We start from the raw sequence: 55248 nt of genomic DNA, 5'->3' as shown, positions 1-55248 counted from the left end.
GGTCGTCATCTTCACCGGCAATGCCCGGGCGGTGCTGGAGGGCGGCAAGTGATCCGCCGCGCGATGCTCACGGCCGTGCTGGCCCTCGCCACCGCGCCGGCGCTGGCGCAGAACCTCGACCTCACCCAGGGCGGGCCGGTGGAGATCACCGCCACCAATGGGATCGAATGGCGCCAGCAGGAACAGGTCGTCGTCGCGCGCGGCAATGCCCGGGCGGTGCGGGACGGCGTGACGGTGGATGCGGACCGGCTGATCGCCCGCTACCGCCCCCGCGCCGGCACCACCGCACAGCCCGGCGAAAGCCCGCTCTCCGGCGGCGAGATCTACCGCTTCGAGGCCGAGGGCAATGTCCGCGTGACCTCGGCCACCGAACGGGCAGAGGGCGACCGCGCGGTCTATGACATCGACCAGGCCGTGATGGTGATGTCGGGCCGCAACCTGTCCCTCACCACGCCGGAACAGCGCATCACGGCGCGGGACAGCCTGGAATACTGGCCGCAGCGCCGGATGGCGGTGGGTCGTGGCGGCGCGGTGGTCACCACCAGCGACAACCGCCGCATCGCCGCCGACACGCTGGTCGCCTATTTCCTCGAGTCTCCCGCCCCGGGCGCGGCTGCGGCAGCAACGCCGGCGCCCACGCCCGCCCCGACCCCGGCACCCACCACCACCGCCAATCGCCCGGCCGCCATCCCCGGCCTGCCCGGCAATACGGAGAATAGTCGCATCGATCGCGTGGAAGCCTATGGCAGCGTCGAGATCCGGTCGCCGGAGGAAGTCGTGCGCGGCGAGCGTGGCGTCTACAGCCCGCCCACCGGGCTGGCCCGGCTGGTGGGCGGCGTCCGCATCACGCGGGGCGACAACCAGCTGAACGGCCAGGAAGCCATCGTGAACCTGCGCACCGGCGTCTCGCGCCTTGTCTCCGCGCCGGGGACCCGCGTGCAGGGCCTGGTCGTGCAGCAGCAGCAGCCGGAACAGGCCACCGTCCCCGCCCCGAACCGCCCGGCCGCGCGCCCAGCCCCGGTGCCGAACCCGCCGCCGCCCGCCCCTCGCCCACCGCAGGGGGCGCCGCGATGACGCCGCCGGATGGTCCAGGGAATGGCGGGCCGCGCGATGCCCGCACGCCGCCCGTGCGCCTTGCCGCCGACAATTCCGGCCTGGTCGCGAAGGGCCTCGGCAAGCGCTACAAGAAGCGCCCCGTCGTGCGGAACGTCTCCATCAGCCTGAAGCGGGGTGAGGCCGTCGGCCTGCTCGGCCCCAACGGCGCCGGCAAGACCACCACCTTCTACATGATCACCGGCCTCGTGCAGCCCGATGAGGGCATGGTCACGCTGGACGGCCACGACGTGACCTTCCTGCCGATGTATCGCCGCGCCCGCCTCGGCCTCGGCTACCTGCCGCAGGAAGCCTCCATCTTCCGCGGCCTGTCGGTGGAGGACAACATCCGCGCCGCGCTTGAGGTGGTGGAGCCCGTGCGCGACCGGCGGGAGCAGATGCTGGACAGCCTGCTGGCGGAATTCGGCATCGGCCATCTCCGCCGCGCGCCCGCCCTGGCGCTGTCGGGCGGCGAGCGCCGGCGCTGCGAGATCGCCCGCGCCCTCGCCACCCAGCCCAGCTACATCCTGCTGGACGAACCGCTGGCCGGCATCGACCCCATCGCGGTGGGGGAGATCCGCGACCTGGTGAAGCACCTGAAGGACCGTGGCATCGGCGTGCTGATCACCGACCACAATGTGCGAGAGACGCTGGAGATCATCGACCGCGCCTACATCCTGCACGACGGCCAGGTGCTGATGGAGGGCAGCCCCCGCGACATCGTCGCGCATGAGGGGGTGCGGCGGGTCTATCTCGGCGAACGCTTCTCCCTGTAGGCGCCGGCTTTGACGCAAGCGCCGCATCACCGGGCGGGGGGCTGAGGGCGATGGCCATCGGCCCGCGGCTCGACATGCGGCACACGCAGTCGCTGGTGATGACGCCGCAGCTGCGGCAGGCCATCAAGCTGCTGCAATCCTCCAACATGGAAGTCACCGCCTTCGTGGAGGAGGAGCTGGAGCGCAACCCGCTGCTGGAGCGGGATGAGCGCCCGGAGCCCCGCACGACGGCCGACGAACGCGCGCCCGAAGCGGTGGCGGCGGAGCCGCGGGATTCGCTGGAAGCCGCGACCGCGACCTCCATGGCGGACAGCCCGCTCGATGCCGATTACGGCAATGTCTATGACGGCGATGGCAGCGGTGGTGGCGCCAGCTTCGGCGATTCCGGCGGCCGCGGCGGCCGCGCCGATTTCGACGACGACCTCTCCGGCATCGAGGATCTGGCCGATGCCCGGAAGACGCTGCGCGAGCACCTCGGCGAACAGGTCCGCCTGACCTTCGCCGACCACCGGGACCGGCTGATCGCGGCGCAGATGCTGGCCATGGTCGATCCCGCCGGGCGCCTGCCCGTGCCCGATGCCGCGATCGCCGCCGCCATGGGGTGCGAGGAGGCGATCGTCGCCGCCGTGCGTGCCCGGATGCAGCGCTTCGACCCCGTCGGCATGTTCTGCCGCGACCTCCGCGAATGCCTGGCCGTCCAGCTCGCCGATCGCAACCGCCTCGACCCCTGCATGGAGGCGCTGCTCGACAACCTCGAGATGCTGGCACGGCGCGACCTGCGCGGCCTGATGCGCGTCTGCGGCGTGGATTCCGAGGACCTGGCCGAGATGGTCGCGGAGCTGAAGCGCCTCGACCCCAAGCCAGGGGCGAGCTTCGACGCCGCGCCCGCCATGGCCGTGGTGCCCGACGTGCTGATGCGCCGCACCCATGATGGCGGCTGGGCGGTGGAGCTGAACCCGGAGACGCTGCCCCGCATCCTGGTTAATCGCGGCTTCCACGCCCGCGCCGTCGTCGGCGCCCGCAACCGGGACGACAAGGCCTTCATCGCGGACAAGCTGCAGAGCGCGACCTGGCTGGTGAAGTCGCTGGAACAGCGCGCCAACACCATCCTGAAGGTGGCGGCCGAGATCGTGCGGCGGCAGGACGCCTTCTTCCGCCTCGGAGTCGGACATTTACGGCCGCTGATCCTGCGGGACGTGGCCGAGCATGTCTCCATGCATGAGAGCACGGTCAGCCGCGTGACGGCGAACAAGTATATCGCGACGCCGCGCGGCACCTTCGAGCTTAAGTATTTCTTCACCACTGCCATCGCCGGCACCAGTGGTGGCGAAAGCCATAGTGCGGAGGCGGTTCGTTTTCGCATCCGCGAGATGATCCTGGCCGAAAGCGTTGACGACGTCTTGTCCGATGACGCGATTGTCGAGCGCCTGCGCAAGGAGGGTGTGGACATCGCCCGCCGAACGGTGGCCAAATACCGGGAGGCGCTGCGCATCCCATCTTCCGTGCAGCGCAAGCGGGAGAAGGCCGTCCCGGCCTGACCTTGGCGCTGTTCCGCCGGCCTACCGGGCGGCCTTTTCCAAACCGGAGAAGGAGCAAATCCCTCATGCACATTACAGTCGCGGGCAAGCAGGTCGAAACCGGTGATGCGCTGAAGACGCATGTGCGGGACGGCCTCGGCACCATCGCGCGGAAGTATTTCGACCACGCCCTGGAAGCGAACGTCACCTTCCGCCGCGACGCGAAGGGCCACGCCTTCGTCTGCGACATCAACCTCAAGGCCGGCCGCAACCTGTTCATGCGAGGGGAGGGCGAGGGAAGCGACGCCCACAAGGCCTTCGAGGAAGCGGCCGAGCACGTCGCCAAGCGCATGCGACGATACCGGCGCCGGATGAACGACCATGCCCGTCACCTGGCCGGGGAGCGGGAGCCCGAGATGGGTGAGCCCGCCCGCCAGGTGGTGCTGCGGCCGGAGCCCGAGGAGGAGGTGGAGGCCGAGCCCGTGATCGCGAACGGCGCGGATCATCCGGCCGTGGTCGCGGAGACGCAGGCCACCATCGACCGCCTGACGGTCGGCGAGGCGGTGATGCGCATGGACCTGGCCCATGTCCCGGTCCTGATGTTCCGCAACCGCGCCACCAACGCGCTGAACGTCGTCTACCGGCGGGAAGACGGCCACATCGGCTGGATCGACCCCCGCACCAACTGACCCGAGTCCCTGCCGAAAAGCCCTCTCCCCCCGCTGGGGGGAGAGGGCTGCGTGAGGGGGCAGGCGCGGTTGAGTGAAGCCTGGCGCCTCCCCTCCCCCCGATTTATGGCCAGAAGCTGACTTCCCCCCCGCCCCGCCCCACCGTCCGCGGTTGACGGAAGGCCACCCCCCTCCCTATACGTCCGGGCCTTCGTCGGGGCGCGCCCTGGGTCATTCGCGGCCGCCATGACGATCCCTTAGAGATACCTGCCGGATCGTCGGCGCCATCGGGGCTTCCCGCGGCGGTGGACAGGTCCGGTCACCGCGGGAGTGTGTCGTGAAGCGTACCTATCAGCCCTCGAAGCTCGTCCGGAAGCGCCGCCATGGTTTCCGCGCCCGTACGGAGACCGTGGGCGGCCGCAAGGTGCTGGCGAATCGCCGCGCCAAGGGCCGCAAGAAGCTCTCCGCCTGATCGCGGGGCGGGCGAGGCCCGTGCCATGCCGGCGCGCCCGCCGCGACTGAAACAGCGCCGCGAATTCCAGCGAGTCTCCGCCCGCGGCACCCGCGTCGCGCGGCCGGGTCTCGTGCTGCAGGTCCTGGCCGGGACCGAGGCGCCGCTTCGCGTCGGCTTCACGACCACGAAGAAGATCGGCAACGCCGTCACCCGCAACCGCGCCCGGCGCCGGCTGCGGGAAGCGGCGCGACTTCTGTTGGGCGATGGTGCGCCAGCAGGCTACGACCTCGTGCTGATCGGGCGGGACGCGACCGCCACGCGCGATTTCCGTACCCTGGTCGGCGACCTCCGCGGGGCGTTGAAGCAGGCCGGGCTGCGGCTGGACCAGCCGAAGCCCACAAGCCAGCACCAGCCGGCGGAGCCGGTGTCGTGACTCCCCAGCAGCACCTGCTGCGCGGCGCCATCCGCACCTACCAGTACACGCTGCGCCCGATCATCGGCTGCAACTGCCGCTTCCTGCCGCATTGCAGCGACTACGGGCTTGAATCCGTCGCCACGCACGGGGCGTTGAAGGGGTCCTGGTTGACCACCCGCCGCATCCTGCGCTGCAACCCCTGGCATCCGGGTGGCTACGACCCGGTGCCGCCATCCTCCTCCCCGAACGCCCCCTCCCCGAACGCCCACGGCGCGGATCCCGCTGCCGCCGGCGTGACGAAAGGCTGAACCAGGCCGTCATGGACCAGAAGCGTCTCCTCGCCGCCATCGCCCTGTCGGTCGGCATCCTGCTGATCTTCGACCTCTGGAACCGCCCGGCGCGGGAGGCGGAGCGCGCCCGCCAGGCCGAGATCGCCGCCACGCAGCAGGCCGCTGCCCCGGCAACGCCTGGCGCCGCCGTGCCCGTTCCCGTCCCCCCCACGGCCGTGGCCAACCAGGCACCCGGCGGCGCCACCACGGCGCCCGCCCCCAGCCGCGCGCCCGAACAGCGCGTGGCGCTGGAGAACGCCTCGCTCCAGGGCAGCATCGGCCTGCGCGGTGCGCGGCTCGATGACCTCGTGCTGCGCCGGTACCGGGAGACGGTGCGCCCCGACAGCCCGCTGGTGCGCCTCTTCGCGCCGCGGACGGAAGCCAACCCCTACTTCGCCCAATGGGGCTGGACGGCCGCCGATGGCCGTACCGTGGTCCCCGGCCCGGACACCGACTGGACCGTGGAAGGCGGGCCGCTCGGCCCCAACGCGCCCGTCACGCTGCGCTGGGACAACGGCCAGGGCCAGGAATTCCGCATCCGCCTGGAACTCGACGACGAATACATGGTGACGGCGCGGCAAAGCGTGCGGAACACCGCCGCCGAGCCCATCCAGGTGCTGCCCTGGGCCCGCGTGCGGCGTGAGACGACGCCGCAGGTCGCCGGCTTCTTCATCCTGCATGAGGGCTTCGTCGGCGTCCTGAACGGCCGCCTGGTCGAGTGGACCTACAAGGATGCGCGCGCCGAGGCCGAGAAGCGCCGCGGCCCGGCGGTGGAGCAGGAGAGCCCCGGCGGCTGGGCCGGCTTCACCGACAAGTACTGGCTGGCCGCGCTGACGCCGGTGGAGCAGTCCACCCAGGTCCGCACCGCCTATCGTCATTCCGGGGAAGGCGGGCAGGATCGCTGGCAGGTGGACATGGCCACCCCCGCGCCGCAGACCGTCGCCGCGGGCGCGGAAGCCACGCTCGCCACCCGGCTCTTCGCCGGGGCGAAGGAAGTCCACACGCTCGACCGCTATGAAGGCCAGCTCGGCATCGAGGGCTTCGACAAGGCGATCGACTTCGGCTGGTTCTACTGGCTGACCAAGCCCTTCTTCTACGCGCTCGACTGGCTGTTCCGCATCTTCGGGAACTTCGGCGTCGCGATCCTGGTCTTCACCTTCGGCCTGAAGCTTGCCTTCTTCCCGCTGGCCAACAAGGCCTACATCTCCATGGCGCGGATGAAGACGCTGGCGCCGAAGATGACGGAGGTGCGGGAGCGCTACAAGGACGACCCCGCCAAGGCGCAGGCGGAGATGATGGCGCTTTACCGGTCGGAGAAGGTGAACCCCGCCTCCGGCTGCCTGCCCATCCTGCTGCAGATTCCCGTCTTCTTCGCGCTCTACAAGGTGCTGTTCGTGACCATCGAGATGCGGCACGCGCCCTTCTTCGGCTGGATCCACGACCTCTCTGCGCCGGACCCCACCAACCTCTTCAACCTGTTCGGCCTGCTGCCCTTCGACCCCATGCAGCTGTCCAGCCTGTTCCACATGCCGGCCTGGGCCATCGCGATGGGCATCACGATGTACCTGCAGTTCAAGCTGAACCCGACGCCGCCGGACCCCATCCAGGCCAAGATCTTCGCCTGGATGCCGCTGATCTTCACCTTCATGCTGGCCTCCTTCCCGGCGGGCCTGGTGATCTACTGGACCTGGAACAACCTGCTGTCGATCGCGCAGCAGTACTGGATCCAGCAGATGGACAAGAAGCGGCAGACCCGCGCGGCCGCGGCGCCCCCGCCGCCCAAGCCAGTTGCCGCACCGTCCAAGGGCAAGAAGGGATGACCATCCCCCCGGCCGCCCCGCTTCCCGCGGGCGGCCTCGCCGAGGCGAAGCTGGAGGAGGACCGCGCCGCGCTGATCGAGGCCGGACGCCTCCTCTTCGCGCGCCCCTGCACCTTCTTCTACGCCTCCCAGAGCATCGACCAGCTGCCGCCGATGCGCGGGCCGGAGATCGCCTTCTGCGGCAGGTCGAATGTCGGCAAGTCCTCCCTGCTCAATGCGCTGACGGGGCAGAAGGCGCTGGCGCGCGTCTCCGTGACACCGGGACGCACCCGGCAGCTCAACTTCTTCGACCTCGGTGAGGGTCGGCTGACCCTCGTGGACATGCCGGGCTACGGCTATGCCAAGGCGTCTAAGACGCTGAAGGAGGATTGGCAGGGCCTGATGTTCGACTTCCTGCGCGGCCGCCCGACGCTGCGGCGCGTGCTGCTGCTGATGGATGCCCGGGTCGAAACCAAGCCCGCCGACCGCGCCGCGATGGACCTGCTGGCGGACGCCGCCGTCGCCTACCAGATCGTCGTCACCAAGGTGGATGACGTGAAGCCGCCGCAGCTGAAGAAGCGGCTGGCGGAGATCGAGGCGCTGGTGAAGAAGCGCACCGCCGCCCATCCGCTGGTGATGGTGACGTCGAGCGAGAAGGGCACCGGGATCCCGGAGCTGCGGGCGGAACTCGCGGGGCTGGCTGCCTGAGCGGGCAGCACCTCGTGGCGTCGTGGGAAATCTGCGCTTCATCCTTCTGGCGTAGGGTCATCGCCGGCGGCACGCCTTCCGCGGTCGCCGTCCTTCGCAAGGATGCCCCGATGATCCGTCGCTTCCTCCTCGGCGCCACGCTGCTGGCCACCATGGCCGGCGCCGCGCCGGCCTACGCCCAGTGCGACACGCGCTTCACCTTCCGCAACAATTCGGGCTCGCAGGTGAACGAGTTCTATTTCGGCCCCTCCTCCAACTCCAATTGGGGCCGCGATCGCCTCGGCGAGAACGTGCTGCCGAACGGCCGCTCCGTCTCCTACACGCCCGGCGGCCGCGGCGGCGCCTATGACTTCAAGGTCGTCTGGGCCAGCGGCGAGACGGCGGAGCTGATGCGCGTGAACATCTGCGAGGCCTCCGAGATCATCGCCACGCGCCGCGGCATCGAGGCGCGCTGAGCTTCCCCCGGCGCGGCCCCGGCCGCGCCGTCACGCCCCGGACCCTTGACCCTTCCGCGGTTCCGTCCCAAACCGCGCCGCCCGTGGCGAAAGGCCCGGGGCGCACGGGGACGCCTTGACCATGACCGATGACGCGCTCGACCAGATGGCGATCCTCGCCGGCGCGCTGCCCTTCCTGAAGCGCTACGACGACCAGATCGTGGTGGTGAAGTATGGCGGCCACGCGATGGGGGAGGAGGAGACGGCGCTGCGCTTCGGGCGCGACATCGCCCTCCTCGAACAGGTCGGCGTGAACCCCGTCGTCGTGCACGGTGGCGGCCCGCAGATCAACGCCATGCTGAAGCGCCTCAACGTGCAGTCCACCTTCGTGCAGGGCCTGCGCGTGACGGATGAGGCGATGCTCGACGTGGTCGAGATGGTCCTGGCCGGCCCCGTCAACAAGCAGGTCGCCTCCGCCATCACCCGCGCGGGCGCGCTCGCCGTCGGCATCTCCGGCAAGGATGGCGGCCTGGTCCGCGCCCGCAAGCTGGCGCGCACCTATCGCGACCCCGGCTCGAACATCGAGAAGGTGCTCGACCTCGGCTTCGTGGGCGAACCCGAAAGCGTCGATGCCCGCGTGCTGCGCCTGCTGATCGGTGCCGACATCGTCCCCGTCGTCGCCCCCGTCGGCGTCGGCGCCGATGGCCAGACCTACAACATCAACGCCGATACCGTGGCCGGCGCCATCGCCGGTGCGCTGGATGCCGAACGCCTGCTGATGCTGACCGATGTCCGCGGCGTGCTCGGCCCCGACGGCAACCTGATCCCCGAGATGACGGTGGCCGAGGTCCGTGCGGGCATCGAGGCCGGCTGGATCTCCGGCGGCATGATCCCGAAGGTGGAGACCTGCATCTACGCGGTCGAGCGTGGCGTGAAGGGTGCCGTCATCCTCGATGGCCGCGTGCCGCATGCCGTGCTGCTGGAACTCTTCACCGACAAGGGTGCTGGCACGCTCATCCGGGCGTGACGGCGGAAGGGCGTCAGCCCTCCCAGGCCAGCACGCGCTTCAGGTGCTGCGCGGCCTGCGCGATGCGGCCGCCGCGCATGGAGCGATAGAGCGCCGCCATCGCGGCCACCGCCATCAACTCGCGCGTGCCGACGCCGAGGGGCAGCGGCCGCGCCCAGGTGATGCGGGACGGCAGCATGGGCGGCGCATCCTCCTCCAGCAGCGGCCAGCCCGCGCCGATCGGCGCCAGCCACCACCGGTCCCAGTCGATCAGCCTCGGCACCCCCGCCGCATCCACCAGGATGTTGCCGGCATGCAGATCGTCATGCAGCACGAAGACCGGCATGGCGGCGACCAGCCGCTCCAGCGCTGGCAGGCGATCGGCCAGAAGCGCGGCCGCATCCATCCCGCCGAGCGCCGCATGAAGCGTCGCGGCCTCCCTCCCGCCCGCGATGGCGCGCAGCGTCTCCAGCATCGGTCGCGCTAGGGTCAGGCCGCGCGCCAGGCTGGTCGGCGGCGCCTCGCACCAGAAATGGTAGAGCAGTTCCCGCACCACATGGTCCCAGCGCTCCAGCGGCAGCGGGTCTCCCTCCGCCATGTCGAGCAGCACGGAGGTGAAGCGCCCCTCCCGATGCAGGCCGTGGTAGCGCGGCGCGCGGAGCCGCGCGGCGGGCATGGCGCCGAACAGCAGGTCCTTCTGCGCCACCTTGGCCGCGTCGGTCCGCCGGTCGCCGAACACCTTCTCCACCAGCACCGCCGGCGCGGCCTCCCCCTCCAGCGTCACCGCATGGCGGTAGACGGCCATGGCGACCAGGCCGGGGCGCAGCCGCGTCGTGGCGATGGCCGTCACCGGGCGACGGAGGCGCGTGCCCAGCACCTCGGCCAACCGGCCGAAGGATGACGGGGCCTCGAACTGCGCGTGGAAGTCGTGCTGAAGCGCGGCCCGCCTGGCCATCCAGTCCTGCTGCTTCGCGAAGCGGGCGTGACCGGCCGCGACCAGCACCTCATAGGCCAGAAGGCCCCCGATCCAGTCGAGCCGGGCGTTACTCTCCTGCGCCATGCCGAGCAGCGGGGCGGGATCGGCGGCAATGTCGCCGCCTGTATGCGGCGGCAGCAGCGGCGCCAGCGCGGCCCAGGCCTCCGCGCGCCGATCCCCGCGCAGCGCATCCAGCGCCCCGCGCAGCGCCGCATGCGCCAGGCCGGCATCGCCCACGCTGGAACCCGCCTGCGTCACCCGCCCTGCTTCATGCGCGGCATCATCGCGGCATCCATCCATGCGCCCACGGTCGCGGCGCCGGATTCCAGCCTGCAGGCCGGCCATCGCCTTCCCGCAACAATAACGCCTTGTGAGCGCGCGGTATTCTCTGTTTCGTGAAAACCGCGCCATGCGACCAGGCCGTGGCCGCCGTTCAGGCTGGCAGGCTCTCCAGCAGTTCCGCCTGCCATTCCAGCTCGGCATCGCCCATGGCCCAGCCACCGGTGGCGGTGGGGCGCACGATCTCATGCGGCGGCAGGCCACCCAGCACCAGCTGCACCGCCTCCGCCAGCGCCGGCGACCAGCCCGCACGGTGGCAGAGCCCGGCCAGCGCCCGGCCGCTGCGCAGCGACAACGCCGCCTCCACCTGCCCTTCCGTCATCGCCGAATCGCGGGCGAGCGCTTCCAGCAGCGCGTCGCGGTCGCCGACGCGGGCGGCGGTGAACAGCGTCGCCTCATGGGGCGCCACCTCCCCCTCCGTCTCCGCCATCCGGGCGATGACGCGGCTGCGCAGCGATTCCGCCAGGCCTGGCGGCAGGTCAGGCCTGGCCGCCAGGCGGCTCATCAGGTGGTCCGCCACGATCTCCCCCAGCGCGCGCGCGGCATGGGGCGGCAGCTTCGACCGGCGTATGAGCGCTGCCTGCCAGCTCGGCCGGCTGCCCGCGCCCGCCACCAGCGAATCCAGCGTCGCCTCGCGGATGGCGGCGGATGGATTGGCCAGCAGCACGGCGACCGCGGCGGTATCGGCGGTGGCGGCGATGGCGTCGGTGACCGGCTCCGTCAGCGCCGGGCGGCGTGCCACGGCGCGGCGCGTCCCGGGTGCCGGCGGGTCCGCCACCAGCGCCATCAGGTCGTCATCGGTCAGCAGCGGCGACAGGCGGATCACCGGCTCCGCCACCGGCATCGCCGTGTCCCGCGCCAAGCGCAGGATCAGGTCCCGAGGCGCATCCGGCATGTCGCGCAGCACCGCGGCCAGCGCCGCGCGGACCTCGACGGCGGCATCCTCCACCAGCAGGGCCAGCGTGCCGCCGGTGAGCCGCGCCATGCGGTCCTGCGCCCCGGCATTCAGCTTCGGCGCCAGGCGCGCGACGCGACGCGCCAGTTCCGTGCGCACCACCGCGTCGCAGTCATCGGCCAGCAGCCGGTCCGCCGCCGGCGGTGTCCCGGCATTGGCGGCCACGGCGCGCCGAACCTCCGCCGCCGGGTCGGCGGCGAGGTAGGTCAGCAATTCGGGTGGGGTGTCGGCCTGCCGCGCCACCGCGGCGCGTGCCGCGGCGTCCCCGTGCCGCGCCGCCTGCACCGCTTCCGGGCTGGCCCCATGGGCCGCCGCCGTCGCCAGGGCCGCCATCAGCCCCGCCCCCCGCCACGGGCGCGCTTCACCTGGTACATCGCGGCATCGGCGCGCATCATCAGGGCGGCCAGATCCTCCTCCGGCCCGGGCAGCGCGATGCCGATGCTGGCGCGCAACGCCCCCTCCCCCGCCTGGGGCCAGCCCGGCAGGGGGCCTGGCTGGCCAATCGCCATCACGCGGTCCCAGGCCGAGGCCTCGCTGCCCACGCCATCCAGCCAGAGGCAGAATTCGTCGCCACCCAGCCGCGCCGCCGCGTCGCAGGGCCAGGCGGCGGCCCGCAGCCGTTCCGCCATGCCGCGCAGCGCCGCATCGCCGGCCTCATGCCCCAGCGTGTCGTTCAGCGGCTTCAACCCATCGAGGTCCACGAAGACCAGCGCCCCGGCCCCCGGCCGCACGCGCCCCGCCAGCGCCATGGTGAAGCCGCGCCGGTTGAGCAGCCCGGTCAGCGCATCGCCATGCGCGGCCTCCGCCAGTTCCCGCTGGCGCTGCGCTTCCGCCTGAAGCCCGGCCACGGGCATGGCCAGCGCCTCCATCAGGTCGCGATCCTCCCGGTCGAAATCCGGCTGCTCCGCATCCCGCCAGGCCACGAGGCAGGCGCCGCCCTCGGCGCCCGCCAGTAGCAGCCGGGCCTCGGGGCCCGGCGCATCCCCGGGTGGCGGCATGCGATCGAGCGGCACGGGCGCGGTGCCCTCCACCGCCGGGCGCCAGCCGCGCCCCGCCGGCAGCAGCAGCGCCGCACCCACCGAAGGCAGCGCCGCCGGCAGGGCGCGGAGCATGGCCTGCAGCGCCGCGGCCGGGTCCCCCTGCCGCTGGCCGAGCCGCAGCAGCCGCCCGAGCGTCGTGGCCCGGCGCAGCGCGCGGGCGGAAACCTCCGCCATCCGCTCCTCCGCCGTCACGTCCCGCGCGGTGCCGCGCAGCCCTTCCTCATGCGGCACCACGGTGAAGTCGAAGCAGCAGACGGTGCCATCCGCCCGGGTCAGCCAGGCGCGCGCGCCACGCATGGCCTGGCGGTCCCGGAACAGCCCGCCCGCGCCGCCCGCCAGCAACTGCGTTGCCGGCCGCCCGAGCAGCGCATCCGCGCGGTAGCCCAGCGCATCGTCCGGCCCGATGAAGGTGAAGCAGCCCGCGCCATCGGTCTCGAACACCAGATCGGCCGCGAGCAGGGCGAAATCGCGCCAGCGCGCGCGGCTGTCGATCAGCGCGGATGCCAGCGATTGCGCGCGATCATCGGGGAAGACATCCATGCGCGGCAGGATGCGGGAGCCGGGTGAATTGCCGGTTAGCGAGACAGGCGTGCCCCTGGGGCGCCCCCTTCCGTTGACATCGCGCTGGCGCGCTATGCATGGTCCCGCGCATCGAACCCTCCCCGCCAGGACACGCGAACCACCATGGACAAGACCGCCCTCCAGGCCCGCATCGAGGCACTCTGGGCCCGCCGGGACACGCTGAATGCGCAGACCCATGGCGCCGACCGCAACGCGGTGGAGGAAGCGCTCGCGCTGCTCGACTCCGGCGGCGCCCGCGTGGCGGAGCCGGACGGCAAGGGCGGCTGGCGCGTGAACCAGTGGCTGAAGCAGGCGGTGCTGATGTCCTTCCGCCTGTCCGACAGCCAGCCGATGGACACGGCCGCCGGCGCCTATGACAAGGTGCCGTTGAAGTTCGAGGGATGGGGCGAGAACCGCTTCAAGGCGGCGGGCTTCCGCGCGGTGCCGGGCGCCGTCGTGCGCCGCAGCGCCTACATCGCGCCCGGCGTCATCCTGATGCCGTCCTTCGTCAATCTCGGCGCCTATGTCGACAGCGGCACCATGGTGGATACCTGGGCCACCGTCGGGTCCTGCGCGCAGATCGGCAAGAACTGCCACATCTCCGGCGGCGCCGGCATCGGCGGCGTGCTGGAACCGCTGCAGGCCAACCCCGTCGTCATCGAGGATGACTGCTTCATCGGCGCCCGGTCGGAGGTCGCGGAAGGCGTGATCGTGGAACGCGGCAGCGTGCTGTCCATGGGCGTCTATCTCGGCATGTCCACCAAGATCATCGACCGCGCGACGGGCGAGATCTTCTACGGCCGCGTCCCCGCCTATTCCGTCGTCGTCTCCGGCTCCCTGCCCGGCAAGCCGCTGCCGGATGGCACGCCGGGCCCCTCCCTCTACTGCGCCGTCATCGTCAAGCGCGTGGATGAGAAGACCCGCGCCAAGACCAGCATCAACGACCTGCTGCGGGATTAAGCGGAGGTCGTGGCCGACCCCCTTCCCCTCGCCCAGGCGCTGATCCGCTGCCGCTCCGTCACCCCCGCGGATGACGGCGCGCTGGCAGTGCTGGAAGCGGCGCTCACGCCGCTCGGCTTCGTCTGCCAGCGCGTCGATTTCGGCACCACGCCGAACCTCTACGCGCGGCGCGGCACCGCAGGCCCGCATCTGATGTTCGCGGGCCACACCGATGTCGTGCCGCCCGGCCAGGCGCCCTGGACCACCGATCCCTTCGGGGCGGAGGTGCGGGACGGCGTGCTCTACGGCCGCGGCGCCACCGACATGAAGGGCGGCGTCGCCGCCTTCGTCGCCGCGGTCGCCGGCGTGCTGGAACGCCGCCCGGACCTGCCGGGCAGCCTCTCGCTGCTCATCACCGGGGACGAGGAAGGCCCGGCGCTGGACGGCACGGTGAAGGTGCTGGGCTGGCTGAAGGATCGCGGCGGGATCCCCGATTGCTGCCTGGTCGGCGAGCCCACCAGCAAGGTCGAGCTTGGCGACACCATCAAGGTCGGCCGCCGCGGCAGCCTGAATGCGGCCATCACCGTCCACGGCACCCAGGGCCACGCCGCCTATCCCCAGCGCGCCGACAACCCCGTGCACCGCCTGGTCCGCGTGCTGCACGCGCTGACGGCCGAGCCGCTCGACGCCGGCACGCGCTTCTTCGAGCCGACGAGCCTGCAGGTCACCAGCGTCGATGTCGGCAACCCCGCCACCAACGTCATCCCGGGGAAGGCCACCGCGCGGCTCAACATCCGCTTCAACGAGCTGCATACCGAAGCCAGCCTGACCGCCCGCATCAAGGCGGCGCTGGAGGCCGAGGCGCCGCGCCACGACCTCGCCATCGAATGCTCGGGCGAGAGTTTTCTGACGCAGCCCGGCCCCTTCGTCGATGCGCTGGTGCGCGCCGTGCGCGCCGAATGCGGGCGGGAGCCGACGCTCGATACCGGTGGCGGCACCTCCGATGCCCGCTTCGTGGCGAAGCACTGCCCGGTGGCGGAACTCGGCGCCGTCGGCGCCACCATGCACCAGGCGGATGAACGCACGCCGGTCGAGGAACTCCGCGCCCTCTCCCGCCTCTACGCCCGGGTGATCGAGGAGGTGCTCGGCTGAGCGGTGCCCCCCCGCCGCCGGACCCGCCCCAGGGGCCCCCATTGCGGCTCGTCATCGCCGCCGGCATGGCCGGGGCCTTCCTGCTTGCGCGCGGACGGCAGGAGGGGATGGTGCTGATGGAAAGCACCCCCCGGGGTGCCTGGCGGTCCTTCATCGCCGCCGCGATCTGCCTGCCCGCCTTCCTGGCGCTGCGCTTCTTCGGCTGGGCGCAGGCGGGCGCGGGGATCGAGGTGCTGGGCCGGCCGCTGGCGGCAGAGCTCATCACCTACGTCATGGGCTGGACCGTCTTCCCGCTCGTCACCTTCGGGATCGCCTCGCTCTGGGGCCGAGCGGCCGCCTGGCCACGCTTCGTCGCCGGGTGGAACTGGATCAACATCATCCAGTACCTGCTCTGGCTGGCGCTCTCCGTGCCGGTCGTCCTCGGCGCTGGCGGGCTGATCGTGCAGGGCCTGACGCTGGCGGCTTTCGGCTACCTCGTCTGGCTGGAATGGTTCACCGTGCGCGTGGGACTCGGCGTCACGGGCAGCAGGGCGACGGCGGTGGTCTTCCTCGACCTCGTCATCGGCCTGTTCCTGGCGGGGCTCGCGCAGCGGCTGTCGCTGGGCTGAACAAGACCACAAGGGGGGAGTGTCGCATGACCGTTCGGCATGAGGTGGCGGGGCTGCGCCAATTCGCCATCAGCGCCTGCACGGCGGCGGGGCTCGACCCCGAGAAGGCGCGGGCGGTGGCGGAGGTGCTGCTGGAAGGCGACCTGATGGGCCATGACACGCATGGCCTGGCGCTACTGACGCCCTACCTCGATGCGCTGGCCACCGGCGACATGCGCGCCTGCGGGGAGCCCGAGTTGGTGGCGGCGACGCCGGTCGCGGAGACCTGGGATGGCCGCAAGCTGCCCGGCCCCTGGCTGGTGCGTCGCGCCATCGACAAGGCGCAGGAACTGGCTGCGGATTTCGGCATGGGCGCCATCAGCATCAGGCGCTGCCACCACATCGGCTGCCTCGCCGCCTATGGCCCGCCGGTCGCCGCCGCCGGGCGCATGCTGATCCTCACCTGCTCCGACCCCGCCACGGGCAGCGTGGCACCCTGGGGCGGGACGCGGCGGGTCTATACGCCGAACCCGCTGGCCGCCGCCTGGCCGACGCCCGCCGGCCCCGTGATCATCGACGTCTCCATGTCCAACACCACCAACGGCATGACGGCGCGCAAGCGCGCGGAGGGGCGGCATTTCGACCATCCCTGGCTGCTGGATGGCGCGGGCAACCCGACGACCGACCCCAACGCCTTCTGGGCCGATGGCACGCTGCTGCCGCTGGGCGGCATCGAGGCCGGGCACAAGGGCTATGCGCTGGGATTGCTGGTGGAGGCACTGACCAGCGCCCTGGCCGGCCATGGCCGTGCCGACAACCCCACGGGCTGGGGCGCCTCCGTCCTGGTCATGGTGCTGGATCCCGCCCGCTTCGGGGGCACGGAGGGTTTCATGCGGGAGACCGGCTGGATGGCGGATGCCGTCCACGCGAACCCACCCCGCCCCGGCCAGGGCGCCCCCCGCCTGCCCGGCGAACGCGCCATGGCGCGACGGGCGGAGGCGATGGAGAAGGGCGTGGCGCTGCACCCCGGCATCCCGCCGGCGCTGGCGAAGCTCGCCCAGCGCTTCGAGCTGGAGGCGCCGGAGCCGCTGTAGCCCTCAGGTCCAGTCGGGCTCCGGCTCGTACCTCGCATAGCGGAACACCAGCCCATCCGGCGGCGCCGTCATGCCCGCCTTGGTGCGGTCCCGCCCTTCCAGCAGCGCGCGCGGCCAGGTCACCGGCCGCCGTCCATCCCCCACCTCGACCAGCGTGCCGACGAGGTTGCGGACCTGGTGGTGCAGGAAGGACCGGGCCTCCGCCACGATCACCACTTCCTCGCCGATGCGCGACACATCCAGCCGATCGAGCGTCCGCAGCGCCGACTTCGCCTGGCAGGAGGCCGCGCGGAAGGCGGAGAAATCATGCCGGCCGAGCAGCATCTGCGCGGCTTCGTGCATCGCGCCCGCATCCAGCCTTCGCTTCACATGCCAGACCTTGCCGGGCTCCATCCCCGGCCGTGAAGGCCGGTTGAGGATGCGGTAGCGGTAGCCCCGCCCGATGCAGTCGAAGCGCGCCGACCAATCGTCGGCCACGCGCGCCGCGGCGGTGACGACGACGGGGTGCGGCAGGGTGCGGAAGTTGATGGCATCCCGGATGCGATAGGCCGGGAGGTCCTGCGCCAGGTCCACATCCGCGACCGCTGCCTCCGCATGCACCCCGGCATCGGTGCGCCCGGCCGCCGTCGCGGTGGGCAGCACGCCATGGTTCAGGAAGGCGCAGGCTTCCTCCAGCACCTTCTGCACGGAGGGCAGGTCGCCCTGCCGCTGCCAGCCGCAGAATTCCGTGCCGTCATATTCCAGGCGCAGCGCGTAGCGCGGCATCAGGCGGAAGGCGCGAGAACGGTGCCGACCGGCATCGGGAAGCCCCGCAGGAACTCCGCCGCCGGCAGCGCCGCCTTGCCGGCGCGCTGCAGGCGCGTGAGCCGGATGGCACCGACCCCGCAGGCGATGGTGGGCGCGCCGTCCAGCACCGTACCGGGCAGGCCGCCGCCTTCCACGGGCTCCGCCGCATGCACCCGGATCACCTCCGCCCCCGCCTGGAAGAAGCAGCCGGGCCAGGGGTTCATGGCGCGGATGCGTCGGTCCAGCGCGGCCGCATCCTGCCACCAGTCGATCCGCCCATCCGCCTTGGCGAGCTTCGGCGCATAGGTCACGCCTTCCTCCGGCTGCGGCACCGGCTCCGGATTCTCCTCCAGCGCCCGCAGCACCATCGGCCCGCCGATCGCGGCCAGCGCGTCATGCAGTTCGGGCGTCGTCATGCGCGGCGTGATCGGCACGGCCTGCCGCAGCAGCATGGGGCCGGTATCCAGCCCCTCCTCCATCCGCATGATGGTGATGCCGGTCTCCGTGTCCCCGGCCAGGATCGCCGCCTGGATCGGCCCGGCGCCCCGCCAGCGCGGCAGCAGGGAGGCATGGATGTTGAGGCAGCCCCGCCGCGGCGCGTCCAGCATCGCCTTCGGCAGGATCAGCCCATAGGCCGCGACCACCGCCACATCCAGGTCGAGCGCCCGGAACGCCGCATGCTCCGCCTCATCCTTGCGGACCCGCGGGGGCGTGCGCACCGGCAGCCCCAGTTCCAGCGCCGCCCGATGCACCGGGCACGGCGTCTCCTTCTGCCCGCGCCCCGCGGGCTTGGGCGGCTGGGTGTAGACCGCGACGATCTGATGCCCCGCCCCGTGCAACGCGCGCAGCGCCGGCACCGAGAAGTCCGGGCTGCCCATGAAGGCCAGGCGGAGCGAGCGGCTCATTCCTTCTCCGCCGCCTTGGCCTTCAGCTCCTTGGCCAGCTTGCGCAGCAGCATGTTCCGCTTCAGCGCCGAGATGTGGTCCACGAAGAGCACGCCATCGAGGTGGTCGATCTCATGCTGCAGGCAGGCCGCCAGCAGCCCCTCGCCCTCGACCTCCTTCTTCGCCCCCGTGAGGTCCTGGTAGGCCACCTTCACCCGCGCCGGCCGCGTCACTTCCGCGAACTGGTTCGGCAGGGACAGGCACCCTTCCTCCCGCGTCGCCAGGTCCTGGCTCGCCGCCACGATGGTCGGGTTCACCAGCACCATCGGCGCGCGGATATCGTTCTCATGCAGGTCGATGACGACCAGGCGCAGCATCTCCCCCACCTGGGGCGCCGCCAGACCGATCCCCGGCGCCTTGTACATGGTGGCCAGCATCCGCTCCGACAGCGCCGCGATCTCCGACCCTGCCGCCGTCACCGGCTTCGCCTTGGCGCGCAGCCTGGGGTCGGGGACATAGAGGATCGGCATCAACGCGGGGTCAGCGGACATGGCAGGCCTTGGTGGCGGAAGGGGCGCGCACAGGTAGCCCCGGCCCGCCCCCCTTGCAACGGCGGCCTGTCCCGCCAAAATCAGGGCTCACGGGGTGCCTTGGGGCCCCGCCGACCAACGCTTCGCTCCTATGCGAGGAGGCATAGACTAGACGATGTCCCGCCCTTCCCTCTTCGGCTCGCCGCTGTTCCTCGGCTTCGATCATCTCGAGCAGATGCTCGACCGGGTGCAGAGATCGGCTGACGGCTACCCCCCCTACAACATCGAGCAGACCGGCGAGACGCGGCTCCGCATCACGCTCGCCGTGGCCGGCTTCTCGATGGACGATCTGCAGATCACGCAGGAGGACAACCAGCTTGTCATCCGCGGCCGGCAGCGCGACGATTCCGAAGGGCGGATCTTCCTGCATCGCGGCATCGCCGCGCGGCAGTTCCAGCGCGCCTTCGTGCTGGCCGAGGGCATCGAGGTGGAGGGCGCCTGGCTCGACAACGGCCTGCTGCATGTGGACCTGCGCCGCCCCGTGCCGGAAGTGCGGGTGAAGACCATCCAGATCGCGACGCGCGGCAATGGCGCGCCGCAACGTCCCGTCGTCAGCCAGGTGGGCGACCTGCCGCCTGCGCCGCTGAACGGGTTCCGCAACAGGGAGGGGTGATCCCGGATACCGCTCCCGCGTTCAACCGCACGGGCCCGATGGACGTGCCGGAAGGAGAACACCATGAACGACTATGACACCGGTGCCGATGAGGGCCGCCTGTTCCTCAGCACCAGTTCCCTGCGCAGCCTGTCCAACCGCGATTTCGCGCGCCTCGGCGCCGACCATGTCGCCTATCTCCGCCCGGTCGTGATGAACGGCGCCGTCGCCTTCAGCATCCACGCCGCGGATGGCACGCCGATCGGCGCCGCACCCAGCGCGAGCCTGGCCGCCGCCGCGATCCGCCAGCACGACATGGAACCGGCCTCGGTTCACTGAGGCTTCCCGCCGCGCCCTGCCACCCCTAGCCTCCCCCCAACGACATCCGTTGGGGGGACATCCATGCGCATCACCCGCAGGGCGGCCTTGGCCCTTGCCATCGCCAGCCCCGCCCTCGCCCAGGCCGCGCCGCTGCGCCTGGTCGTGCCCTTCCCGCCCGGCGGGTCCGTCGACATCGTCGCCCGGATCATGCAGCCCCGTCTGCAGGAGGCTCTGGGCCACCCCGTCGTCATCGAGAACCGCGGCGGCGCCGGCGGCATGATCGGGACGGAAGCCGTGGCCCGCAGCGCGCCGGACGGCACCACGCTGGTCGCCGGCAACATCGCCACCCATTCCATCAACCCCGCCGTCTATGAGCGCATGCCCTACGACCCCGTCGCCGACTTCGCGCCGGTGACGCTGGTGGCGCATGTCGAGTTCATGCTGGCCGTGCATCCGGAGGTGCCGGTCCGCAACGTCGCGGAACTCGTGACCTTCGCCCGCGCCAACCCGGCGCGCCTGACCTATGCCTCCGCCGGGTCCGGCAGCCTGCCGCATCTGCTGACCGAGATGCTGAAGCGCGCCGCCGGCGGCATCGCCATCGAACACGTTCCCTTCCGCGGCGGCGGCCAGCTGCTGCTCGACCTCACGGCCGGCCATGTCCAGATGGCCATCGCGGATGTCGCGGGGCTCGCGCCCCATGTCCGCGCCGGGCGGCTGCGCGGCCTGGCCGTGGCCGGCGCCCGCCGCAGCGCCGTGCTGCCGGACCTGCCCACCATCGCGGAGACGCTGCCAGGCGTGGAGGGCACCGCCTGGCACGGCATCTTCGCCCCCGCCCGCACGCCGCCCGAGACCATCGCCCGCCTCAACCGCGCGCTCGTCACGACGCTGCGCGACTCCCAGGTGCAGGACCGCATGCGCAATGCCGGGACGGAGCCGGTGGGCAGCACGCCGGAGGACCTCGCCAGCTTCCAGCGCGCCGAGATCGCCAAATGGGCGGAGATCGCGCGGGCGGTTGGCGCCCGGGCGGAGTAGGATGAGGCGGGGCTTGCCCCCGCCCGCGCCACGCTGCATTGCCGGGGCCACAGTGTGGAGGACGCGCCCCATGGCCTTCGGCAGCAGCCCCGATTTCGACGTGGTGGTGATCGGCGCCGGCGCCGCCGGCCTCTCCACCGCCGCCTTCTCCGCCGGCCTCGGCCTGAAGGTCGCGCTGATCGAACGCGGGACGATGGGCGGCGACTGCCTGAATTTCGGCTGCGTCCCCTCCAAGGCCATGCTTGCCGCCGCCCATGCCGCGGCCAGCGCCCGCAACGCCCATCGCTTCGGCATCCGCCTGCCCCCGCCCGAGATCGACTGGACGGCGCTCCGCGCCCATATCGGCGGCACCATCGACCACATCGCGCCCACGGATTCCGAGGCCCGCTTCCGCGCCATGGGCGTCGATGTCATCCGCGCCAGCGCCCATTTCGCGGCGCCGGACGTGGTGGAGGCCGGCGGCCGCCGCCTCACCTTCCGCCGCTGCGTCATCGCCGCCGGCAGCCAGGCCATCGTGCCGGACATCCCCGGCCTCGGCCCCGTCCCCTGGCTGACCAACGAGACGATCTTCGACCTGGAGGAACCGCCGGGCCACCTGATCATCCTGGGCGGCGGCCCCATCGGGCTGGAGATGGCGCAGGCCCATGCGCGCCTTGGCTGCCTGGTCACGGTGATCGAGGCCGGGCGCATCGCGGGCCGGGACGACCCTGAACTGGCGGACGGCCTCCGCCGCGCGCTCACCGCCGATGGCGTCACGCTGCTGGAAGGCACGAAGCTCGCTTCCGTGGAGCCCGACCCGGCCGAGGACGGCACGCCGGGCCTGGTCGCGGTGCTGGCGGATGGGCGCCGCATCGGCGGCACCCACCTTCTGCTGGCGGTCGGCCGCGCGCCGCGCCTGGCGGGGCTCGACCTAGAAGCCGGGCAGGTCGCGCATACGAAGGCGGGCATCACCACGGATGCCGGGCTGCGCTCCACCACCAACCGCCGCGTCTTCGCGGTGGGCGACATCGCCGATCCCGTCGGCATCGGCCCCCGCGCCTTCACCCATGTGGCGTCGCAACATGCCGGCGTGCTGGCCCGCGCCATGCTGTTCCGCCTGCCCGCCAAGGTGGACTACGCCGCCCTGCCCCGCGTGACCTACACCGACCCCGAACTCGCCCAGATCGGCATGACGGAGGAGGAGGCGCGCAAGGCCGGGCAGGATGTCCGCATCCTCCGCTTCCCGGTGCCGGAGACCGATCGCGCGGTGGCGGAGCGCGTGCCGATCGGCCTGGTCAAGCTCGTGGCAACGAAGTCGGGCGTATTGCTCGGCGCCGGCATCCTCGCCCCCCATGCGGGCGAGATGGCCGGCACCTTCGCGCTGATGATCGGCCGCAAGATGAAGCTTTCCACGCTGGCAGGCCTGGTCCTGCCCTATCCGACCCTGGCCGAGGCCGCGAAGCGCGCGGCCGGCGATTTCTATGCGCCGAAGTTGATGTCGCCCCTGGTCAAGCGCGTCGTCGGCTTGCTCAAGCGCCTGCCCTGAGCAACCCTCGCCCCCCTATCGCGCTGCAACAAGCCATCACGAGGAAGGATCGAGCGATGACGAGGAAGCTGGAGGGCCGCGTGGCCCTGGTGACGGGTTCGACCTCCGGCATCGGCCTCGCCATCGCGCTGGCCTATGCGGCGGAGGGTGCGAAGGTGATGCTGAACGGCTTCGGCAAGCCGGAGGCGATCGCGGAAGCCCGGGCCAAGGTCGGCGCCGCGATGGGTGTCGCGGAAGCGCCCTATTCCGCCGCGGACATGTCGAAGCCCGCCGAGATCCGCGCCATGGTCGCGGAATGCCAGGCGAGCCTCGGTTCGCTCGACATCCTGGTGAACAATGCCGGCATCCAGCACGTCTCCCCGGTGGAGGAATTCCCGGAGGAGCAGTTCGACCGCATCATCGCCATCAACTTCACCTCCAACTTCCACGCCATCAAGGCGGCGCTGCCGGCGATGAAGGCCAAGGGCTTTGGCCGCATCATCAACGTCGCCAGCGCCCACGGCCTGGTCGCGAGCCCCTTCAAGACGGCCTATGTCTCCGCCAAGCATGCCGTGGTCGGGCTGACGAAGTCGGTGGCGCTGGAAGTCGCGCGCACCCCCGTCACCTGCAACGCCATCTGCCCGGGCTTCGTCCGCACGCCGCTGGCGGAAGCGCAGGTCGCGCCGCTGGCCGCCAAGCACAACGTGTCCGAAGACAAGGCGCTGACCGACTTCCTGCTGGAACGCCAGCCCAACAAGCGCTGGGTGGAGGTGGAGGAGATCGCGGAAGGCGCGCTCTACCTCGCCGGCCCCAACAGCGGCTCCATCAACGGCACCGCGCTGTCCATCGACGGCGGCTGGGTCGCGCAGTGATGACCCGCAAAAGCCCTCTCCCCCCAACGGGGGGAGAGGGTTGGGTGAGGGGGGCCAAGGCCACTCCATGATCGACGAGTTCAAGAAAGAGGCCGCCGACACCCTCGCCGCCGCCGGCGCCACCCAGGCGCCGAAGCCCACGCCGAAGCCCCAGCGCACCACGCGCCGAATCAACCTGGCCCTGCAGGGCGGCGGCACCCACGGCGCCTTCACCTGGGGGGTGCTGGAGCGCCTGCTGGAGGATGAGCGGCTGGAGTTCGAGGCCGTCTCCGGCACCTCCGCCGGCGCGGTCAATGCCGTCGTCTTCGTGCAGGGCCTCTGCGAGGGCGGGCGTGAGGGCGCGATCGCGGCGCTCGACCGCTTCTGGCGCGGCGCCGCGGCGCGCATGGCCGTCAGCCCGCTGCAGAACACGCCGCTGGAGAAGGCGATCTGGGGCCATGACCTCACCTGGTCCTTCGCCTACCAGACCTTCGAGACGCTGACCCGCGTCCTCTCCCCCTACCAGATGAACCCGACGCCCTACGACTTCAACCCGCTCCGCCAGGTGCTGGAGGAAGCGGTGGACCCCACGGTGCTGTGCCAGGGCGCCGGGCCGAAGCTCTTCATCTCCGCCACCTCCGTCCGCACCGGCAAGCCGCGGGTCTTCGCGAAGGAAGAGGTGACGGTGGACACCATCCTCGCCTCCGCCTGCCTGCCGCAATTCTTCAAGGCGGTGGAGATCGATGGCGAGCCCTTCTGGGATGGCGGCTACCTCGGAAACCCCGCGCTCTGGCCGCTGTATGAACAGGGCGGGCCGCCGGACATCGTGCTGGTGCAGCTGAACCCCATCGTGCGCGACGAATTGCCGACGCGCCCGACGGAAATCGTGAACCGCCTGAACGAGATCAGCTTCAACGCCTCCCTGATGGCGGAGATGCGCGCCATCGACTTCGTCCAGCGACTGCTCGATGCCGGCCGCCTGGAACAGCCGCGCTACCGCCGGCTGTTCCTGCATTGCATCGAGGATGAGCCGCGGATGCGGGAGTTCCGGCTGTCCACCAAGCTGAACGGCGATTGGGAGTTTCTCTCGACGCTGAAGCGCTATGGGCGGGACGCGGCGGACCTCTGGCTGCGGGAGCATTTCGACAAGCTCGGGCGGGAGAGCAGCGTGGATATCCGGGAGCGGTTCCTGTAGCGGCGCCCGCGGCGCCTTCGCTACGATGGCGCATCATGAACGCTTGCCGGCCCTGGCCAGCCCTGGCGACCGAAACCCTGCGCGCGTCCGGCGCCCTCCTGTTGCTGGCGCTGGCCCTCGCCGGATGGACGGCCCCTGCGGTCGCCTGTTCCTGCGCGCGGCTGCCTCCGCTGGAGCTGGTGCGAAGCGCGCCCGCGATTTTCGAGGCGCGCATCCTGGAAGCCCGCATCATCGATACAGCGGCGTTGGCGATCGAGGTGATCGCCGAACCGACCGACGTCTGGAAGGGCACCGTGCCGGGCCGCGCCGTTCTTCGCAGCAACGGAGAGGCCCTCGGCTGCGGCGTTTTTGGCCGGCGCCTCCCCCCGGTCGGGCAGACGATCCTGGCGGCCGCCTGGAGCATCGGCGGGGACGGCGTCTTCTCCCTCTCGTCATGCACCTTCCACGGCAGCGGCGCTGCCCTGGAAGCCTTGCTGGGTCCCGAGTCCGAGCGGCGACGCCTCGACGCTGCTGTGGACGCAGCTCCCGGCAGCCTCGCCCCGATCGTCTACCGTGCCCGCTTCAGGGAACGCTGGGATCCCGACGGCGCCGCCACCGCCTATGCCGCCCTGGCGCGCGAGCATCCAGAACTGCCAGCCGCGCATCTCGGCCTCGGCCGCGCGCTTCTCTATGCCACGCGTGCGGCGGAGGCCGTGCCCGCCCTTGAGCGCGCGGTCGCGCTCACCCCGTCCGACCCGGAGCCGGCGGGCCTGCTTGCCCAGGCGCGCTTCCGCCTGGGAGACTCAGCGGCGCTGGACGGCCTTCGCAACTTCCAGGGCATCAGGTTGCGCCGGCTCGACCTCACCGGCCGCGATCTCCGCCATGCCAACTTCACGGACGCCGCCATCGACGAGTTCCGGTCAGGCCACGCCGATCTGCGGGCTGCCAGCTTCCGCCATGCCTATTTCGGCGCTGCCTCCGCCGATCTCCGCGCAGCCGATCTCCGCCGGGCGGATCTGGTCGGCCTCGAAGCCCGGCAGATCAACCTCAATGCCGCCAGGCTTGATCAGTCGAGATTGGATGGAGCAGCGCTCGATCACGCCCAGTTCGTCGGAGCAAGCTTGCGGAACATCCACGCCCAATCCGCCACGCTGGAGCATGGCAACTTCCGCCGTGCGGATCTCAGCGGCGCCAGGCTGCTCGGAACGTCCCTTCGCTACGCCAGCTTCGTCGACGCCAACCTGCGCGGTACTGATCTTCGCGGCGCCGATATGCGTGCCACCGACCTGCGCGGGGCCGACCTGCGCGGGGCCGACCTGCGCGGGGCCAACCTCGCCGGCGTCAACCTCGCCGCCGCCTTCCACGACTGCCGCACGCGACTGCCCCGGGGTGTCGATCCCGTGGCGCAGGACATGATCGTGCCGCCGGAAGCCTGCACGCCGCGCTGAGCCCCATCGCCATCGCCTATCACCGCCATAGACAGCGCCACGCCACTTCGACTTCTTGCTTTCCCTACCTGCAACGAAGGCAACGCCTATCGCCCCCACAGGCCCTTCGGATTGGCCCCGGAACGCCCGCCCGGGCTTCATCACCGCATCGAACAACGATGCGGAGAAGAGCTTCGGCGATGGACAGAACCGCGCCCCAGTCCTGGGCCTGCGAGGCCGAGGAGCCGCCCCCCTTCAGCCGCTGGCGCGTCGGCCCGCTGCACACCCGGCTTCGCGCCGGCAATCCCGTGCGCATCTGGCATCCCGGCGATGGCGACCTCCGCCTGACGGAGGCCGATGGCGTGGAGACGCTGCAGCTCGATGACACCGGCTGGACCCTGGCGCAGATCCTCGATGCCATCGTGCTGGAACCGCGCAGCGCCAAGCCCCAGCCCAGCATCGGCGCCGTCGATGTGCAGCGCGTGATGGGGCGCCTGACGATCGGGAAGGAGACGATCCGCTTCCGCGGCATCCTGCGGATCGTCGTCGGCGGCTGGTCGCTCTACAAACGATGAGGCACGGAGCGAATAGCCACGTCCTGCGGCCGACAACGTTGGCCGAGGCCGCGAACGCGGCCCGCCGCTCGTGCGGCGAGCCAAGGCCGCGGACGCGGCCGCCCGGCGCTTGAGGGCATGCAAGGCTACGGCGTCAGCACCACCTTGATGCAGCCATCCTTCTTGTCGCGGAAGGTGTCGTAGGCCTTGGGCCCTTCCTCCAGCGACAGCTTGTGCGTGATGACGAAGCTCGGGTCGATCTCGCCCTTGTCGATCCGGTCCAGCAGCGGCTGGAGGAAGCGCTGCGCATGGGTCTGTCCCATGCGCATCGTGAGCCCCTTGCCGAAGGCGGCGCCCATCGGGAACTTGTCGGGAAAGCCGATATAGACGCCGGGGACGGAGACGGTGCCGCCCTTGCGGCAGCAATTGATGGCCTGGCGCAGCGCATGGATGCGGTCCGTGGTCAGCCCGACCGCGGCCTTCGCCTTGTCCATCATCGCATCCATCGATCCCAGGCCATGCGTCTCCGCGCCGACGGCATCGATGCAGACATCGGGGCCGCGCCCCTTCGTCATCACCTGCAGCTGGTCGTAGACATCCTGGCTGGTGAAATCGATCACCTCCGCCTTGCCATGCACCCGCGCCATCTCCAGTCGCTCCGGCACGCGGTCGATGGCGATGACGCGTCCGGCGCCAAGCAGCCAGGCGGAGATGATCGCCATCTGCCCGACCGGCCCGCAGCCCCAGACGGCGACGGTATCGCCCGGCTGGATGTTGCCCTGCTCCGCCGCCTGCCAGCCCGTCGGCAGGATGTCCGACAGGAACAGCACCTTCTCGTCCGGCAGGTCGCTCTGGACGATCACCGGCCCGACATCGGCATGCGGCACGCGAAGGTACTGCGCCTGCCCGCCGGGATAGCCGCCATAGAGGTGTGAATAGCCGAACAGCCCAGCGCCCGCATGGCCCTGCAATTCGGCCAGGGCGGCGGCATCCGGGTTGGTGGTGTCGCAGCAGGAGAACAGCGACTTCTCGCAGAAGAAGCAGGACCCGCAGGCGATGACGAAGGGGACGACGACGCGGTCGCCCTTCTTCAGCCGCGTGACCTCCGGCCCCACCTCCTCGACGATGCCCATGGGCTCATGGCCCATGATGTCGCCTTCCTTCATCATCGGGACGTAGCCGTCATAGAGGTGCAGGTCGCTGCCGCAGATCGCGGTGGCGGTGATGCGGATGATGGCGTCGCCCGGCTGTTCGATGCGCGGGTCCGGCACCGTATCCACCCGCATGTCGCCCTTGCCGTGCCAGCAGATCGCCCGCATTGCCGCCTCCCTGTCCGTCAGGGCGCCAACGGGGGGTGAAGCGCGGGGTTGCGCGCCGTTACGCGGCCAGCAGCCGGGCGGGGCGGCCGGGTGCGACAATGACGATGGCGTGCTGCCGGAAGCGCCGTGCCACCACGCGAAGGCGGGCGGGCGCCCCCGCCACCAGCAGGTGATGCTCCGCCCAGCCGCTTCCCCTGCCCCAACCTTCCCCGATCACGCGGCCGGCAACCGCCTGGCGCAGCCTTCCCTGCATGCGGTCGTTCCAGCCGAAGGGCATGGGGCGGCTATAGGGGTTCCACGCCGTGATGAACGCCGCCGGCCCGCGCAGCAGCGCATCCAGGGCGCGCGACCGGCGCCCGATCCGCGCCACGGCCCCCTCGGCCTCAAAGGTCGTCGCGCGGAAGGCGCGGATCAGGGTCGCGCGAACAGCGCGCAAGGGCGAGGCATTCATGCGAGGTGCAGCAGCAGCCCCTTGAGGTAGGCGCTTTCCGGCAGCGCCGGATGCACGGGATGGTCCGGCCCCGCGCCGACGCTCGCCAGGATCCGCGCCTCCCGCCGCGCCTTGTGGACGCCCCAGGTCACCGCCTCCGCGAAATCGGGCGGCGCCACGTGGTGGGAGCAGGAGGCGATGAACAGGATCCCGTCCTTCTCCACCAGCCCCGCCGCCAGCCGCGCCAGCTTGGCGTACCCGCGCAGCGCGGCGGGCTGGTCCTTCCGCGTCTTGGCGAAGGCCGGTGGGTCCGTCACCACCACCTCGAATCTGCGGCCGCTGGCGGCCATCTTCTCCAGATGCTCCAGCGCCTCCGCCTTCAGCGGCGTCACGCGATCCCCGAAGCCCGCCAGCCGCGCCGCCTGCATGGCCAGGTCGAGCGCATGCTCGCTGCGATCCAGCAGCGTCACCTCCCGCGCCCCCGCCGCCGCGGCCGCCAGCCCGAATCCGCCGGTGTGGCAGAAGGCGTCGAGCATCGTCCGACCGGCGCAGAAGCGCGCCACCATCGCCCGGTTCGCCCGCTGGTCGAAGAACCAGCCGGTCTTCTGGCCGCCCAGCAGGTCCACCGGGAAGCGAAGCCCGTGTTCCTCGACGGTGGCGGTGCCGTCGGTCCCATGGAGCAGCGTCACCGCCTCCTCCAGCCCCTCCAGCTTGCGCACCGCGCTGTCGTTCCGCGCCACCACCACGCGCGGGTCGAAGAGGTCCCGCAGCGCCGCCAGGATATGCGGCGTCGCCGCCTCCATCCCCGCGGTATTGGCCTGCATCGCCACCGCATCGCCGTAGCGGTCGATGATCAGGCCCGGCAGGCCATCGGCCTCGGCATGCACCAGGCGATAGAAGGGCGTGTCGAACAGGCGTTCCCGCAGCGCCAGGCAGGCGCCGATCCGCGCCCTGTACCAGGCGGCATCGCAGGCGGCATTCGGGTCCGCATCCAGCCGCCGCGCCGCGATCAGGCTGTGCGGGTTGAAGTGCCAGGCGCCGTGGCGCCACCCGTCATCCCCCTCCAGCCGCACCACGCTGCCTGGCGGCAGGGCGCGCAGCGCGGGGGTCATCGCGATCTCGTTGGAGAAGGCCCAGGGGTGCCCCGCCTTCACGCGGCGGTCGCCGCCAGGGGCCAGGCGGATCAGGGTGCGGTCTTGCATGGGGCGGGTAATGCCCCGATCAGCCCCGCACCGCCAGCACCACCCCGCTCACCGTCAGCGACAGCGCCGCGACCTCCCGCAGCCCCAGCGGCTCCCCCAGGATCAGCGCCGCGCTCACCACCCCCACCACCGGCGTCAGCAGCGTCCCTGCCGCGGCCGCGGAGGCCGGCAGCCGCTTCAGCGCCCCGAACCAGGCGAGGTAGCAGAGCCCAAGCGGCCCGACCCCGCCATAGAGGATCAGCAGCCAGCCCTGCGTGGTCACCGCCGGGAAGTCCGGCCGCTCCACCAGCAGCGCCCCCAGCAGCAGCGGCAGCGTCCCCACCCCCATCTGCCAGATCACGGAAGACGCCGGCGGCAGCCCCAGCGGCCAGCGCTTCGTCACCACCGTCCCCAGCGAGAAGAGGATGGCGCCCGCCAGCGCGAACCCCACCCCGGGCAGCTTGCCGATGCCCGCCTCCACCCCCTGCGCCAGCACCAGCACGGCGAGGCCCGTCAGCCCGACGCCCAGCGCCAGCAGCCGCCTGGCCGTCAGCCTCTCCCCCAGCACCAGCCAGGCGAAGATCGAGGCCCAGACCGGCATGGTGTAGCAGACGATCGTCGCCTCCCCCGCCGCCAGCCAGACCAGGGAGAAGGAGGCGAGGCCCATCCAGGCCGTGACGTTGAGCAGCGAGGCCACGACCAGCCGCGGCCAGAGCCCGCGCGGCACCGCCAGCGACTCGCCCCACGCCTTCGCGATCGCCGCCAGCAGCGCGATGCCCACCACCGCGCAGACCACGCGCATGGAAAAGGGCGGCACCTCCACCAGCAGCAGCTTCATCGCCGGCCAGTTGAAGCCCCAGCCCGTGACGGTGGCGAGCAGCAGCAGCAGCCCGGCGGGGTCCGGGCGCGCGACGGGGCTGGCAGGCGGCATCCACCACCCTTAGCCCGGATTGGATCGCGCGGTCAGGCCCCCGGCCGCGCCCCATCGCCGACCGAGGTCGGACGCCGCGGCGGCACCGGCCCGGTGACCGGCGCGCGCACCGCGTCGATGCCGACATCGCAATGCAGGTCGAGTTCATCGCCCGAGGATTCGCGGGGCAGGAAGCCGAGATACCCGTAATGGTCCTCGCAGCGCCTGGCATGCCGACGGCGCAGTTCGTGGAACAAATTGTCGGGCGTATCCAGGCCCGGGATCTCCCGCCCCACCAGCCCGGCCAGGTGGAAGGCCAGGGCCGCGTGGCTGGAGCAGTTCCAGCCCGCGATGGTGAAGGTGCCGGGCCGCGCGCGCATCGCCTGCCAGGCCCGCTGGAACAGATCCTGCTCCCGCGCCGTCGCCTGGATCAGCAGCACGCCGGAGACGACGTTCCCCGCCGTGGCATCGGCCAGGTTCACATAGGCCGGCCGGTAGGAGGCGAAGGCGGCATAGCCATAGACCTGGCCCGGCACGTCGAAGCCCAGCGTGCCTCGCCTTTCGGTCGCCACATCGACGAAGAAGCCGACCGGCGCGCCGGAGGGCATGATGACATCCGCATGCCCTTCGCCCGGGGGCGGCACGTTGCGGGACGGCTTGTAGCGCACCACCAGCGCGATGCGGCCCTGGCGCGGGAACGGCAGGGTGATGCTGGCACCGAGGGTCATGGGACCTCCGCCGGCCCCCTTGGCGGGGCCCGGGCGAAGGTCAGCAACTCAGGGTGGTGTCAGTCAAGGAAATCCGGTTCCTCGCGGGACAGGATGCGCTTCACGCTTTCCAGCGCCAGCCGCGCGCTCTCCCGGTCCCCTTCCCGCATCTGCGCTGCCGTCTTGGCCGCGATGTCGGGCCGCACCTGCTTCAGCGGCCGGCCCGTGGAGAGCGCGAGACGCTGCGCCTCCGCCGCGCGCTCGAGGTAGTAGAGGTCGTCCCAGGCCTCCGCGATGGTCGGCCCCACCACCATCACGCCGTGGTTCTTCATGAAGACGATGTCGGCATCACCGATGGAAGCCGCGATGCGGTCCCCCTCGTCGGTGTCCAGCGCCAGGCCGTTATAGTCCTCGTCCACGACGGTGCGGCCGTAGAACTTCAGCGCGGACTGCCCGGCAAAGAGCAGCGGCGGCCCTTCCGTCATGGCCAGCGCGGTCGCGTTCGGCATGTGGGTGTGGAAGGCGGCCTTGGCGCGCGGCACGTTCTTGTGGATGCGCGCATGGATGAAGAAGGCCGTCGCCTCCGGCACGCCGTCGCCGGCGATCACATTGCCCTCGAAGTCGCAGATCAGCAGGCGGGACGCCGTCACCTCGCTGAAGGCCCAGCCATAGGGGTTCACCAGGAACAGGTCGTCGCGACCCGGCACCACGAAGGAGAAGTGGTTGCAGATCCCCTCATGCAGGCCGAGCCGCGCGGCCATCCGGAAGCAGGCGGCCAGATCCACCCGCGCCTGCCGCACCGCATCCGCATCCAGCGCGCTGTTGCGCAACACGGCGGGCGCCGAAGCGCCGCCAAGGGCATGGGCCATGGGTGTTCCTCCACCGGGGTCCGCATGCATCGCAAGCCCCGCCGCTTCCCGCAAGCCGGCCGCGCCATCTGGCCAAGCGCCGCCCCTTGCGCCACATCCCGCCCGCAACCGGCGGGGGTGGGCATGAGCAACCAGCGGATCGACGGCGTCCGGCTCTGGGACAGCCTGATGGCCATGGCGCGGCACGGCGCCACGCAGAAGGGCGGTGTCCGCCGCCTGACGCTGACCACCATCGACAAGGCCGCGCGCGACGATTTCCGCGCCCAATGCGAGAGCCTCGGCCTGGCCGTCCGCGTGGACGCCATCGGCAACATGTTCGCCCGGCGCGAAGGCCGCGACCCCAGCCGCCTGCCAGTCCTCTTCGGCTCCCACCTCGACAGCCAGCCCTCGGGCGGGAAGTTCGACGGCGCACTCGGCGTGGTGGCGGGGCTGGAGGTGATGCGCACGCTGAACGACCTCGGCATCACCACGGAAGCGCCGCTGGAACTGGTGAACTGGACCGATGAGGAAGGCAGCCGCTTCGGCCTCAGCCTGATGGGCAGCGGCACCTGGGCGGGCGTCTACCCGATCGAGCGCAGCTACGCCCTCACGGACATCGAGGGCGTCACGGTCGAATCCGCCCTCAAGGACATCGGCTACCAGGGCGCGGAACCCGCCGCCCCCTTCCCCGCCGACAGCTATTTCGAGCTGCACATCGAACAGGGCCCGATCCTGGAACGGGCCGGCGCCCGCATCGGCATCGTCACCGGCGCGCAGGCGCAGGTCTGGTGGGATGCCCGCATCACCGGCCAGGACGCCCATGCCGGCACCACGCCCCCCGATGCGCGGCGCGACGCGCTGGTCGCCGCCGCGCAGATCATCACCCTGGTGGACCGCCTGATGCGCGAGCACGGCGAGGACGGCCGCGGCACCGTCGGCTTTCTCAAGGTCGAGCCCAACAGCCGCAACGTCATCCCGGGCGAGGTCGCCTTCAGCGTGGAGTTCCGCCACCCCGACAGCGCCGCCATCGCCGCCCTGGCGCGGGACTTCCCCGCCCTCGCGGCGGAGGCCATCGCCGCCACCGGCTGCACCCTCACCCTCACCCCCGTGCTCCACTACGATGCCCAGCCCTTCGATGCCGAATGCGTCGCGCTGGTGGAGGCCGCCGCCCGGCGCCTTGGCCAGCCCGCCCGCCGCATCGTCTCCGGCGCCGGGCATGATGCCGTCTATGTCGCCCGCAGGATGCCCGCCGCCATGATCTTCACCCCCTGCAAGGACGGCCTCTCCCACAACGAGGCCGAGAGCATCGAGCCCGAGGAGGCCGAGGCCGGTTGCCAGGTGCTGTTCGACGCGGTCGTCGCCCGCGCCAATCGGAGCCTCGTCTGATGGCGTCCCGTGGAAGGCGGGGAACCCCGCCGCGTCCCCCGCGCTCCCCGGGGAAGCCCGCCACGCCGGCGCGCCCTGCCGAAACCGTGAAGGGCGCCACCCTTTCCGTGAGTGGCACGATTGCGCCGCCGGTGGCTTCTTCCGCCCCGGCCTCATCAGCCCCGAGCAGCAGTGAGCGACGACCCACCATGAATTCAACGCTGAACCCGATGCAGTGGCCGCGCCCGGCGCAGATCGCCACCGCCCTCCTCCTCCTCCTCGCCTTGGTCGGATGGGTCTCCGCCATCAGCCGTGGCGGCGATATCCGCGAAGCCAATGCCCGCGCCCGCGGCATCGAGGAACGGCGCATCGCGCTGGAAAGCAACCTGGCGGAGGAACGCCGCGCCAATGGCGACCTCGCCGCCATCCGCACCCGCGCCCAGCAGGCCGAGGCTGCCCGCACCCAGGCGGAAGCCGCCCGCGCGGAGGCCGAGCAGCGCACCACCGCGCTGCGCGCGGACCTCGAGGCGCGGACGCGGGAGGCCGAGGCCGCCACGGCGCGGGCCACCGAGCTTGCCGCCGGCATCGGCCAGTCGGAGACGCGCCTGGCCGAGCTGACCCAGGGCGTGCAGTCCGCCGAGCAGGAACTTGCCCGCCGCACGGAAGCCGCCCGCGCCGCCGAGGCCGAGCAGACCCGCCTCGCCGCCAGCCGCGACAGCACGGCAGAGGCGCTGCGTGCCCTCGAAGCCCGCCTCGCCCAGGCCTCCGCCGGCGTGCAGGCGGCCGAGGCGCGCCTCGCCAGCCTGACCGCCGAGACCGGCCGCGCGCAGGAAGCGCTGACGACGCGCGAAGCCGCCGTCGCCAGCACCGAACAGCGCCTGCGCGGCCTGAATGATGAGGTCGCGCTGCGCGAATCCGATCTCGGCACCCGCCGAGCCGCCCTGGCGGAAGCCCAGACGCGCCTCGACCAGGCGACGCAGGGCGCGGAGCAGGCGGCCAGCCGCCTTGCCGCCACCCAGGCCGAGATCGCCCGCGCCACCGCCGCCGCCGGGGAGGCGCAGACGCGCCTCGCCACCCTGCGCGCGGAAACCCAGCAGGCGGAACAGCAGCGGGACGAACGTCGCCAGGCCGCCGAACGCGCCCAGGCGGAGGTTACGCGCCTGACCGCGGCGCGCGACGAAGCCGCCAGCGCCGCCCAGCAGGCGGAAGCCCGCCAGGCGGAACAGGCCACCCGCGCCACCGCCGCCGACCAGCGCCTGCAGACCCTCGCTGCCAGCACGCAGGAACAGGAACAGCGCCTGGCCGCACTGCGCGAGCAGGCGCAGCAGGCCGATGCAGCGCTGGAGGAGCGCCGCCGCCGCGTGACGGAAGCCGAGCAGCAGGCCGCCGCCCTCTCCACACAGGCGCGCCAGGCGGAAGCCACCCTCGCCGAGCGCCGCACCGCCATCGAGCAGGCGACGCAGCGCGCCAGTGCCGTGGCGAATGACGTCACCGCCGCCGAACGCCGCGCCGCCACCCTGGCCGACCAGGCCCGCCAGGCCGAAGCCGCGGTGGCGCGCCAGCGCACGGCGCAGCAGCAGGCCGAACAGCAGCTACGCGCCACGGAAGCGCGGCTGTCCGAACTGCGCCCGGCGGTGAGCCAGGCGGAGGCGACGCTCGCGCGGCTGCAGCAATCCATCGCGGAGGCCGAGCGGCGGCTGCGGGAGACGGCGCCGGCGGCGAACTGAGGCCGCAGGGGGGCCCTGCCCCCCTGCACCCCCCGCCAGGGTCCGGCGGGACCCTGGACCGCGAGGTTCTGGCGCTACGCGACCAGACGACCGACAAACCAGGCGGCGGCAGCGGCAGCCGCACCGACACCCAGCGCGGAAAGCGCGCCGCCGGTAGCCGACAGGCCCTTCGCCTGGGCCCTCACGGCGCCCAACACCAGCAGGGCAAGCGCGGTCACCACCGCGGAAACCACCAGCGGCCGTCCCGACACCAGGAAGGGCAGCAACGGCACCAAGCCGGCGCCGATGCCCGCCACCACCGTCAGGGCCGCCGACCGCGCGGCGCGATGCGGGTCGGGCTCGCTGAGGTCCAACTCGAACCGCATCATGAAGTCGACCCACTTCCGGCGATCGGCCGCGATGGCCTCGACCGACTGGCGCAGCACATCGCCCTTCACGCCATAGCGGTGCAGGATCGCCGCCACCTCCCACCGCTCCCGGTCGGGGTAGAGCTGGCTCTCCTCCTCCTCCCGCCGCCGCTCCAGCGCGTAATGCGCCGCCTCCTCCCGCGCCTCCGCCCATCGGCCGAGCCCGGCCGCGACGGAGGATGCGACGACAGCGGCAAGACCGGCCGTGACGATGACGCCCGGCGCCGCCCCCGCCCCGACCAGCGCCGCCGACAGCGCGAAGGGCAGGGCGATCCCCTGCGACGCCCCCAGCACCAGGTCCCGCCCCGCGCCGGCCTCGGCGAAATGGCGCTCCTCATGCGGCGGACCCGGCGGCATCGGGGGCAGGCCGTCGCGCGACGGCTCCGCGAGAACGGGGGTGGTCAGGACATCCTGCATGGGCCGACACTACAGGCCCGCGCCGCCCCGCGTCACGTCCTTCCGGGACACCGCGCGGTGATGGCATGGTTGAAGAATCCTGAGGAGGGAACTGCAAATGCGTCGCATCGCCATCGCCACGCTGCTATCCGTCACGCTGGCCAGCGCGGCCACCGCGCAGCCCCTCCAGGTGCGGGAGATCGGCAGCCTCCATGTCGGCGGCCGCGTCGCCGAGATCAGCGGCCTGCCGGAGCAGGAGATCACCTTCAGCCCCGGCGCGCCGCCGCTGCGCATCAATCCCAACGGCCAGTTCCAGGTCGAGCAGATGTACGCGCAGTATGTGCGCCTGCAGGACCCCCGCGCGCGCTACCCGATCATCCTCGCCCATGGCGGCGGCCTGACCGGCGTGACGTATGAGACGACGCCGGATGGCCGCCCGGGCTGGCAGATGGCCTTCCTCCGCGCCGGCCACGACGTCTTCGTGACGGATGCGGTGGAACGCGGCCGCTCCGGCTGGGCGCGCTTCCCCCAGGTGTTCCAGGGCGAACCCGTCTTCCGCACCATGGGCGAAGGCTGGGGCCTCTTCCGCATCGGGCCCGCCGATGGCTGGAACATCGACCCTGCCCAGCGCCGCGCCTTCCCCGACAGCCGCTTCCCGACCGGCGCCTGGAACCAGTTCATGATGCAGGCGGTGCCGCGCTGGGTGACGACGGACCGCCAGATCCAGGCGGGCTATGACGCGCTGGTGCAGCAGATCTGCCCCTGCGTGCTGCTGGTGCACAGCCAGGGCGGCAATTTCGGCTTCCGCGCCGCGCTGAACGCGCCCGACAAGGTCCGCGCCGTCATCGCCGTCGAACCCTCCGGCGCGCCGCCCGAAAGCCAGGACGCCGCCGCGCTGAAGGACATCCCGCACCTCGTCGTCTGGGGCGACTACACCGCCGACAACCCCTTCTGGCAGCGGATCCGCGCCAATATCGACCGCTGGCAGGCGCAGATCCGCACGGCAGGCGGCACGGCCGACACGCTCGACATGCCGGCGGAGGGCGTGCGCGGCAACAGCCACATGATCATGATGGACACCAACAGCGACGACGTCGCCGCGCGCATCAACACCTGGCTGGAACGCCGCGGCCTGATGCGCTGAAGGGTTGTCATTCCGGGTACGGTCCTTCACAGGGGCGGCATGGCCTCCTCCCACGCCCCGATCCCCGCCTGGTCCTGGATCTTCCCCCTCGCCGCCGGCGGCCTGCTGGCCGCCTTCTTCGGCGCCGGCGGCTGGGTCGCGCTGCCCATGGCGGCCGTCCTCGGCGGCACCGTCTTCGCCGCCGTCCACCATGCCGAGGTCGTGGCCGCCCGCGTCGGCGAGCCTTTCGGCACCCTCATCCTCGCCATCGCCGTGACGGTGATCGAGGTCGCGCTCATCCTCTCCCTCATGATCTCCGACCCCGAGGGGCAGTCCGCCCTGGCGCGGGACACGCTCTTCGCCGCGGTGATGATCGTGCTCAACCTGCTGGTCGGGCTCTGCCTGCTGCTCGGCGGCGCGCGGCACCACGAACAGGGTTTCCAGGCCCGCAGCGCCTCCGCCTTCCTTTCCGTCATCGTCGTGCTGGCGACGCTGGTGCTGGTGCTGCCCAACACGACGGTCAGCGCGGATGGCCCGCTGCTGACCGCTCCGCAGATGGTCTTCGTGGGCCTCGCCGCCTTCGGCCTCTACACCGTCTTCGTCTTCGTCCAGACGCTGCGCCACCGCGACTACTTCCTGCCGGAGGATGACAGCGAAGGCGCCCATGCCGCGCCGCCCTCGCTGCGCGACACCTGGATCGCGCTGGCGCTGCTCTGCGCCTCCCTCGTCGCCGTGGTGCTGCTGGCGAAGTCGCTCACCCCCGCGGTGACCGCGGGGCTGGATGCGGTCGGTGCGCCGGCGGCGGCCGTCGGCGTGGTCATCGCCTGCCTCATCCTGATGCCCGAATCCGTCGCCGCCATCCGCGCGGCGCGCGCCAACCGGCTGCAGACCGCGCTGAACCTGGCGCTCGGCTCCGTCCTCGCCTGCATCGGGCTGACCGTGCCCTGCGTCGTCGTGCTGGCGCTGGTGCTGGGCAAGCCCCTGGTGCTGGGCCTCGCCCCCTCCGGCATGGTGCTGCTGGCCGCGACCTTCATGGTCTCCATCCTGACGCTCGGCGCCGGCCGCACCACCGTGCTGCAGGGCGCCGTGCATCTGACCCTCGGCCTCGCCTGGCTGTTCCTGGTCTTCGTGCCCTGACGGCCAGCCCCGCTGTCCTGGCCGGTTGCCGCTGGGCGCCCCCCCCTTTATAGGGTCGGCGCCCGCGACCCCCCCTCCGCGCACGAGGTCCTTTTCCCCTTGGCCACCACCGAACCCGATACCCAGCCGCGCGCGGAGCCGACCCCGGCCCAGGCCGCCCAGGCCCTGCTGCTCGCCCGCCCCGCCACCGAGGAACGCCGCATGGCTGATGCCATCCGGGCACTCGCCATCGATGCGGTGGAGCAGGCCAAGTCCGGCCACCCCGGCATGCCCATGGGCATGGCCGATGTCGCGACCGTGCTGTTCACGCGCTTCCTGAAGTATGACGCGGCGGACCCCCGCTGGCCGGACCGCGACCGCTTCGTGCTCTCCGCCGGCCACGGCTCGATGCTGCTCTACGCCCTGCTGCACCTGACCGGCCAGGCCGGCATGGGCATCGAGGATCTGAAGAAGTTCCGCCAGCTCCACTCCCCCGCCGCCGGCCACCCCGAATTCGGCGAGCATCCGGGCATCGAGACCACGACCGGCCCGCTCGGCCAGGGCATCGCGACCGCCGTCGGCATGGCGCTGGCGGAGCGCATGCTGGCCGCCCGCTTCGGCAAGTCCCTGGTCGATCACCGCACCTGGGTCATCGCCTCCGACGGCGACCTGATGGAGGGCATCAGCCACGAGGCCGCCTCCCTCGCCGGCCACCTGCAGCTGGATCGCCTCTGCGTCCTCTATGACGACAACAACATCTCGATCGATGGCGACACCTCGATTTCGCTGTCGGATGACGCGCTGAAGCGGTTCCAGGCCTATGGCTGGGCGACGCGCCGCGTCGATGGGCATGACCATGAACAGGTCGCCGCCGCCATGGCCTGGGCCATGCGCAGCCGCAAGCCGACGCTGATCGCCTGCCGCACCATCATCGGCTTCGCCGCCCCGACCAAGGCCGGCACGGCGGCCAGCCATGGCAGCCCGCTCGGTGCGCAGGAAGCCGCCGCCGCCAAGGCCGCCATGGGCTGGAACCATGGGCCCTTCGAGGTGCCGGAGGGGCTGAAGGAACGCTGGGAAGCCGCCGGCCGCCGCGGCGCCGGCACCCGCCGCTCCTGGCTCAAGCGCCTGGCCAACCACCCGATGCAGGCCGAATTCGACCGCGCCATGGCCGGCCGCCTGCCGGAAGCCTGGCACGAGCCCCTCGCCGCGCTGCGCGCCAGGCAGGCCGAGGACAAGCCCAAGATCGCGACCCGCATCGCCTCCCAGCGCGCGCTGGAAGCGCTGGTCCCGGCGGTGCCGGAGATGGTGGGCGGCTCCGCCGACCTCACCGGCTCCAACAACACCAACGTCAAGGGCATCCCCGCGGTCAGCCCCGGCAACTATGCCGGCCGCTACGTCCATTACGGCGTGCGCGAACACGGCATGGCCGCCGCGATGAACGGGATGGCGCTGCATGGCGGCATCATCCCCTATTCCGGCACCTTCCTGGTGTTCGCCGACTACCTGCGCCCCTCGCTGCGTCTCGCGGCGCTCATGCGCCAGCGCGTCATCCATGTGCTGACGCATGACAGCATCGGCCTCGGCGAGGATGGGCCCACGCACCAGCCGGTGGAGACGCTGGCCTCGCTCCGCGTCATCCCGAACCTCTGCGTCTTCCGCCCGGCCGATGCGCTGGAAACCGCGGAATGCTGGGAACTCGCGGTCAAGCGCGCCGATGGCCCCTCGGTCCTCGCGCTCACGCGCCAGAACCTGCCGGCGCTGCGGACCGATAGCGGGGAGAACCGCTCCTCCCGCGGCGGCTATGTGCTGGCGGAAGCCAGCGGCGAACGCCGCGCGACGCTGATCGCGACGGGTTCCGAGGTCAGCCTCGCCATGGCCGCGCGCGCGACACTGGAGGCGGAAGGCATCCCGACCGCCGTGGTCTCGCTTCCGTGCTGGGAACTCTTCGCCCTCCAGGACGAACTATACCGCAGCCAGGTGCTCGGCAGCGCATTGCGCGTGGGCATCGAGGCAGCGCTCCCCTTCGGCTGGGATCGCTGGCTCGGGCCGGAGGGCATCTTCATCGGCATGCAGGGCTTCGGCGCCAGCGCACCGGCGGAGGAGCTGTTCCGGCATTTCGGCATCACCGCGGAGGCCACGGTGGCCGCCGTGAAGAAGCGACTCGGTTGAGAGAAGGGGAGATCGGATTCATGGCAGTGAAGGTCGCCATCAACGGCTTCGGGCGCATCGGCCGCCTGGTGCTGCGCGCGATGATCGAGAGCAACCGCACCGACGTCGAATGCGTGGCCATCAACGACCTCGGCAGCGTGGAAGCCAACGCCCACCTGTTCCGCTACGACAGCGTGCATGGCCGCTTCCCCGGTGAGGTCGCCGTCGACGGCAACAAGATCATCATCACCGCCAATGGCCGCACCTATGCGCCCATCGTCGTCAGCGCGGAGCGTGACCCGACCAAGGTCCCCTTCCAGGGCGTCGACGTCGCGCTGGAATGCACGGGCATCTTCACCAGCAAGGAGAAGGCCTCCGCGCTGATCACGGCCGGCGCCCGCAAGGTCGTCATCTCCGCCCCCGGCGACAATGCCGACGCCACCATCGTCTATGGCGTGAACCACCAGACGCTGACGAAGGAGATGACGGTCATCTCCAACGCCTCCTGCACCACCAACTGCCTGGCCCCCATCGCCAAGGTGCTGCACGAGAATTTCGGCATCGTGCGCGGCTACATGGTGACGATCCACGCCTATACCGGCGACCAGAACACGGTCGATACGCTGCACAAGGACCTGCACCGCGCCCGCGCGGCCGCCGTCTCCGCCATCCCGACCTCGACGGGTGCCGCGAAGGCCGTGGGCCTGGTGATGCCGGAGCTGAAGGGCAAGCTGGACGGCACCGCCATCCGCATCCCGACGCCGAACGTCTCCCTCGTCAGCCTCGACTTCGTGCCCGCGAAGACGGAAGGCCTGACCAAGGAGGCGATCAACGCCGTGATGAAGGCGGCCTCCGAATCCGGCCCGCTCAAGGGCATCCTCGGCTACAACACCGCGCCGCTGGTCAGCATCGACTTCAACCACGACCCGCACAGCAGCACCTTCGACGCCACCCAGACCCAGGTGGTCGATGGCGGCCTGGTGCGCGTGATGTCCTGGTACGACAATGAATGGGGCTTCTCGAACCGCATGTCGGACACGGCAGCGCTGTTCGGCAGCCTCTGACCGCCTTCCCCCTCCCCCGCTCCGCGGGGGAGGGTCGGGGTGGGGGCCCGCCCCCCCTCAGAACCTGTTCAGCCGCGCGCGGGACAATTCCATCCCCCGCCCCTCCGCATTGCTGCACCGCAGCCCCGCCTGCCCGGATGTGCAGGTCACCCCGGCCCCGCGCCAGCTCGCGCCATAGCCCAGCACCGGCAGGCGCTGGTTGACCACCAGATCACCCGCGCAAAGCACGGCCGCCGGCCCCCGCGCCGCCAGCCCATAGGCATGCCCCCAGTCGCTGTCGCACTCCTCCGGCGCCGGTGGGCGGGCGAAGCTGAAGTTCACGATCTCGCACCGCAGTGCCCGATCCATGACCTCGCAGCGGATATTGCCGGACGGCAACTGGAAGCCTTCCTGGGCCGATGCTAGGACCGGAAGGAATGCGAAAGCAGCGATCCATCGGATCATGCGACACCCCTCAGCGTTTCTCTCCGCAGGATGATCGCCCCCATGAGCTTCAAAACCATTGATGCGCTCGACGCGGCCCCCAATGGAGTTGCCGGCAAGCGCGTGCTGCTGCGTGCCGACCTCAACGTCCCCGTCCGCGATGGCCGCATCACCGACCGCACGCGGATCGAGCGCCTGGCGCCGACCATCAAGGAGCTGTCGGAGAAGGGCGCGCGCGTCATCGTCTGCAGCCATTTCGACCGCCCCAAGGGCAAGCGCGTGCCGGAGATGTCGCTGAAGCCGATGCAGGAAGCGCTCGCCGCCGCCCTCGGCCGCGACGTCGCCTTCGCCGATGACTGCATCGGGCCCGAGGCCGAGGCCGCCGCGGCTGCCCTGAAGGACGGCGACGTCCTGCTGCTGGAGAACACCCGCTACCACGCCGGCGAGGAGAAGAACGACCCGGCCCTGTCGGCCGCGCTGGCCAGGCTTGGCGACGTCTTCGTCAACGATGCCTTCTCCGCCGCCCATCGCGCGCATTCCTCCACGGAAGGCGTCGCCCGCCTGCTGCCCGCCTATGCCGGGAGGCTGATGGAGGCGGAGCTGAAGGCGCTCGACGCGGCACTCGGCAACCCCGCCCGCCCGGTGGTCGCCATCGTCGGCGGCGCCAAGATCAGCACCAAGCTCGACCTGCTGGGCAACCTCTCGGGCAAGGTGAACGTCCTGGTCATCGGCGGCGCCATGGCCAACACCTTCCTGGCAGCCCAGGGCCACGCCATGGGCAAGTCGCTGCAGGAAGCGGAGATGCATGAGACGGCCCGCGCCATCATGGCGGAGGCCGCGGCAAAGGGCTGCGAGATCCTGCTGCCCGTGGACCTCGTCGTCGCCGGCGAGTTCAAGGCCAATGCCCCCTCCCGCACCGTCGCGATCGACCGTGTGCCGCCGGACATGATGGCGCTCGATGTCGGGCTGGACACGGTGGCGATGGTGGAGGACCGGCTGCGCACCGCCTCCACCCTGGTCTGGAACGGCCCCTTCGGCGCCTTCGAGATCCCGCCCTTCGACACGGCGACGGTCGCGGTAGCGCAGACGGTGGCCAGCCTCACCGCCTCCTCCGGCCTCAAGTCCATCGCGGGCGGCGGCGACACCGTCTCCGCGCTGCGCCATGCGGGTGTGATGGAGCGGATGACCTACGTCTCCTCCGCCGGTGGCGCCTTTCTCGAATGGCTCGAAGGCAAGACGCTGCCGGGCGTGGCCGCACTGGAGCAAGGCTGACAGGCCGCCTCGGCCTGCTCCGGGTTTGGGCCGGCCGGCCCGACCCGACACTTCCCGACAATCTTCACTCTTTTTGAAGAATTGTCGGGGTTGCTACCGGCAGTTGCTAGAGTGTTAACGGCGGGGGGCGGCACGCTCCCCCCATGCGCATCGTCCGACCCACCCCCGCGATTTCTTCTGGCCGCTTTACCAAGCGTTCAGACCTCCGCCCCATGGTGGTCCGCATGATCAGCATGAACTCCCTGGCCGCCTTCACGGCCGAGGTCTCGCGGATGCCGGGCCTCGCGCAGGTCCGCGGCGTCACCGGCCAGCAGGGCCAGCCCGGCAATGCCGAAACGCCCCAGCGCAAGCTGGAAAGCCTGCCGGCCATGCCCGCCTCCCCCACCCCGCGCGGATCGCTGCTCGACCTTCGCGTCTGAGGCGCCAGCGCCGATTCGTGATGCCACCGGCCCAATGCGCGGGCCCGGCGGTTAGCGAAGGGCATTTCACGCGAATCGGCGCCCCCGCACCATTCCTGCCCCGCCGAATGCCTTGCCGCCGCCGCGCGGAGGGGCCACCCTTCGGCCATGTCCACCACCGCGACCCGCTTCGTCCGCCGGACCCCCGAAGGGGAGGACCGCGAACGCCTGACCTGCGCGGATTGCGGCTACATCGCCTATGAGAATCCGAAGATCGTCACCGGCTCCGTCGTCGTCGTCGATGGCAAGGTGATGCTCTGCCGCCGCGCCATCGAACCCCGCCGCGGCTTCTGGACCATCCCCGCCGGCTACATGGAACTGAACGAGACGGTGGAGGAAGCCGCGATGCGGGAGGCGCGGGAGGAAGCCTGCGCCGAGCTCGCGCTGGATGGCATCCTCGCGGTCTATTCCATCGCCCGCATCGGCCAGGTGCAGGTGCTGTTCCGTGCCCGCCTCGCCGCCCCCGGCTTCGCGCCGGGGCCGGAAAGCCTGGAGGTGCGGCTCTTCGCCTGGGACGAGATCCCCTGGGACGACCTGGCTTTCCCCTCCGTCCATTGGGTGCTGAAGGCGTGGCGGGAGGTCGGCGACGGGCCGCTCGGCGCGCCGCGCACCAATCCCGGAGAGGATCGCCGCGGCACGGGCGGCCTGGCGGAGGGCGCATGAAGCCTCGCAGCATCCCCACGATCCTGGCCGCCCTGGTGGCGCTGCCCGCGGTGGCGCAGGGCACGCCCGCCGTGACGACGGAAACCGTCACCCTGCCCCGCGCGCCGGTGACCCGGCCGGAGGTCGCCCGCCCGGCGGTCACGCCGCCCGAGGTCGCGCGCCCCGAACGCCCGCGCGTGGCGCGGCCCGCGCCGCCCCTGCCCCTGCCGCCGCCGCCCGCGCCGCCTGTCCTGGTGCCCTATGCCGGCTGGGATGCCGCGCCGGTGCCGAACCGGGAGATCGAGGCCCCGCCCGACCGCTTCGCCCGCCCGGCCCGCACGACGCTGGAGCCCACCATCATCGAGCCCTATGAGCGCCGACGCGGCTTCACCTTCGGCCGCGAACACGCCCCCGACCGCACCGAGCGCCTGTTCAACGAGATCGCCCCGGGCGCCAGGCTGCGCATCCCGCTGGACTGATCACCGCATCGGTATCGGATAGAGCAGCCCGCCCCGGTCGTAGAGCTGGTTCAGCCCGCGCGCGAGGCCGATCGGCGATCCGGCGCCCAGGTTCCGCTCATAGACCTCGGCATAGTTGCCGACCTGCGTCACCACGCGGAACACCCAGTCATCCGCCAGGCCGAGCGGCGCGCCGATGCCCGGCAGCCCGCCCAGCAGGCGCCGCAGGCGGGGCGACCCGCTCTCCCGCAGCCCGGCCGCATTGGCCGCGGTGATGCCGAGCGCCTCGGCCTCGGTCAGGGCGTTCACCGTCCAGAAGGCGATCTGCTCCCACCCCCGGTCGCCATCCCGCACGAAGGGGCCGAGCGGCTCCCGGCTGATGACGTCGGGCAGCACGACATGCTCCGCCGTGCCGAACCGCGTCGCGACCAACCCAGCCAGCGGCACCATGTCGGCGCTCAGCGCCTCGCACCGGCCCTCCCCATAGGCGGTGAGCAGCGCATCCACCGTCGGCAGCGGCAGCGCGGTCACGCTGATGCCCGTCCGCCGCGCGGCATCGGCCAGCGAGAGTTCGTTGGTGGATCCCGCCGTGACGCAGACGGTGCGGCCCGCGAGGCCGGACACATCGGCGATGCCGGAGGCGCGGCGCACGACGAAGCCCTGGCCGTCGAACACCGTCACGCCCGCCGCCGCCAGGCCGAGCGCGGTATCCCGCAGCATGGTCTGCGTCGCCGCGCGGGCCATCATGTCCACCCGCCCCGCGGCGGTGGCGGCCAGGCTGTCCGCCATGCTGCCGGGCACGAAGCGGACCTTGCCCGCATCCCCCAGCACCGCTGCCGCGACGGCGCGGCAGGTATCGGCGTCGATGCCCGCCACGCGCCCATCGGGCCCCGCCATGGCGAAGCCGGGCAGGCCGGTATGGATGGCGCAGGTCACCTCGCCCCGCGCCCGCACGGCATCCAGCGTCGGGGACTGGGCGGCCGCCGCCATCGGCAGGGCCAGGACCAGGGCGGCGATCAGCTTGCGCATGGCGTTCTCTCCGGCGTCAGCGCAACGGCATCGGGTAGTGCAGCCCGCCGCGATTCCAGTTGTCGTTCAACCCGCGATCCAGCCGGAAGGGGCTGCCGGCGCCGAGGTTGCGGTCGAAGACCTCCCCGTAGTTCCCCACCTGCCGGATCACCTGCAGCGCCCACTCCTCCGAAAGCCCGAGCGCCGCGCCGATCCCGGGCTCGACGCCCAGCAGGCGCCACAGCGCGGGCTCATTCCGCTGCACCGCCTGTAGCAGGTTGTCGCTGCCCGCCTCCAGCTCCTCCGCCTCCAGCATCGCCTGCAGCGTCCAGAAGACGATGCTGCGCCAGGCTGCATCGCCCGCCCGGACGAAGGGGCCGAGCGGTTCCCGCGTCACCACGGTCGGCAGCACGCGGAATCCCGCCGGCCGCGCCAGGTCGCTGACCCGCCGGACCATGAGTTGCGACGCATCCGCCGCCGCCGCATCGCATTGCCCGGCCTCCAGCGCCCGCACCATCGCCGCGCCGTCCGGCGCCTCGACGATGGTCGCGGTGCCGATCGTGAAGTCCAGCGCTTCCCGCGTCGCGGCGCCGCCGGCGGCGCTGATGCAGATCCGCCGCCCCGCGAGGTCCGCCGGCAGCGTCACCGCACTGGCTTCCGGCACCATGAAGCCCATGCCGTCGTGATACAGCGTGCCGGCGGAGGCCAGGCCCCGCCCGGCCTCCCGCGCATAAAGCCGCGTGGCGTTGCGGGCGACGATGTCGGCGCTCCCGCCCTCAAGCGTGCCGAGCGCCTCCGCCACCGTTGCGGCGGTGGCGAAGCGCACCTTGCCCGCATCGCCCAGCGTGGCGGCGGCGACCGCGCGGCAGAAATCGGCGTCGATCCCCCGCATCACGCCGCCCGCATCGGGGGCGGAGAAGCCGGGCAGCGACCCGTTGACGACGCAGCGCAGCTCGCCGCGCGCGCGAAGCTCGGTCAGCGTCGGGCTGGCGTTCTGCGCGGCGGCGGGGGCCACCGCGGGCAAGGCCAGCAGCAGCGCGGCGAGGACATGGCGGATCATGGTGGTGCCCTCAGCAGCCGGTGGCGACGACGCGGCAGGTGCCGACACCCGGCAGGCGCCGGCAGGATTCCAGCGCGGAGGCTTCCGCCGCCTGCGCCGTCTCCGCCGTCGCGGTGACGTTGCGGTTCAGCACCATGGTGCTGAGGTCGCTGGTCATGGCGACCGCGTTGGGGTGGCGCGACACGCCCTGCACCAGCGCGCCGCAGCGGTTCACCAATTCCTCGACGAATTTGCAGGGCACGCGCCCGGCCATGGTCTGGCAGGACCGCACCGCCGCGGTGTTCACCGCCAGGCGGTCGGTCGCCCCGTTGCCGAAGCCCCAGGCCGCCATGGGCGCATCGGTCGCGTAGATCGCACCGAAGCGGCTGCCCGGCGGCGGCGCGGCGGAGGGGCCGGAGGCCACGCCCCGCCCATCCCCCGCCGCCACCACGGCCTGCGCCGTGCCGATCGGCTGGAAGCACGGCCCGGATTCGATCCCGCCCGTCGAGGCGCCACAGACCGCAAGCCGCGGCCGCGCATTGCGCTGCGGCGGCAGGGCCATGCGGTACATCGTCCCTTCCCGGCAGCGGCTGTCCCAATAGGCGGTCCGGCCCCCATCGAAGCCGGAAAAGGCGATGGCGAGGATCGCCTGGCATCCCGCACCGCTGCCCGTGATGAAGCGGAAGACCTCCGCCCGCCGCGTCGCGTCTTCCATGCCGGCCAGCTGGTCATGCAACGGATTACCGGTCTGCGCCCGCGCCGCCGGCACCCCGCCCATCACCAGGGCGCCGAGAACGAAGGCGAGACGCGCCACGCGTGACAGCGAGCATCGAGACATGAGACGGCGATCCCCTGGCGACAATCTTCGCGTCGAGCGCGAATGTCTCGCCCTGCTTCGCGCGCTGGAGAATGATCAACAAGTGATGAGACATGTCGCCATCATCACGATCACTTGAGGATCGAAATGATACGCGAGACACGATTTCGGGGACGCCGCGGCGCGCCGCGGCCGAACCGCCGCGTGCAATCACCCCAGCCCCACCAACCCGCGCGCGAAATCCCGCGCGGTGAAGGGCCGCAGATCAGCCGCCTTCTCGCCCACGCCGACCATATGCACCGGCAGCCCGATCTCCTGCGCCAGCGCCACCACCACGCCGCCCTTGGCGCTGCCATCCAGCTTGGTGACCGCCAGGCCCGAGACCTCCACCATCTCCTTGAAGATGCGCACCTGCTGCAGCGCGTTCTGCCCGGTGGTGGCATCCAGCGTCAGCAGCACGGAATGCGGCGCCGTCGGGTCGAGCTTGCGCATGACGCGGATGATCTTCCGCAGCTCCTCCATCAGCGCCGACTTGTTGTGCAGCCGCCCGGCGGTATCCACCAGCAGCACATCCATCCCCTCGGCCTTCGCCCGCGCCAGCGCGTCATGCGCGAGGCCCGCGGCATCCGCCCCCTGCTTCGCCGGCGCCACCACGGCGCAGCCCGTGCGCTCCCCCCAGATCTGCAGCTGCTCGACGGCGGCGGCGCGGAAGGTGTCGCCGGCGGCGAACATCACCTTCAGCCCCTGGTCGCGATATTGCTGGCCGAGCTTGGCGATGGTCGTCGTCTTGCCCGTGCCGTTCACGCCCACCATCAGCACGACATGCGGCGCATGGCCGCGATCGATCGCCAGCGGCTGCGCGACGGGCGCCAGGATCTCCGCGATCGCTTCCGCCAGCGCGGCCTTCACCTCCTCATCCGTCACTTCCTTGCCGAAGCGCGTCTTGCGGAAGCCCTCCACGATGCGCCGCGCCGCGGCCACGCCAAGGTCGGCCGCAATCAGCGTCTCCTCCAGCTCCTCCAGCGCCTCGTCATCCAGGCGGCGCTTGCGGAAGACGGTGGTGATGGCATCGGTCAGCCGCGCGGTGGAGCGGGAAAGCCCGGCCTTGAGGCGCGAGAACCAGCCGACCTTCGCTTCCTCCTGCGGCTCGGTGGCCAGGGGTGCGGGCTCCGGCTCCGCCTCAGGCGCGGGCGGAGGCTCCGGCGGCGTTTCCGGCACGCTGCGCGCCAGCGCTTCACGCAGCGCGGCAGCGTCATCGGTGGCCGGCGGAGGCGGTGTCTCCGGCGTCGCCACCGGCGCTGGCTGGACAGGCAGCCGAGCCTCGAAATCCGGCGCCGTCCCGGCGGCGGGCGGCACGGTTGGCACCGGCAGCACCGGCGCCTGATTCGGCACGGCATTGCCCGGCGGATAGAGCTGCGGCGGATGACCGGGTTGTTCCGGGGTGGGGGCGGGCGCCGGTTCCCTGCCGCGGATCCGGTCCCAGAGGCCCTTGAGTGCCATGGATGCTACGCCGCCTCCGCGATCAGGCCCTGGTCGTCCACGCCAACGACGCGGAGCCGGCGCAGTTCGCCGGCCTCGCCGCGCCCCTCCGCCAGCCGCACCGGCGCGAAATGCTCGGAATGCCCGCGGCCGGAGGCCTCGAACAGCACGCGTTCCTCCGCGCCGAGGCGTGACGCATGAAAGCGCCGCGCCGCCTGGCGCCCGGCCTCCCGCAGCCGCGCCGCGCGTTCCCGCCGGACCGGTACCGGCACCTGCGGCATCCGCGCGGCCGGCGTGCCCGGGCGTTCGGAATAGGGGAAGACGTGCAGGAAGCTCAGCCCCGCCTCCTCCACCAGCGCCAGCATGCGGGCGAAGTGGTCGGCAGTCTCCGTGGGAAAACCCGCGATCAGGTCGGCGCCGAGCGCGATATCCGGCCGCAGGTCGCGCGCCCGCCGCGCCAGGGCGACCGCCTCCGCCCGGGAATGCCGGCGCCTCATGCGCTTCAGGATCAGGTCGTCCCCATGCTGGAGCGAGAGATGGAGATGCGGCATCAGCCGAGGCTCCTCCGCCAGCAGCCGCCAGAGGTCGTCGTCCAGCGCCGCCGGATCGATCGAGGAAAGCCGCAGCCGCGGCAATTCCGGCACCAGCGCCAGCAGCCGCCGCACCGCCTGGCCGAGCGTCGGCCGCCCCGGCAGATCGGGCCCGTAGCTCGCGATATCGACGCCGGTCAGCACCACCTCCCGGTACCCCGCCTCCACCAGCGCCCGCGCCTGGTCCACCAGCTGGCCGAGGGGCACGGAGCGCGAGGGGCCCCGCCCCTGGGGGATGACGCAGAAGGTGCAGCGATGGTCGCAGCCCTGCTGCACCTGCAGCATCGCCCGCGCGCGCCCCGCGAATTCCGTGACGAGCGGCGGGGCCAGCGGCGCGGGATCGATGGCGGGCACGGGGCCGGCGGGCGCGGCCCAGGCCTCGGGCTTCAGCTTCTCCCCATTGCCGATCACCCGCGCCACGCCCGGCAGCGCCGCCCAGCTATCGGGCGCGATCTGCGCCGCGCAGCCGGTGACGATGATGCGGGCGTCCGGGCGTTCGCGCGCCACGCGGCGGATCGCCTGGCGCGCCTGCGCCTCGGCCTCCGCCGTCACGGCGCAGGTATTGACCAGCACGGTCCCCGCCCCGTGGCCCGCCGCCGCCGCCAACCCCCGCATGGCCGCGGATTCGAAGGCGTTGAGACGGCAGCCGAAGGTCAGGACCTCCGGCATCATGCGCCGAAGGCCGCGGGGTCCAGTTGGCCCGTGAAGCTGGTGGCGACGGGGCCGGTCATCAGCACGTGGCCGTCGCCCTCCCGCCATTCCATCACCAGGTCGCCGCCCGGCATGGTGATGGTCGCGCGCCGGCCGGTCAGGCCGCGGCGATGGGCGTTGACGATGGTGGCGCAGGCGCCGGAGCCGCAGGCCAGCGTCAGCCCCGCGCCCCTCTCCCAGATCACCAGCCGGATATGGTCGGGCGAGGTGACCTGCGCGAAGCCGATATTGGCGCGGTCCGGGAAGATCGGGTGCGTCTCCAGCCGGGGCCCGATCTCCCGCACGGGAATGGCGTCCAGGTCGTCCACGAAGAAGGTCGCGTGCGGGTTGCCCATGGAGCACGCCGCCGGATCGCCGACCGGGCCGAGCGAGAGCGGCACATGCAGCGTGTCGCAGGCCTCGCGCAGCGGCACGTCCCGCCAGCCGAGCCTGGCCGGCCCCATATCCGCCCGCCAGAGCCCGCCCGGCAGGCGCTCCACCGGCAACTCCCCCGCGATGGTGCGCACCACAACCCGGTCCTTCCCCAGCTCCTCCGCGACGAGGGAGGCGATGCAGCGCGTGGCATTGCCGCAGGCGCCGGCCTCCGACCCATCGGGGTTGCGGATGCGCATGAAGACGTCCGAGCCCGCCGGCGCGGGCTCCATGACGATGAACTGGTCGCAGCCGATGCCGAAATGCCGGTCCGCGATCCCCGCGGCCTGGCGCGGCGTCAGCCCGAGGTCGGCGGCACGCCCATCCAGCACGACAAAGTCGTTGCCCAGGCCATGCATCTTGCGGAAGGGGATCATCACGTTCGGCATATAGAGCGCCCCCACCCCTGTTGGAACCCGGGCCCTCCGCGCCGTCATCCACCAGACCGCGTCCCGTCATCGGCCTGTCTCCCGCGCCCCCTACAAGCGGCCGCGATGAAGGAGGCCGCCATGCCCACCCGCCGCGCGATCCTCGGGGCGTCGCTCGCCCTGCCCGCCTTGCTGCCGCGCGTCGCCGGCGCGCAGACCGATACACGCCCCGTGCTGCGCGTCGCCGTCCAGGCCCTGCCGCCGACGCTGGAACCGCTGGAAGCCATCTCCAATGTCGGGCTGCGCGTCACCGGCAATGTCTTCGACACGCTCTGGCGCCGGGACTTCGCGGCGGAGGCCCGCGACGGCGGCCAGCGCCTGACACCCTTCCTGGCGACCAGCCTGGAGAGCCGCGATCCCCTCACCTGGGTCGCGACGCTCCGCCCCGATGCCCGCCTGCATGATGGCGGGCTGATGACCAGCGCCGATGTCCTTTCCACCTTCTCGGCGGAGCGGATGTGGGGCCCGACGGTCCAGACCTTCGAGGGCCGCGTGAATTTCGGCCACCTCGCCGGCGTCGATGCCGATGGCCCGCACCGCGTCGTCTTCCGCACCAAGACCCCCGATGCCGTCATGCCCCAGCGCCTGGCCGCCTATGGCGGCTGGATCCACAGCGCGGCGTCCTATGCGGAAAGCGGCCTGCAGGGGATGCGCGCGAAGCCCATCGGCACCGGCCCCTACCGCGTCGCCAGCTTCCAGCGTGACCAGCGCGTGGTGCTCGATGCGCATGACGAATACTGGGGCGGCCGCCCGCCGGCCCGCCAGGTCACCTTCACCGTCGTCCCGGAAGCCTCCTCCCGCCTCGCGGGCCTGCGCGCGGGCGACTACGACCTGGTCACCAACCTCCTGCCCGAGCAGATCGAGGGGCTGGACCGCAACCCGACGATCGAGGGCGTCGATGTCGCGCTCGATTTCGCCCATATCCTCTACTACGACACCCGGCGCCCCTTCCTGCGGGATGCGCGGGTGCGCCGTGCCCTCAACCACGCGGTGGACACGGAAAGCCTCGGCCGCAGCCTCTGGGGCCCTGCCTTCAAGCCGATGCGCGCGCTCCAGATTCCGGCCTTCGGGGACCTCTACGACGCCAACCGCCGCGGCTTCGCCTTCGACCCGGACCTCTCCCGCCGCCTGCTGCGCGAAGCCGGCTACCGCGGCGAGGAACTGATCATCCGCATCGCGCCCGGCTACTACCTGCAGATGCTCCAGGCCGTGCAGGTGATCCAGCAGATGTGGCTGGCGGTCGGCATCAACACGAAGCTGGAGACGCGGGAGAACCTCTCCCTCATCACCCAGCCCGGCGCCGATATCCGCCCCACCTCCATCGCCTTCCGCTTCCCGGACCCGCTGGGCGGCGGCCTTGCCGTCCATCTCTCCCGCGAATACTCGATGCAGCAGGCCGGCTTCTGGCAGCCCGTCCGCTTCAACGAGATCGTCGATGCGCTGCGCGTCGCGACCGATCCCGCCGAGCGACGCCGCCTCTTCCTCGCCTTGATGGATGAGTTCGAGGCCGAGGCCCCCGCCCTGATCCTCTATCCCGTCCGCGAATACCTCGCGAAGCGCCGGTCCATCCGATGGAGCCACCCGCCGCTCTACTTCATGGACTTCCGCGCCTCCGCCCTCTCCTTCGCCTGAGGACCACCATGAGCAAGATCGTCTTCCTCTCCGACCTCCACCTCTCGCCCACCCATGGCTTCTTCTGGGAGAATTTCCGCCTGGCCCGCGACGCCGCCGATGCGGCGGGGGCGGAGGCCGTGGTCGTCAACGGCGACCTCTGCATCAACGGCCCGGACAGCGATGCGGAGATGGATTTCGCCAAGGCGGCGCTGGCGAAGCTCCGCACCCCCGTGCTGGCGCTGCCCGGCAACCACGATGTCGGCGACGAGCCGCCGGGCCAGGACCCGGCGCAGCTGGTGAATGACGCCCGGCTGGATCGCTGGGATGCCCGCTTCGGCACGGACCGCTTCGCCCTCGATGCCGGCGCCTGGCGGCTGATCGGCCTCAACGCCCAGCTCTTCGGCTCCGGCCTCGACCGGGAGAGGGAGCAGTGGGACTGGCTGGAGGGGCGCCTCATCGCCTCCTCCCACCGCCGCGTCGCGCTGGTGCTGCACAAGCCGCTCTTCATCGAGGATGAGGAGGAGGCGACCGCCACCGCGTCCTGCATCACCCCCGGGCCCCGCGCCGCGCTGCTGGCGCTGCTCCGCCGGCATCGCGTGGGCCTGGTCATCAGCGGCCACCTGCATGCGGAGCGTGACCGGGTGGTGGATGGCATCCGCCACCTCTGGCTGCCCGCGCTGGCCTTCCTCGGCAGCGGGGACCATGGCGGGCGCCCGGCCGTCGGCGCGGTGGTGGTGGATTTCGCCGGCGCCGAGGCCTCCGTCATGCCGCTCGCCGTGCCGCCGCTCTCGCCGCACGACCTGGCGGCGATCAAGGGCCATGGGCGCTACCGCTTCCTCCGCGACATGCCGGAAAGCCCGCCTCCGGCGGAGTGAGACGTTCTCGGGCAACCCTGCCATGGAGAAAGCGTTTTCATTGCATTCGCGGTAGACTGGGAAGGAAATTCTTTTGCAGGGCCAGGTATTGCGGAACGGAAGAAAAATCATCTTCTCTGGGGCCGAAACGCCGTCCTTCCAGGGAAAGTCCCAGCCCGTGACCAAGGTCCATGTCATCCACGAGAACGACGCCTGGGTGGAGCCGCTGCGCGCGGCCTTCGACGCGCTCGGCACGCCCTATGAGGAGTGGTTCCTCGATACCGGCCTGCTCGACCTGACCCGCCCGCCGCCGGCCGGGGTCTTCTACAACCGCATGAGCGCCTCCTCCCACACCCGCGGCCATCTCTACGCCCCGGAATACACGGGCGCGGTGATCGAGGTGCTGGAACGCCACAACCGCCCGCTGGTGAATGGCCGCCGCGCGCTGCAGCTGGAGCTCAGCAAGGTCGCGCAGTACCAGGCGCTGGCCACGCATGGCATCCCGACGCCGGCGACCATCGCCGTGGTCGGCCGCCAGAACATCCCGGACGCTGCGGCCAAGCTCGGCTACCCCGTCATCCTCAAGCACAACCGCGCCGGCAAAGGTCTCGGCGTGCGGCTGGTGCATAGCGAGGCCGGGCTGCGTGAGGCGCTGGCCCTGCTCGACATGACCGGCGATCCGGAAGCCCATCCGCGGGACGGCATCTGGCTGGTCCAGCGCTACATCGAGGCGCCCGAGCCCTTCATCACCCGGGCGGAATTCGTGGGCGGCCGCTTCCTCTACGCCGTCCGCGTCGACACCAGCGAGGGTTTTCAACTGTGCCCCGCCGATGCCTGCGCGATCGGTGAGGGGACGGTGTGCCCGGCGGTGGCTCCGACGCATAAGTTCAGCATCGCCGAGGGTTTCAGCCACCCGCTGATCCACCGCATGGAGGCCTTCCTGATCGCCAACGGCATCGGCGTCGGCGCCATCGAATTCATCACGGACCGGAAGGGCGACACCTACGCCTACGACGTGAACACCAACACCAACTACAACGGGGACGCCGAGCGCCGCGCCGGCCGGACCGGCGCGCAGACCGGCATGGGGGCGATCGCCGCCCACCTGACCGCCCTGCTGCGCCGGGACGTGCTGGCCCAGGCGGCCTGATCCGAAAAGGGTGGCGCGGGCGGTCCAGTTCGCGCTACGTTCCGATCCGCCACGGGTGCCTCCGCGCCCGTGGCGAGGGGGCACCCCCTCGAAAATCGGTGCTAAACGTACCTAACCGGCATAATCGGCTTAAGCGGGTTAGTGACCTAAAGGTCACAGTATCCGCTACCGGTTGGCCGCCTTGTTGGTGCCGACATTCTCATGCCACTCCACCGGCAGCCCGTCCCAGCTGGTGATCTGCTTGCCCGGCCATTTCCGGCGCGTATAGACGGCGAAGCCATCGGCCGTGGCCTCCACATAGCCGCTCTTGCCGTCGTTCAGCTTGAGCTTCGCGGCCAGCGCCTCGGCCTGTTCCTGCATGTAGGTGTCGGGCATCGGTCTCTCCTCCGCCGCTGCAACGCCGCCGGTCCGGCAACCGTTCTGCCCGCCCCCCGGATACCAGGGATTGCGCCCGCCCGCACCCGCCGCTATGAGGCGCCCTCCGCGCGCCAGGCCTTGTGTTGGACATGCCTGGCCGTGGATACGCGTCCCCGCCGCATGGTGCGGCCCCGAGCCCCGCAAGGGAGGTAGGGTGCAAGGTGGGACGTGCCCGACCCGA

General features: G+C 71.6%; 58 protein-coding genes (1 of these 58 only partly in view). 37 read left to right on the top strand and 21 right to left on the bottom strand.

The genetic code is table 11. The features are described 5' to 3' along the window. The 12 genes from lptC to argB all read left to right on the top strand — a co-directional run. Positions 1-52, top strand: partial view of an LPS export ABC transporter periplasmic protein LptC gene (gene lptC / locus G3576_RS09205; RefSeq protein WP_164694094.1) — the 3' portion only. The gene continues 575 nt to the left of window position 1, outside the view; the window shows 52 of its 627 coding nt (coding positions 576-627); its start codon lies beyond the left edge, outside the window; the stop codon is at positions 50-52. Continuing rightward, positions 49-1074 carry an LptA/OstA family protein gene (locus G3576_RS09200; protein ID WP_328728760.1) on the top strand — a complete coding sequence of 342 codons (1026 nt, stop codon included), beginning with the start codon at positions 49-51 and terminating at the stop codon, positions 1072-1074. The genes lptC and G3576_RS09200 overlap by 4 nt, the downstream gene beginning before the upstream one ends. Beyond that, a complete protein-coding gene (lptB, locus tag G3576_RS09195) occupies positions 1071-1868 on the top strand; it encodes an LPS export ABC transporter ATP-binding protein (protein ID WP_164694093.1) in 798 nt (265 codons plus the stop codon). The genes G3576_RS09200 and lptB overlap by 4 nt, the downstream gene beginning before the upstream one ends. A gap of 50 nt (positions 1869-1918) precedes the next feature. After that, positions 1919-3406: an RNA polymerase factor sigma-54 gene (gene rpoN / locus G3576_RS09190; RefSeq protein ID WP_164694092.1), complete on the top strand. Its 1488-nt coding sequence runs from the start codon at positions 1919-1921 to the stop codon at positions 3404-3406. Between the two features lie 65 nt (positions 3407-3471). Further along, a complete protein-coding gene (gene hpf / locus G3576_RS09185) occupies positions 3472-4074 on the top strand; it encodes a ribosome hibernation-promoting factor, HPF/YfiA family (RefSeq protein ID WP_164694091.1) in 603 nt (200 codons plus the stop codon). A gap of 316 nt (positions 4075-4390) precedes the next feature. Continuing rightward, positions 4391-4525, top strand: a complete 135-nt coding sequence (gene rpmH / locus G3576_RS09180; protein ID WP_164694090.1) for a 50S ribosomal protein L34 — start codon at positions 4391-4393, stop codon at positions 4523-4525. A gap of 25 nt (positions 4526-4550) precedes the next feature. After that, positions 4551-4940: a ribonuclease P protein component gene (gene rnpA / locus G3576_RS09175; protein WP_164694089.1), complete on the top strand. Its 390-nt coding sequence runs from the start codon at positions 4551-4553 to the stop codon at positions 4938-4940. Then, positions 4937-5230 carry a membrane protein insertion efficiency factor YidD gene (gene yidD / locus G3576_RS09170; protein ID WP_164694088.1) on the top strand — a complete coding sequence of 98 codons (294 nt, stop codon included), beginning with the start codon at positions 4937-4939 and terminating at the stop codon, positions 5228-5230. Before rnpA ends, yidD begins: the two co-directional genes overlap by 4 nt. Before the next feature lie 11 nt (positions 5231-5241). Continuing rightward, positions 5242-7071, top strand: coding sequence for a membrane protein insertase YidC (gene yidC, locus G3576_RS09165; protein ID WP_164694087.1), 1830 nt, complete (start codon positions 5242-5244; stop codon positions 7069-7071). Then, positions 7068-7757, top strand: a complete 690-nt coding sequence (gene yihA / locus G3576_RS09160) for a ribosome biogenesis GTP-binding protein YihA/YsxC (protein ID WP_164694086.1) — start codon at positions 7068-7070, stop codon at positions 7755-7757. Before yidC ends, yihA begins: the two co-directional genes overlap by 4 nt. A 110-nt stretch (positions 7758-7867) precedes the next feature. Beyond that, positions 7868-8212 (top strand): hypothetical protein, encoded by a 345-nt coding sequence (locus tag G3576_RS09155; RefSeq protein WP_164694085.1) that lies wholly within the window; start codon positions 7868-7870, stop codon positions 8210-8212. Between the two features lie 121 nt (positions 8213-8333). Continuing rightward, on the top strand, positions 8334-9218 hold the full coding sequence (gene argB, locus G3576_RS09150) for an acetylglutamate kinase (protein WP_164694084.1): 885 nt from the start codon (positions 8334-8336) through the stop codon (positions 9216-9218). Between the two features lie 13 nt (positions 9219-9231). Here argB and G3576_RS09145 read toward each other — a convergent pair whose 3' ends face one another. The 3 genes from G3576_RS09145 to G3576_RS09135 all read right to left on the bottom strand — a co-directional run bounded on the left by G3576_RS09145 (position 9232) and on the right by G3576_RS09135 (position 13047). Then, complete coding sequence (locus G3576_RS09145; protein WP_164694083.1) at positions 9232-10431, bottom strand: phosphotransferase; 1200 nt, start codon at positions 10429-10431, stop codon at positions 9232-9234. Between the two features lie 175 nt (positions 10432-10606). Then, entirely contained in the window at positions 10607-11800 is a 1194-nt protein-coding gene (locus G3576_RS09140; protein WP_164694082.1) for a DUF2336 domain-containing protein, read from the bottom strand. After that, entirely contained in the window at positions 11800-13047 is a 1248-nt protein-coding gene (locus G3576_RS09135; RefSeq protein ID WP_164694081.1) for a GGDEF domain-containing protein, read from the bottom strand. The genes G3576_RS09140 and G3576_RS09135 overlap by 1 nt, the downstream gene beginning before the upstream one ends. 144 nt (positions 13048-13191) lie before the next feature. On the opposite strand from G3576_RS09135, the gene dapD reads away from it, so the two are divergent. The 4 genes from dapD to G3576_RS09115 all read left to right on the top strand — a co-directional run bounded on the left by dapD (position 13192) and on the right by G3576_RS09115 (position 16840). Further along, positions 13192-14028, top strand: coding sequence for a 2,3,4,5-tetrahydropyridine-2,6-dicarboxylate N-succinyltransferase (gene dapD, locus G3576_RS09130; protein WP_164694080.1), 837 nt, complete (start codon positions 13192-13194; stop codon positions 14026-14028). Positions 14029-14037: 9 nt separating this feature from the next. Next, complete coding sequence (gene dapE / locus G3576_RS09125) at positions 14038-15159, top strand: succinyl-diaminopimelate desuccinylase (protein WP_164694079.1); 1122 nt, start codon at positions 14038-14040, stop codon at positions 15157-15159. Positions 15160-15275: 116 nt separating this feature from the next. Next, a complete protein-coding gene (locus G3576_RS09120; RefSeq protein WP_164694078.1) occupies positions 15276-15767 on the top strand; it encodes a hypothetical protein in 492 nt (163 codons plus the stop codon). A 26-nt stretch (positions 15768-15793) separates the two neighbouring features. Further along, on the top strand, positions 15794-16840 hold the full coding sequence (locus G3576_RS09115; protein ID WP_164694077.1) for an Ldh family oxidoreductase: 1047 nt from the start codon (positions 15794-15796) through the stop codon (positions 16838-16840). Between the two features lie 3 nt (positions 16841-16843). On the opposite strand, the gene truA is transcribed toward G3576_RS09115, so the two are convergent. The 3 genes from truA to def are packed head-to-tail and all read right to left on the bottom strand — an operon-like array spanning position 16844 to position 19061. Beyond that, positions 16844-17605: a tRNA pseudouridine(38-40) synthase TruA gene (gene truA / locus G3576_RS09110; RefSeq protein ID WP_164694076.1), complete on the bottom strand. Its 762-nt coding sequence runs from the start codon at positions 17603-17605 to the stop codon at positions 16844-16846. After that, positions 17605-18531, bottom strand: coding sequence for a methionyl-tRNA formyltransferase (gene fmt, locus G3576_RS09105; protein WP_164694075.1), 927 nt, complete (start codon positions 18529-18531; stop codon positions 17605-17607). The genes truA and fmt overlap by 1 nt, the downstream gene beginning before the upstream one ends. Next, positions 18528-19061 (bottom strand): peptide deformylase, encoded by a 534-nt coding sequence (gene def / locus G3576_RS09100; protein ID WP_164694074.1) that lies wholly within the window; start codon positions 19059-19061, stop codon positions 18528-18530. Before def ends, fmt begins: the two co-directional genes overlap by 4 nt. A 154-nt stretch (positions 19062-19215) precedes the next feature. Here def and G3576_RS09095 point away from each other — a divergent pair, with 154 nt between their 5' ends. The 8 genes from G3576_RS09095 (at position 19216) to G3576_RS09060 (ending at position 26576) form a co-directional block, all read left to right on the top strand. Then, positions 19216-19713, top strand: coding sequence for an Hsp20 family protein (locus tag G3576_RS09095; RefSeq protein WP_164694073.1), 498 nt, complete (start codon positions 19216-19218; stop codon positions 19711-19713). 63 nt (positions 19714-19776) lie between these two features. Then, positions 19777-20031 (top strand): DUF1150 family protein, encoded by a 255-nt coding sequence (locus tag G3576_RS09090; RefSeq protein WP_164694072.1) that lies wholly within the window; start codon positions 19777-19779, stop codon positions 20029-20031. A gap of 63 nt (positions 20032-20094) precedes the next feature. Continuing rightward, complete coding sequence (locus tag G3576_RS09085) at positions 20095-21045, top strand: Bug family tripartite tricarboxylate transporter substrate binding protein (RefSeq protein ID WP_164694071.1); 951 nt, start codon at positions 20095-20097, stop codon at positions 21043-21045. A 70-nt stretch (positions 21046-21115) separates the two neighbouring features. Further along, positions 21116-22570: a dihydrolipoyl dehydrogenase family protein gene (locus G3576_RS09080; RefSeq protein ID WP_164694070.1), complete on the top strand. Its 1455-nt coding sequence runs from the start codon at positions 21116-21118 to the stop codon at positions 22568-22570. 56 nt (positions 22571-22626) lie between these two features. Beyond that, positions 22627-23421: a 3-hydroxybutyrate dehydrogenase gene (locus G3576_RS09075; RefSeq protein ID WP_164694069.1), complete on the top strand. Its 795-nt coding sequence runs from the start codon at positions 22627-22629 to the stop codon at positions 23419-23421. A gap of 67 nt (positions 23422-23488) precedes the next feature. After that, positions 23489-24595 carry a patatin-like phospholipase family protein gene (locus tag G3576_RS09070; protein WP_164694068.1) on the top strand — a complete coding sequence of 369 codons (1107 nt, stop codon included), beginning with the start codon at positions 23489-23491 and terminating at the stop codon, positions 24593-24595. A 35-nt stretch (positions 24596-24630) separates the two neighbouring features. Continuing rightward, on the top strand, positions 24631-26022 hold the full coding sequence (locus G3576_RS09065) for a pentapeptide repeat-containing protein (RefSeq protein WP_164694067.1): 1392 nt from the start codon (positions 24631-24633) through the stop codon (positions 26020-26022). A gap of 179 nt (positions 26023-26201) precedes the next feature. Continuing rightward, complete coding sequence (locus G3576_RS09060) at positions 26202-26576, top strand: hypothetical protein (RefSeq protein ID WP_164694066.1); 375 nt, start codon at positions 26202-26204, stop codon at positions 26574-26576. Positions 26577-26701: 125 nt separating this feature from the next. On the opposite strand, the gene G3576_RS09055 is transcribed toward G3576_RS09060, so the two are convergent. Genes G3576_RS09055 through G3576_RS09030 form a run of 6 tightly spaced genes read right to left on the bottom strand, consistent with a single transcriptional unit; the run spans position 26702 to position 31971 of the window. Continuing rightward, complete coding sequence (locus G3576_RS09055) at positions 26702-27874, bottom strand: zinc-dependent alcohol dehydrogenase (protein ID WP_164694065.1); 1173 nt, start codon at positions 27872-27874, stop codon at positions 26702-26704. A 58-nt stretch (positions 27875-27932) separates the two neighbouring features. After that, positions 27933-28310 (bottom strand): DUF3293 domain-containing protein, encoded by a 378-nt coding sequence (locus tag G3576_RS09050; protein ID WP_164694064.1) that lies wholly within the window; start codon positions 28308-28310, stop codon positions 27933-27935. Positions 28311-28321: 11 nt separating this feature from the next. Next, entirely contained in the window at positions 28322-29506 is a 1185-nt protein-coding gene (locus G3576_RS09045; protein WP_164694063.1) for a class I SAM-dependent rRNA methyltransferase, read from the bottom strand. A 19-nt stretch (positions 29507-29525) separates the two neighbouring features. Beyond that, positions 29526-30416: a DMT family transporter gene (locus G3576_RS09040; RefSeq protein WP_164694062.1), complete on the bottom strand. Its 891-nt coding sequence runs from the start codon at positions 30414-30416 to the stop codon at positions 29526-29528. A 32-nt stretch (positions 30417-30448) separates the two neighbouring features. Next, the gene (locus tag G3576_RS09035; RefSeq protein ID WP_164694061.1) at positions 30449-31123 is read right to left on the bottom strand and encodes a hypothetical protein; all 675 of its coding nucleotides are present in this window, start codon (positions 31121-31123) and stop codon (positions 30449-30451) included. Positions 31124-31182: 59 nt separating this feature from the next. Continuing rightward, the gene (locus tag G3576_RS09030) at positions 31183-31971 is read right to left on the bottom strand and encodes an aldolase (RefSeq protein WP_164694060.1); all 789 of its coding nucleotides are present in this window, start codon (positions 31969-31971) and stop codon (positions 31183-31185) included. A 123-nt stretch (positions 31972-32094) separates the two neighbouring features. Between G3576_RS09030 and G3576_RS09025 the strand changes: the two genes are divergently transcribed. Together G3576_RS09025 and G3576_RS09020 are read left to right on the top strand one after the other, a co-directional pair. Next, positions 32095-33336 (top strand): Zn-dependent hydrolase, encoded by a 1242-nt coding sequence (locus tag G3576_RS09025; RefSeq protein WP_164694059.1) that lies wholly within the window; start codon positions 32095-32097, stop codon positions 33334-33336. Between the two features lie 188 nt (positions 33337-33524). Next, the gene (locus G3576_RS09020; protein ID WP_164694058.1) at positions 33525-35042 is read left to right on the top strand and encodes a coiled-coil domain-containing protein; all 1518 of its coding nucleotides are present in this window, start codon (positions 33525-33527) and stop codon (positions 35040-35042) included. Between the two features lie 74 nt (positions 35043-35116). Here G3576_RS09020 and G3576_RS09015 read toward each other — a convergent pair whose 3' ends face one another. Beyond that, complete coding sequence (locus G3576_RS09015) at positions 35117-35866, bottom strand: VIT1/CCC1 transporter family protein (RefSeq protein ID WP_164694057.1); 750 nt, start codon at positions 35864-35866, stop codon at positions 35117-35119. 97 nt (positions 35867-35963) lie between these two features. Between G3576_RS09015 and G3576_RS09010 the strand changes: the two genes are divergently transcribed. From G3576_RS09010 to gap, 4 genes are all read left to right on the top strand, one after another. Next, positions 35964-36989 carry an alpha/beta hydrolase family protein gene (locus tag G3576_RS09010; RefSeq protein ID WP_164694056.1) on the top strand — a complete coding sequence of 342 codons (1026 nt, stop codon included), beginning with the start codon at positions 35964-35966 and terminating at the stop codon, positions 36987-36989. 39 nt (positions 36990-37028) lie between these two features. Further along, positions 37029-38105, top strand: coding sequence for a calcium:proton antiporter (locus G3576_RS09005; protein WP_164694055.1), 1077 nt, complete (start codon positions 37029-37031; stop codon positions 38103-38105). Positions 38106-38306: 201 nt separating this feature from the next. Then, on the top strand, positions 38307-40253 hold the full coding sequence (gene tkt, locus G3576_RS09000; RefSeq protein ID WP_164694487.1) for a transketolase: 1947 nt from the start codon (positions 38307-38309) through the stop codon (positions 40251-40253). 20 nt (positions 40254-40273) lie between these two features. After that, positions 40274-41296, top strand: coding sequence for a type I glyceraldehyde-3-phosphate dehydrogenase (gene gap, locus G3576_RS08995; protein ID WP_164694054.1), 1023 nt, complete (start codon positions 40274-40276; stop codon positions 41294-41296). 57 nt (positions 41297-41353) lie between these two features. Here gap and G3576_RS08990 read toward each other — a convergent pair whose 3' ends face one another. Further along, positions 41354-41674: a DUF6636 domain-containing protein gene (locus G3576_RS08990; RefSeq protein WP_164694053.1), complete on the bottom strand. Its 321-nt coding sequence runs from the start codon at positions 41672-41674 to the stop codon at positions 41354-41356. Between the two features lie 108 nt (positions 41675-41782). Between G3576_RS08990 and G3576_RS08985 the strand changes: the two genes are divergently transcribed. The 4 genes from G3576_RS08985 to G3576_RS08970 all read left to right on the top strand — a co-directional run bounded on the left by G3576_RS08985 (position 41783) and on the right by G3576_RS08970 (position 44570). Beyond that, positions 41783-42991 carry a phosphoglycerate kinase gene (locus G3576_RS08985; RefSeq protein WP_207622739.1) on the top strand — a complete coding sequence of 403 codons (1209 nt, stop codon included), beginning with the start codon at positions 41783-41785 and terminating at the stop codon, positions 42989-42991. A gap of 224 nt (positions 42992-43215) precedes the next feature. Continuing rightward, complete coding sequence (locus G3576_RS08980; RefSeq protein ID WP_164694052.1) at positions 43216-43410, top strand: hypothetical protein; 195 nt, start codon at positions 43216-43218, stop codon at positions 43408-43410. A gap of 147 nt (positions 43411-43557) precedes the next feature. Then, the gene (locus G3576_RS08975; RefSeq protein WP_164694051.1) at positions 43558-44112 is read left to right on the top strand and encodes an NUDIX hydrolase; all 555 of its coding nucleotides are present in this window, start codon (positions 43558-43560) and stop codon (positions 44110-44112) included. After that, a complete protein-coding gene (locus G3576_RS08970; protein WP_164694050.1) occupies positions 44109-44570 on the top strand; it encodes a hypothetical protein in 462 nt (153 codons plus the stop codon). Before G3576_RS08975 ends, G3576_RS08970 begins: the two co-directional genes overlap by 4 nt. Here G3576_RS08970 and G3576_RS08965 read toward each other — a convergent pair whose 3' ends face one another. From G3576_RS08965 to dapF, 6 genes are all read right to left on the bottom strand, one after another. Then, complete coding sequence (locus G3576_RS08965; protein ID WP_164694049.1) at positions 44571-45578, bottom strand: transporter substrate-binding domain-containing protein; 1008 nt, start codon at positions 45576-45578, stop codon at positions 44571-44573. It abuts the gene before it with no gap. A 16-nt stretch (positions 45579-45594) separates the two neighbouring features. After that, positions 45595-46617, bottom strand: a complete 1023-nt coding sequence (locus G3576_RS08960) for a transporter substrate-binding domain-containing protein (RefSeq protein WP_164694048.1) — start codon at positions 46615-46617, stop codon at positions 45595-45597. A gap of 10 nt (positions 46618-46627) precedes the next feature. After that, a complete protein-coding gene (locus G3576_RS08955; protein WP_164694047.1) occupies positions 46628-47434 on the bottom strand; it encodes a DUF4189 domain-containing protein in 807 nt (268 codons plus the stop codon). A gap of 189 nt (positions 47435-47623) precedes the next feature. Next, on the bottom strand, positions 47624-48571 hold the full coding sequence (gene ftsY / locus G3576_RS08950; protein WP_235951752.1) for a signal recognition particle-docking protein FtsY: 948 nt from the start codon (positions 48569-48571) through the stop codon (positions 47624-47626). Positions 48572-48918: 347 nt separating this feature from the next. Beyond that, positions 48919-50154 carry a tRNA (N(6)-L-threonylcarbamoyladenosine(37)-C(2))-methylthiotransferase MtaB gene (gene mtaB, locus G3576_RS08945; protein WP_164694045.1) on the bottom strand — a complete coding sequence of 412 codons (1236 nt, stop codon included), beginning with the start codon at positions 50152-50154 and terminating at the stop codon, positions 48919-48921. Further along, positions 50151-50993 (bottom strand): diaminopimelate epimerase, encoded by an 843-nt coding sequence (gene dapF / locus G3576_RS08940; protein ID WP_235951701.1) that lies wholly within the window; start codon positions 50991-50993, stop codon positions 50151-50153. Before dapF ends, mtaB begins: the two co-directional genes overlap by 4 nt. 120 nt (positions 50994-51113) lie before the next feature. On the opposite strand from dapF, the gene G3576_RS08935 reads away from it, so the two are divergent. From G3576_RS08935 to G3576_RS08925, 3 genes are all read left to right on the top strand, one after another. Beyond that, positions 51114-52664: an ABC transporter substrate-binding protein gene (locus G3576_RS08935; RefSeq protein WP_164694044.1), complete on the top strand. Its 1551-nt coding sequence runs from the start codon at positions 51114-51116 to the stop codon at positions 52662-52664. An 8-nt stretch (positions 52665-52672) separates the two neighbouring features. Further along, positions 52673-53521, top strand: a complete 849-nt coding sequence (locus tag G3576_RS08930; protein ID WP_164694043.1) for a metallophosphoesterase family protein — start codon at positions 52673-52675, stop codon at positions 53519-53521. A 157-nt stretch (positions 53522-53678) separates the two neighbouring features. Then, entirely contained in the window at positions 53679-54650 is a 972-nt protein-coding gene (locus G3576_RS08925) for an ATP-grasp domain-containing protein (RefSeq protein ID WP_164694042.1), read from the top strand. Between the two features lie 165 nt (positions 54651-54815). On the opposite strand, the gene G3576_RS08920 is transcribed toward G3576_RS08925, so the two are convergent. Further along, on the bottom strand, positions 54816-55025 hold the full coding sequence (locus tag G3576_RS08920) for a hypothetical protein (protein WP_164694041.1): 210 nt from the start codon (positions 55023-55025) through the stop codon (positions 54816-54818). Positions 55026-55248: the final 223 nt, after the last annotated feature.

It is taken from the genome of Falsiroseomonas algicola (assembly GCF_011040385.1).
Lineage (GTDB): Bacteria > Pseudomonadota > Alphaproteobacteria > Acetobacterales > Acetobacteraceae > Falsiroseomonas > Falsiroseomonas algicola.
The sequence above is the reverse complement of the archived record's forward strand: the minus strand, read 5'-3'. Positions and strand labels throughout refer to the sequence as shown.

Bases quoted from the DNA above. Each gene is read 5' to 3' on its own strand.
- lptB (WP_164694093.1), top strand. From the start codon at position 1,071: ATGACGCCGCCGGATGGTCCAGGGAATGGCGGGCCGCGCGATGCCCGC.
- rpoN (WP_164694092.1), top strand. From the start codon at position 1,919: ATGGCCATCGGCCCGCGGCTCGACATGCGGCACACGCAGTCGCTGGTG.
- hpf (WP_164694091.1), top strand. From the start codon at position 3,472: ATGCACATTACAGTCGCGGGCAAGCAGGTCGAAACCGGTGATGCGCTG.
- rnpA (WP_164694089.1), top strand. From the start codon at position 4,551: ATGCCGGCGCGCCCGCCGCGACTGAAACAGCGCCGCGAATTCCAGCGA.
- yidC (WP_164694087.1), top strand. From the start codon at position 5,242: ATGGACCAGAAGCGTCTCCTCGCCGCCATCGCCCTGTCGGTCGGCATC.
- yihA (WP_164694086.1), top strand. From the start codon at position 7,068: ATGACCATCCCCCCGGCCGCCCCGCTTCCCGCGGGCGGCCTCGCCGAG.
- G3576_RS09155 (WP_164694085.1), top strand. From the start codon at position 7,868: ATGATCCGTCGCTTCCTCCTCGGCGCCACGCTGCTGGCCACCATGGCC.
- argB (WP_164694084.1), top strand. From the start codon at position 8,334: ATGACCGATGACGCGCTCGACCAGATGGCGATCCTCGCCGGCGCGCTG.
- G3576_RS09140 (WP_164694082.1), bottom strand. From the start codon at position 11,800: ATGGCGGCCCTGGCGACGGCGGCGGCCCATGGGGCCAGCCCGGAAGCG.
- G3576_RS09135 (WP_164694081.1), bottom strand. From the start codon at position 13,047: ATGGATGTCTTCCCCGATGATCGCGCGCAATCGCTGGCATCCGCGCTG.
- dapD (WP_164694080.1), top strand. From the start codon at position 13,192: ATGGACAAGACCGCCCTCCAGGCCCGCATCGAGGCACTCTGGGCCCGC.
- G3576_RS09120 (WP_164694078.1), top strand. From the start codon at position 15,276: ATGGAAAGCACCCCCCGGGGTGCCTGGCGGTCCTTCATCGCCGCCGCG.
- G3576_RS09115 (WP_164694077.1), top strand. From the start codon at position 15,794: ATGACCGTTCGGCATGAGGTGGCGGGGCTGCGCCAATTCGCCATCAGC.
- truA (WP_164694076.1), bottom strand. From the start codon at position 17,605: ATGCCGCGCTACGCGCTGCGCCTGGAATATGACGGCACGGAATTCTGC.
- fmt (WP_164694075.1), bottom strand. From the start codon at position 18,531: ATGAGCCGCTCGCTCCGCCTGGCCTTCATGGGCAGCCCGGACTTCTCG.
- def (WP_164694074.1), bottom strand. From the start codon at position 19,061: ATGTCCGCTGACCCCGCGTTGATGCCGATCCTCTATGTCCCCGACCCC.
- G3576_RS09095 (WP_164694073.1), top strand. From the start codon at position 19,216: ATGTCCCGCCCTTCCCTCTTCGGCTCGCCGCTGTTCCTCGGCTTCGAT.
- G3576_RS09090 (WP_164694072.1), top strand. From the start codon at position 19,777: ATGAACGACTATGACACCGGTGCCGATGAGGGCCGCCTGTTCCTCAGC.
- G3576_RS09085 (WP_164694071.1), top strand. From the start codon at position 20,095: ATGCGCATCACCCGCAGGGCGGCCTTGGCCCTTGCCATCGCCAGCCCC.
- G3576_RS09080 (WP_164694070.1), top strand. From the start codon at position 21,116: ATGGCCTTCGGCAGCAGCCCCGATTTCGACGTGGTGGTGATCGGCGCC.
- G3576_RS09075 (WP_164694069.1), top strand. From the start codon at position 22,627: ATGACGAGGAAGCTGGAGGGCCGCGTGGCCCTGGTGACGGGTTCGACC.
- G3576_RS09070 (WP_164694068.1), top strand. From the start codon at position 23,489: ATGATCGACGAGTTCAAGAAAGAGGCCGCCGACACCCTCGCCGCCGCC.
- G3576_RS09065 (WP_164694067.1), top strand. From the start codon at position 24,631: ATGAACGCTTGCCGGCCCTGGCCAGCCCTGGCGACCGAAACCCTGCGC.
- G3576_RS09060 (WP_164694066.1), top strand. From the start codon at position 26,202: ATGGACAGAACCGCGCCCCAGTCCTGGGCCTGCGAGGCCGAGGAGCCG.
- G3576_RS09055 (WP_164694065.1), bottom strand. From the start codon at position 27,874: ATGCGGGCGATCTGCTGGCACGGCAAGGGCGACATGCGGGTGGATACG.
- G3576_RS09045 (WP_164694063.1), bottom strand. From the start codon at position 29,506: ATGCAAGACCGCACCCTGATCCGCCTGGCCCCTGGCGGCGACCGCCGC.
- G3576_RS09040 (WP_164694062.1), bottom strand. From the start codon at position 30,416: ATGCCGCCTGCCAGCCCCGTCGCGCGCCCGGACCCCGCCGGGCTGCTG.
- G3576_RS09035 (WP_164694061.1), bottom strand. From the start codon at position 31,123: ATGACCCTCGGTGCCAGCATCACCCTGCCGTTCCCGCGCCAGGGCCGC.
- G3576_RS09030 (WP_164694060.1), bottom strand. From the start codon at position 31,971: ATGGCCCATGCCCTTGGCGGCGCTTCGGCGCCCGCCGTGTTGCGCAAC.
- G3576_RS09025 (WP_164694059.1), top strand. From the start codon at position 32,095: ATGAGCAACCAGCGGATCGACGGCGTCCGGCTCTGGGACAGCCTGATG.
- G3576_RS09020 (WP_164694058.1), top strand. From the start codon at position 33,525: ATGAATTCAACGCTGAACCCGATGCAGTGGCCGCGCCCGGCGCAGATC.
- G3576_RS09015 (WP_164694057.1), bottom strand. From the start codon at position 35,866: ATGCAGGATGTCCTGACCACCCCCGTTCTCGCGGAGCCGTCGCGCGAC.
- G3576_RS09010 (WP_164694056.1), top strand. From the start codon at position 35,964: ATGCGTCGCATCGCCATCGCCACGCTGCTATCCGTCACGCTGGCCAGC.
- G3576_RS09005 (WP_164694055.1), top strand. From the start codon at position 37,029: ATGGCCTCCTCCCACGCCCCGATCCCCGCCTGGTCCTGGATCTTCCCC.
- tkt (WP_164694487.1), top strand. From the start codon at position 38,307: ATGGCTGATGCCATCCGGGCACTCGCCATCGATGCGGTGGAGCAGGCC.
- gap (WP_164694054.1), top strand. From the start codon at position 40,274: ATGGCAGTGAAGGTCGCCATCAACGGCTTCGGGCGCATCGGCCGCCTG.
- G3576_RS08985 (WP_207622739.1), top strand. From the start codon at position 41,783: ATGAGCTTCAAAACCATTGATGCGCTCGACGCGGCCCCCAATGGAGTT.
- G3576_RS08980 (WP_164694052.1), top strand. From the start codon at position 43,216: ATGATCAGCATGAACTCCCTGGCCGCCTTCACGGCCGAGGTCTCGCGG.
- G3576_RS08975 (WP_164694051.1), top strand. From the start codon at position 43,558: ATGTCCACCACCGCGACCCGCTTCGTCCGCCGGACCCCCGAAGGGGAG.
- G3576_RS08970 (WP_164694050.1), top strand. From the start codon at position 44,109: ATGAAGCCTCGCAGCATCCCCACGATCCTGGCCGCCCTGGTGGCGCTG.
- G3576_RS08965 (WP_164694049.1), bottom strand. From the start codon at position 45,578: ATGCGCAAGCTGATCGCCGCCCTGGTCCTGGCCCTGCCGATGGCGGCG.
- G3576_RS08960 (WP_164694048.1), bottom strand. From the start codon at position 46,617: ATGATCCGCCATGTCCTCGCCGCGCTGCTGCTGGCCTTGCCCGCGGTG.
- G3576_RS08955 (WP_164694047.1), bottom strand. From the start codon at position 47,434: ATGTCTCGATGCTCGCTGTCACGCGTGGCGCGTCTCGCCTTCGTTCTC.
- mtaB (WP_164694045.1), bottom strand. From the start codon at position 50,154: ATGATGCCGGAGGTCCTGACCTTCGGCTGCCGTCTCAACGCCTTCGAA.
- dapF (WP_235951701.1), bottom strand. From the start codon at position 50,993: ATGCCGAACGTGATGATCCCCTTCCGCAAGATGCATGGCCTGGGCAAC.
- G3576_RS08935 (WP_164694044.1), top strand. From the start codon at position 51,114: ATGCCCACCCGCCGCGCGATCCTCGGGGCGTCGCTCGCCCTGCCCGCC.
- G3576_RS08930 (WP_164694043.1), top strand. From the start codon at position 52,673: ATGAGCAAGATCGTCTTCCTCTCCGACCTCCACCTCTCGCCCACCCAT.
- G3576_RS08920 (WP_164694041.1), bottom strand. From the start codon at position 55,025: ATGCCCGACACCTACATGCAGGAACAGGCCGAGGCGCTGGCCGCGAAG.